The sequence below is a fragment of the Nonomuraea sp. NPDC049684 genome (assembly GCF_044465345.1).
GTDB lineage: Bacteria > Actinomycetota > Actinomycetes > Streptosporangiales > Streptosporangiaceae > Nonomuraea.
The window spans coordinates 1-57,424 of the sequence record NZ_JBITLO010000019.1 but is presented as its reverse complement, the minus strand read 5'-3'; the positions used below and the strand labels follow the sequence as shown (position 1 = coordinate 57,424).

44 protein-coding genes (1 of these 44 cut by a window edge) are annotated in these 57,424 nt (G+C 74.9%); 15 read left to right on the top strand and 29 right to left on the bottom strand.

Annotation, left to right across the window (positions count from 1 at the left end; translation table 11 throughout):
• Together ACIBST_RS41570 and ACIBST_RS41565 are read right to left on the bottom strand one after the other, a co-directional pair.
• Positions 1–595: the 5' portion of an ankyrin repeat domain-containing protein gene (locus tag ACIBST_RS41570; protein WP_397179018.1), read on the bottom strand. It extends 80 nt beyond the left edge of the window; only the first 595 of its 675 coding nucleotides appear in the window; the start codon lies at positions 593–595; its stop codon lies off the left edge, out of view.
• A gap of 58 nt (positions 596–653) precedes the next feature.
• The gene (locus ACIBST_RS41565; RefSeq protein WP_397179017.1) at positions 654–1,193 is read right to left on the bottom strand and encodes a heme-binding protein; all 540 of its coding nucleotides are present in this window, start codon (positions 1,191–1,193) and stop codon (positions 654–656) included.
• Positions 1,194–1,394: 201 nt separating this feature from the next.
• Between ACIBST_RS41565 and ACIBST_RS41560 the strand changes: the two genes are divergently transcribed.
• Positions 1,395–2,591 carry a sensor histidine kinase gene (locus ACIBST_RS41560; RefSeq protein WP_397179016.1) on the top strand — a complete coding sequence of 399 codons (1,197 nt, stop codon included), beginning with the start codon at positions 1,395–1,397 and terminating at the stop codon, positions 2,589–2,591.
• Positions 2,588–3,211: a response regulator gene (locus ACIBST_RS41555; RefSeq protein WP_397179015.1), complete on the top strand. Its 624-nt coding sequence runs from the start codon at positions 2,588–2,590 to the stop codon at positions 3,209–3,211. Before ACIBST_RS41560 ends, ACIBST_RS41555 begins: the two co-directional genes overlap by 4 nt.
• A gap of 29 nt (positions 3,212–3,240) precedes the next feature.
• On the opposite strand, the gene ACIBST_RS41550 is transcribed toward ACIBST_RS41555, so the two are convergent.
• From ACIBST_RS41550 to ACIBST_RS41515, 8 genes are all read right to left on the bottom strand, one after another.
• Positions 3,241–4,176 carry a TolB family protein gene (locus tag ACIBST_RS41550; RefSeq protein WP_397179014.1) on the bottom strand — a complete coding sequence of 312 codons (936 nt, stop codon included), beginning with the start codon at positions 4,174–4,176 and terminating at the stop codon, positions 3,241–3,243.
• The gene (locus tag ACIBST_RS41545) at positions 4,173–5,363 is read right to left on the bottom strand and encodes an MFS transporter (RefSeq protein WP_397179013.1); all 1,191 of its coding nucleotides are present in this window, start codon (positions 5,361–5,363) and stop codon (positions 4,173–4,175) included. The genes ACIBST_RS41550 and ACIBST_RS41545 overlap by 4 nt, the downstream gene beginning before the upstream one ends.
• A complete protein-coding gene (locus tag ACIBST_RS41540) occupies positions 5,364–6,683 on the bottom strand; it encodes a discoidin domain-containing protein (RefSeq protein ID WP_397179012.1) in 1,320 nt (439 codons plus the stop codon).
• Between the two features lie 254 nt (positions 6,684–6,937).
• Positions 6,938–8,023 (bottom strand): hypothetical protein, encoded by a 1,086-nt coding sequence (locus tag ACIBST_RS41535; RefSeq protein WP_397179011.1) that lies wholly within the window; start codon positions 8,021–8,023, stop codon positions 6,938–6,940.
• Between the two features lie 187 nt (positions 8,024–8,210).
• On the bottom strand, positions 8,211–10,175 hold the full coding sequence (locus ACIBST_RS41530) for a glycosyl hydrolase family 8 (protein ID WP_397179010.1): 1,965 nt from the start codon (positions 10,173–10,175) through the stop codon (positions 8,211–8,213).
• 435 nt (positions 10,176–10,610) lie between these two features.
• Complete coding sequence (locus ACIBST_RS41525; RefSeq protein ID WP_397179009.1) at positions 10,611–11,216, bottom strand: DUF305 domain-containing protein; 606 nt, start codon at positions 11,214–11,216, stop codon at positions 10,611–10,613.
• Positions 11,217–11,301: 85 nt separating this feature from the next.
• Positions 11,302–11,694, bottom strand: coding sequence for a hypothetical protein (locus tag ACIBST_RS41520; protein WP_397179008.1), 393 nt, complete (start codon positions 11,692–11,694; stop codon positions 11,302–11,304).
• Positions 11,695–11,829: 135 nt separating this feature from the next.
• Positions 11,830–12,288 (bottom strand): hypothetical protein, encoded by a 459-nt coding sequence (locus ACIBST_RS41515; RefSeq protein ID WP_397179007.1) that lies wholly within the window; start codon positions 12,286–12,288, stop codon positions 11,830–11,832.
• Positions 12,289–12,386: 98 nt separating this feature from the next.
• Between ACIBST_RS41515 and ACIBST_RS41510 the strand changes: the two genes are divergently transcribed.
• A complete protein-coding gene (locus tag ACIBST_RS41510; RefSeq protein WP_397179006.1) occupies positions 12,387–12,773 on the top strand; it encodes a hypothetical protein in 387 nt (128 codons plus the stop codon).
• A gap of 48 nt (positions 12,774–12,821) precedes the next feature.
• On the opposite strand, the gene ACIBST_RS41505 is transcribed toward ACIBST_RS41510, so the two are convergent.
• Entirely contained in the window at positions 12,822–18,317 is a 5,496-nt protein-coding gene (locus ACIBST_RS41505; RefSeq protein WP_397179005.1) for a carboxyl transferase domain-containing protein, read from the bottom strand.
• 349 nt (positions 18,318–18,666) lie between these two features.
• On the opposite strand from ACIBST_RS41505, the gene ACIBST_RS41500 reads away from it, so the two are divergent.
• Positions 18,667–19,488: a glycerophosphodiester phosphodiesterase family protein gene (locus ACIBST_RS41500; RefSeq protein WP_397179004.1), complete on the top strand. Its 822-nt coding sequence runs from the start codon at positions 18,667–18,669 to the stop codon at positions 19,486–19,488.
• 82 nt (positions 19,489–19,570) lie between these two features.
• Here the strand turns inward: ACIBST_RS41500 and ACIBST_RS41495 are convergent, their stop codons facing one another.
• Positions 19,571–20,986: a sensor histidine kinase gene (locus ACIBST_RS41495; protein WP_397179003.1), complete on the bottom strand. Its 1,416-nt coding sequence runs from the start codon at positions 20,984–20,986 to the stop codon at positions 19,571–19,573.
• A 277-nt stretch (positions 20,987–21,263) separates the two neighbouring features.
• On the opposite strand from ACIBST_RS41495, the gene ACIBST_RS41490 reads away from it, so the two are divergent.
• The 3 genes from ACIBST_RS41490 to ACIBST_RS41480 are packed head-to-tail and all read left to right on the top strand — an operon-like array spanning position 21,264 to position 23,817.
• Positions 21,264–22,241, top strand: a complete 978-nt coding sequence (locus tag ACIBST_RS41490) for an ABC transporter substrate-binding protein (protein WP_397179002.1) — start codon at positions 21,264–21,266, stop codon at positions 22,239–22,241.
• On the top strand, positions 22,238–23,014 hold the full coding sequence (locus tag ACIBST_RS41485; protein WP_358297708.1) for an ABC transporter permease: 777 nt from the start codon (positions 22,238–22,240) through the stop codon (positions 23,012–23,014). Before ACIBST_RS41490 ends, ACIBST_RS41485 begins: the two co-directional genes overlap by 4 nt.
• Positions 23,011–23,817: an ABC transporter permease gene (locus tag ACIBST_RS41480; RefSeq protein ID WP_397179001.1), complete on the top strand. Its 807-nt coding sequence runs from the start codon at positions 23,011–23,013 to the stop codon at positions 23,815–23,817. Before ACIBST_RS41485 ends, ACIBST_RS41480 begins: the two co-directional genes overlap by 4 nt.
• 3 nt (positions 23,818–23,820) lie before the next feature.
• Here the strand turns inward: ACIBST_RS41480 and ACIBST_RS41475 are convergent, their stop codons facing one another.
• Genes ACIBST_RS41475 through ACIBST_RS41465 form a run of 3 tightly spaced genes read right to left on the bottom strand, consistent with a single transcriptional unit; the run spans position 23,821 to position 26,671 of the window.
• Positions 23,821–24,813 carry a nitrilase-related carbon-nitrogen hydrolase gene (locus tag ACIBST_RS41475; RefSeq protein WP_397179000.1) on the bottom strand — a complete coding sequence of 331 codons (993 nt, stop codon included), beginning with the start codon at positions 24,811–24,813 and terminating at the stop codon, positions 23,821–23,823.
• A gap of 1 nt (position 24,814) precedes the next feature.
• On the bottom strand, positions 24,815–25,258 hold the full coding sequence (locus ACIBST_RS41470) for a hypothetical protein (RefSeq protein ID WP_397178999.1): 444 nt from the start codon (positions 25,256–25,258) through the stop codon (positions 24,815–24,817).
• A gap of 3 nt (positions 25,259–25,261) precedes the next feature.
• Positions 25,262–26,671 (bottom strand): aldehyde dehydrogenase family protein, encoded by a 1,410-nt coding sequence (locus tag ACIBST_RS41465; RefSeq protein WP_397178998.1) that lies wholly within the window; start codon positions 26,669–26,671, stop codon positions 25,262–25,264.
• A gap of 55 nt (positions 26,672–26,726) precedes the next feature.
• On the opposite strand from ACIBST_RS41465, the gene ACIBST_RS41460 reads away from it, so the two are divergent.
• A complete protein-coding gene (locus ACIBST_RS41460; protein ID WP_397178997.1) occupies positions 26,727–27,230 on the top strand; it encodes a nucleotidyltransferase domain-containing protein in 504 nt (167 codons plus the stop codon).
• Positions 27,231–27,273: 43 nt separating this feature from the next.
• On the opposite strand, the gene ACIBST_RS41455 is transcribed toward ACIBST_RS41460, so the two are convergent.
• Positions 27,274–28,728: a serine/threonine-protein kinase gene (locus ACIBST_RS41455; RefSeq protein ID WP_397178996.1), complete on the bottom strand. Its 1,455-nt coding sequence runs from the start codon at positions 28,726–28,728 to the stop codon at positions 27,274–27,276.
• Positions 28,729–28,877: 149 nt separating this feature from the next.
• Entirely contained in the window at positions 28,878–29,876 is a 999-nt protein-coding gene (locus ACIBST_RS41450) for a hypothetical protein (RefSeq protein WP_397178995.1), read from the bottom strand.
• A gap of 153 nt (positions 29,877–30,029) precedes the next feature.
• On the opposite strand from ACIBST_RS41450, the gene ACIBST_RS41445 reads away from it, so the two are divergent.
• Positions 30,030–32,999 carry a S8 family serine peptidase gene (locus tag ACIBST_RS41445; RefSeq protein ID WP_397178994.1) on the top strand — a complete coding sequence of 990 codons (2,970 nt, stop codon included), beginning with the start codon at positions 30,030–30,032 and terminating at the stop codon, positions 32,997–32,999.
• Here the strand turns inward: ACIBST_RS41445 and ACIBST_RS41440 are convergent.
• The gene (locus ACIBST_RS41440) at positions 32,992–33,861 is read right to left on the bottom strand and encodes an SDR family NAD(P)-dependent oxidoreductase (protein ID WP_397178993.1); all 870 of its coding nucleotides are present in this window, start codon (positions 33,859–33,861) and stop codon (positions 32,992–32,994) included. The two genes, ACIBST_RS41445 and ACIBST_RS41440, sit on opposite strands and share 8 nt — an antisense overlap.
• 120 nt (positions 33,862–33,981) lie before the next feature.
• Here ACIBST_RS41440 and ACIBST_RS41435 point away from each other — a divergent pair, with 120 nt between their 5' ends.
• Together ACIBST_RS41435 and ACIBST_RS41430 are read left to right on the top strand one after the other, a co-directional pair.
• Positions 33,982–34,899 (top strand): LysR family transcriptional regulator, encoded by a 918-nt coding sequence (locus tag ACIBST_RS41435; RefSeq protein WP_397178992.1) that lies wholly within the window; start codon positions 33,982–33,984, stop codon positions 34,897–34,899.
• 38 nt (positions 34,900–34,937) lie between these two features.
• Positions 34,938–35,618 carry an HAD family hydrolase gene (locus ACIBST_RS41430; RefSeq protein WP_397178991.1) on the top strand — a complete coding sequence of 227 codons (681 nt, stop codon included), beginning with the start codon at positions 34,938–34,940 and terminating at the stop codon, positions 35,616–35,618.
• Positions 35,619–35,730: 112 nt separating this feature from the next.
• On the opposite strand, the gene ACIBST_RS41425 is transcribed toward ACIBST_RS41430, so the two are convergent.
• Complete coding sequence (locus ACIBST_RS41425; protein ID WP_397178990.1) at positions 35,731–37,317, bottom strand: FAD-dependent oxidoreductase; 1,587 nt, start codon at positions 37,315–37,317, stop codon at positions 35,731–35,733.
• An 89-nt stretch (positions 37,318–37,406) separates the two neighbouring features.
• Between ACIBST_RS41425 and ACIBST_RS41420 the strand changes: the two genes are divergently transcribed.
• On the top strand, positions 37,407–38,000 hold the full coding sequence (locus tag ACIBST_RS41420; RefSeq protein WP_397178989.1) for a helix-turn-helix domain-containing protein: 594 nt from the start codon (positions 37,407–37,409) through the stop codon (positions 37,998–38,000).
• Positions 38,001–38,022: 22 nt separating this feature from the next.
• Here ACIBST_RS41420 and ACIBST_RS41415 read toward each other — a convergent pair whose 3' ends face one another.
• Entirely contained in the window at positions 38,023–38,478 is a 456-nt protein-coding gene (locus tag ACIBST_RS41415) for a VOC family protein (RefSeq protein WP_397178988.1), read from the bottom strand.
• 78 nt (positions 38,479–38,556) lie between these two features.
• Positions 38,557–39,510 carry an ABC transporter substrate-binding protein gene (locus ACIBST_RS41410; RefSeq protein ID WP_397178987.1) on the bottom strand — a complete coding sequence of 318 codons (954 nt, stop codon included), beginning with the start codon at positions 39,508–39,510 and terminating at the stop codon, positions 38,557–38,559.
• A 59-nt stretch (positions 39,511–39,569) separates the two neighbouring features.
• Between ACIBST_RS41410 and ACIBST_RS41405 the strand changes: the two genes are divergently transcribed.
• Genes ACIBST_RS41405 through ACIBST_RS41395 form a run of 3 tightly spaced genes read left to right on the top strand, consistent with a single transcriptional unit; the run spans position 39,570 to position 43,859 of the window.
• Positions 39,570–41,654, top strand: a complete 2,085-nt coding sequence (locus tag ACIBST_RS41405; RefSeq protein WP_397178986.1) for an iron chelate uptake ABC transporter family permease subunit — start codon at positions 39,570–39,572, stop codon at positions 41,652–41,654.
• 1 nt (position 41,655) lies between these two features.
• Entirely contained in the window at positions 41,656–42,747 is a 1,092-nt protein-coding gene (gene fes / locus ACIBST_RS41400; RefSeq protein ID WP_397178985.1) for an enterochelin esterase, read from the top strand.
• Complete coding sequence (locus ACIBST_RS41395) at positions 42,744–43,859, top strand: amidohydrolase (RefSeq protein ID WP_397178984.1); 1,116 nt, start codon at positions 42,744–42,746, stop codon at positions 43,857–43,859. Before fes ends, ACIBST_RS41395 begins: the two co-directional genes overlap by 4 nt.
• Before the next feature lie 19 nt (positions 43,860–43,878).
• Here ACIBST_RS41395 and ACIBST_RS41390 read toward each other — a convergent pair whose 3' ends face one another.
• The 8 genes from ACIBST_RS41390 to ACIBST_RS41355 all read right to left on the bottom strand — a co-directional run bounded on the left by ACIBST_RS41390 (position 43,879) and on the right by ACIBST_RS41355 (position 57,119).
• Entirely contained in the window at positions 43,879–45,237 is a 1,359-nt protein-coding gene (locus tag ACIBST_RS41390) for an MFS transporter (RefSeq protein ID WP_397178983.1), read from the bottom strand.
• Entirely contained in the window at positions 45,234–45,428 is a 195-nt protein-coding gene (locus tag ACIBST_RS41385; protein ID WP_397178982.1) for an MbtH family protein, read from the bottom strand. The genes ACIBST_RS41390 and ACIBST_RS41385 overlap by 4 nt, the downstream gene beginning before the upstream one ends.
• Entirely contained in the window at positions 45,425–52,687 is a 7,263-nt protein-coding gene (locus ACIBST_RS41380; protein ID WP_397178981.1) for an amino acid adenylation domain-containing protein, read from the bottom strand. Before ACIBST_RS41380 ends, ACIBST_RS41385 begins: the two co-directional genes overlap by 4 nt.
• The gene (locus ACIBST_RS41375) at positions 52,684–52,902 is read right to left on the bottom strand and encodes a phosphopantetheine-binding protein (RefSeq protein WP_397178980.1); all 219 of its coding nucleotides are present in this window, start codon (positions 52,900–52,902) and stop codon (positions 52,684–52,686) included. The genes ACIBST_RS41380 and ACIBST_RS41375 overlap by 4 nt, the downstream gene beginning before the upstream one ends.
• A complete protein-coding gene (locus ACIBST_RS41370) occupies positions 52,895–53,542 on the bottom strand; it encodes an isochorismatase family protein (protein ID WP_397178979.1) in 648 nt (215 codons plus the stop codon). Before ACIBST_RS41370 ends, ACIBST_RS41375 begins: the two co-directional genes overlap by 8 nt.
• 1 nt (position 53,543) lies before the next feature.
• Entirely contained in the window at positions 53,544–55,070 is a 1,527-nt protein-coding gene (locus tag ACIBST_RS41365; protein WP_397178978.1) for a (2,3-dihydroxybenzoyl)adenylate synthase, read from the bottom strand.
• Between the two features lie 92 nt (positions 55,071–55,162).
• Positions 55,163–56,257, bottom strand: a complete 1,095-nt coding sequence (locus ACIBST_RS41360; RefSeq protein ID WP_397178977.1) for an isochorismate synthase — start codon at positions 56,255–56,257, stop codon at positions 55,163–55,165.
• Between the two features lie 106 nt (positions 56,258–56,363).
• Positions 56,364–57,119: a 2,3-dihydro-2,3-dihydroxybenzoate dehydrogenase gene (locus tag ACIBST_RS41355; RefSeq protein WP_397178976.1), complete on the bottom strand. Its 756-nt coding sequence runs from the start codon at positions 57,117–57,119 to the stop codon at positions 56,364–56,366.
• Positions 57,120–57,424: the final 305 nt, after the last annotated feature.

The following is a 57,424-nucleotide window of genomic DNA, read 5'->3' as shown; positions in this document are numbered from 1 at the left end:
CGTCGCGGTCGGCCAGGTCGACGTCGGCGCCCGCCGCGATGAGCAGCCGCACGATCTCCTGGTGGCGCTCGCCGCCGTCGCCGAGGATGACCGCCTCCAGCAGGCCCGTCCAGCCCAGGTCGTTGACGTGGTCGACGTCGATGCCGGTCTTCAGCACCTCGCGCACGTACTCGACGTGCCCGCGCTCGCAGGCCGGGATGAGGGAGACGCCTCCGTACCGGTTGCGCCTGGTCAGGTCGGGCCCGGCGGGCAGCAGCGCCTTGAGCATCGCCACGCTCCCGGTGACGCCGGTGACCAGCCAGGGGGTGTCCTTCCTGGCGTCCTGGGCGTCGGGGTCGGCGCCCGCCGCGACGAGCACCTTGGCCACCTCGACGTGATCGGCCGCCGCCGCGAGCAGCAGGGCCGTACGGCGTTGCCCGTCGCGGGCCTCGACGTCGGCCCCGGCGCCGAGCGCGTCCCGGACGGCGGCGGCGTCCCCGCGCGCGGCTCCCGCCAGCAGTTCCTCGTCGGCCATTCCCGCTCCCTTCACCTCGCGCCCGCCGCAGGCCGCGAGCATCAGACCGAGTCCCCAGGTGAGGATGGCTCGGCGGTTCATCCCCTCATCCTTCCGTCCGCCCGCCCCCGGCGGCGCGCCGGGGGGCCGGTCCAGCCGGTCAGCGCAGCTGCCCGGCGACCGCCTTGAGGCCCGCCTGGGCGATGGACTCGTCGATGTCGCCGCCGGGGGCGCCGCCGACGCCGATGCCCGCGACCGGGGCGCCGCCCGAGGCGACCGGCACGCCGCCGCCGAGGAAGAGGGTGCCGGGGATGTCGGCGATGGACGGCCCGCCGCCGTCGATGCCCTTGCCCAGCTCGGACGTCGTCCGGCCGAAGGACACCGCGGTGAACGCCTTGCGCCGGGCCGACTCCTCGGTCTGCGGGCCCGCGCCGTCGCCCTTGAGCACCAGCCGGGTCGCGCCGGACCGGTCGACGATCACGACGGTGACGCGCTGCTTCTGCTTGACGGCCTCCTTCAGGGCGGCGTCGGCGATCTTCAGCGCGGTGTCGGCGGAGAGCGTGCCGGTCTGCACGACGGGCTCGGCGGCGGCGACCCTGGCGGCGTCGGCGGCCTGGGCGGGCGAGGTGGCGGCGACGGCGCCGGCCAGCACGGCCAGCCCCGACAGCGAGCCGGCGACCAGGCGAGTACGGATGTTCATGGTTTCTCCAGTTCGTCAGGGCGAAGTCGGACACCTCCAGGTTTCCGGGCGGACCGCCGCGGGCCATCGGGAGCACGGGCGATCCCCGCGCGCCGAGCGGACGAGTGCCGGGTCAACCGATCGGTTGATGCGCCGCCGCCCTGGCAGGGGCCACCCTCGACCAGGGGATAGTGTCGAAAGGGCGCGGCGACGGGGAGGGCCATGAGGGAGCGCACCTGGCTCAACTGGGCCATGCACGTCGGCTTCTACCTGCTGCTCGCCGCCTCGGCCCTGCGGCTGGTGTCCCGTCACGGCATGAGCGCCCAGACGGTGACGTCGCTGGCCGTCTGCGGCCTGCTCGCGCTGGCGTACGCGGCCGGGATCGTCTGGTGGGACCGGCTGGGCCGGCGGGGGCGGCTGGTCTGGCTGGGCGGCGTGGCGGCGGTGTGGCTGGCGCTGGTGGTGCTGGCGCCGTCGTTCAGCTGGTGCGCGGTCCCCCTGCTCTTCCTGTGCCTGCGGCTGCTCGACGCGCGCGCCTTCGCGGTGGCCGCCGCGGCGCTGACCCTGGTGGTGATCGTGGCCCAGCTGGAGATCGCCCGCGAGCTCGACGTCAGCCTGATCCTCGCGCCGGTCGGCATCGCGGCCATGACGGCGGTGATCTTCGGGGAGCTCCAGCGCGAGAGCGAAGCCCGGCGGCTGCTCATCGACGACCTGATCAGCACCCGGGGCACGCTGGCCGACTCCCGCCACCGCACCGGCGTCCTGGAGGAGCGCGAGCGGCTGGCCAGGGAGATCCACGACACCCTGGCCCAGGGCCTGACCAGCATGGGCATCCTGCTCCAGGCTGCCGACCGCATGTGGGCCGCCGACCCGGCCCAGGCCCGCGCCCACGTACGGCGGGCCGCCGCGGCCGCCGCCGACAACCTGGCCGAGGCGCGGCGGTTCGTCCGCGACCTCCAGCCGCCCGGCCTGGTGGACGTCACGCTGCCCGAGGCCCTGGCCCGGCTCTGCGCGGACGCCGGCGAGACCGGGCCGCGGGTGCGCTTCCGGCTGGCGGGCGAGGAGTACCCGCTGGCGCCGCAGGTGCAGGCGGCGCTGCTGCGGGTGGCGCAGGCGGCGCTGGCCAACGTCCGCGACCACGCCGCCCCGGCGGCGGACCCGGCGGCCGGGGTGACGGTCACGGTGACCCTGTCCTACCTCGACGGCGAGGTGACGCTCGACGTGTTCGACGACGGCGTCGGCTTCGCCGAACCGGCCCCCGCCCCCGGCCGCGGCTACGGGTTGCGGGCGATGCGCGACCGGCTGGCCGAGGTGCACGGCGTCCTGGTCGTGGAGAGCGCGCCCGGCGAGGGCACGGCGGTCGCGGCCCGGGTGCCCGCCGCCTGGCCGCCGCGGGCCCTGGACGGCGGTGAGGCATGAGGTTGTTCCTGGTCGACGACCATCCGGTGGTCCGGGCGGGGCTGGTGGCGCTGCTCGGCGGCGAGCCCGACATGGAGATCGTCGGCGAGGCGGCCGACGGCGCCGAGGCGTTGCGCGGCATCGCCGCCTGCTGCCCCGACGTCGTCCTCATGGACCTGCAGCTCGGCGAGGGCGTCGACGGCGTGGAGGTCACCCGGCGGGTCCGCGACCTGCCCGCGCCGCCGCAGGTGCTGGTGCTGACGACGTACGAGAGCGACGCCGACATCATGCGGGCCGTCGACGCGGGGGCCATCGGCTACCTGCTCAAGGCGTGCCCGCCGGAGGAGCTGTTCCAGGGCATCCGGGCCGCGGCCAGGGGCGAGAGCGTGTTGTCGGCCAAGGTGGCGACCCGGATGATGCGGCGCATGCGCGAGCCGGGCCCGGCGCTGAGCGCCCGCGAGATCGAGCTGCTGGAGCTGCTGGCCGGCGGGGCGAGCAACCGGGAGATCGCCCGACGGCTCTACATCACCGAGGCCACCGTCAAGACCCATCTGGTGCACATCTACGACAAGCTCGGCGTGGACACGCGCACGGCCGCGGTCACGGCCGCGGTCGAACGGCGTCTCATCCGGCTCCCTTGACGGCCCCTTGGGAGAGGGGGCCGTCAGGGTCAGCGGACGGCGGCGGGTGAGCTCGCGCCGGGGACCAGCCGCCGGGGCGGGCCGCCGCCGACGTCGGCCGCCCACACGTCGCCGTCCTTGGCGTACATGACGGTGCGGTCGTCCAGCCAGGCGGCCTGGTCGTCGATGCTGGCCCGCTCCGCCAGCGGGCTCTCCCGCATCGTGGCCAGGTCCAGCAGGTGCAGCCGCCACGGGCCCGGCGAGACGCGTTTCTTGAACACCAGCCGGGTCCCGTCCGGCGACAGGGACGGGCACTCGGCGTTCTCCCTGAGCGCGCGCGCCCGCCAGGCCCCGAAGTCGCCCTCCACCAGGTACGTCTTGCCCTTGGTCGAGACGGTCGCGTAGAAGCGGTTGTCGTCGGCGGCGAACGTGACCCCCCAGTAGTTGACGTCGGCCGAGTGGTAGCGGCGGCCGTCGAGGTAGAGCGGGATGTCCTCCATGTTGGTGATGAGGTAGCCGGTCCGGGTGTCGAGGATGCCGGTCCAGGTGGAGAAGCCGCCGGTGCTGTAGGAGTCGCCTGTGACGAACACCGTCCAGGAGGCCATCCGGCCGCTGGCCGACACGCGGGCCCGGCTCGGCACGCCGGCCAGGTTGATCCGGCGGGTCTCCTTGAGCGACCGGTCCAGGACGAGCGCCTCGGTCTTCGGCAGCGGGCCGGGCCGGGTGACCAGGCACAGGGTGGTGCCGTTCGCCGTGTAGAAGCGGTCGCAGGCCCGGGAGCTGACCCGCGGCGGCGCGCCCGGGTCGGCGAGCGGCACGGAGGCGACGCGTCCGCCGCTGCGCACCAGCACCCGGCCCGGCTCGCCGGTGTCGAAGCCCGCGACGGCCGGCCCGGCCTGGCGCGAGGACGCCGCCCAGGTGGCGTACGCGGTCGCGCCGCCCGCCAGCAGGACCACGGCGGCCAGGAGCACGAGCACCCGTCTCATGGACGACCTCCTTGTGATCGCAGCGCCCGCCACGCGATCGCGGACGCCGTCACCAGCCCCGCGGCCATCACCGCCAGCGCCGGCCCCTCCCCCGTCCCGGCCCACAGCAGGCCGAACAGGATGGACGACACCATCCGGGCCGTGGCCTGCCCGGTCTGCAGCAGCGCCAGCCCGCCGGTGCGCGCGCTCTCGGGCAGCATCGGCCCGGTCAGGGCCATCAGCACCCCGTCGGTGGCGGCGTAGAACAGGCCGTGCAGCAGCAGCGCGGGCAGCAGCCAGGCCGGGCCCATCAGCACCAGGTAGACCGCGAGCAGCGCCACGTGCCCGGCGACGAACACCGCCGCCCGCCCGAACCGGTCCGCCAGCCTGCCGAGCGGCACCGCGAGCAGCAGGTACGCCCCCGCCGTGCCCAGCGGCAGCAGCGGGAACAGCTCGGGCGCGATCGCCAGCCTCCGCTGCAGCACGAGGTAGACGAACGAGTCGCTGACCGTGACCAGGCCGAGCGCCACCGCCACCAGGCAGGCCCGGCGGAACCCGGGCTCCCGCGTCACCGCCGCCCGTAGCCGGACGCGGGCGGTCAGCGGGCCGCGCCGGTCCCGTACGTACAGGGCCAGCAGCAGCACGGCCAGCGCGGCCACGCAGAAGCTCGTCACGAACACCGCGTCGTAGGCGCCGGCCGTCGCGGTCAGCACCGCGAAGGCGGCCAGCGGCCCGAGGAAGGCGCCCACGGTGTCCATCGCCCGGTGCACCCCGAACGCGCCGCCCAGCCGGTCGGGCGGGGCGCTCAGCGTGATGAGGGCGTCCCGGGGCGCGGTGCGCAGCCCCTTGCCGGTGCGGTCGGCGGCCAGCACCAGGCCGAGGGCGGCGGCCGACCCGCCGGCCGCGAGCAGGCCCAGCTTGCAGACGGCCGAGAGCCCGTACCCGAGCCCGGCGACCAGCTTGCGGCGGCTCCACCGGTCGGCGGCGTGCCCGCCGGCCAGCCTGACCAGCGCGGTGGCGCCGAAGTACAGGCCGTCCAGCAGGCCGAACTGCACCAGGCTGAGCCCGAGCGCGCCCACCAGGTACAGCGGCAGGACCGCGGTGACCATCTCCGACGAGATGTCCGTGACCAGGCTGACCAGGCCGAGCGCCACCACGTTGGCGGGCACCGCCCTGGTCAGCCGGGTGCCGAGAAGCGAGATGTACATCTAGTGGCAGGAGTAGGTCGGGCTGCTGTCCTTGACCGAGCCGTCGGTCCCGATCAGCTGCCAGCCGAACGTGCTGCCGGCGAAGGTCAGCTTCAGCACCCCGAACGTGCCGCTCAGCCGCTTCTGGCTGTTGGGCTGCACGTTCTCGATCTGGTACGGCGACGCGCCGCCCATCCCGCCGAGCACCTCGACGATGCCCTTCGCGGTGTCGGCCTGGGCGCTGGGGTTCTGCGGCCCGAACCGCTCGTAGTGGTGGTCGTGGCCGTTGAGCACGAACTCGGCGCCGGCCGCGTACAGGGCCTGCCACACGGGCTTGGAGACGGGGTCGTTGCCGTGCTCGCCGGAGCTGAACAGCGGGTGGTGCCAGTACGCGGCCACGCACGGCTTGGTCGTGGCGGCGAGGTCGCTCTTGAGCCAGGTGAGCTGGGCCGACTGGTCGAAGTGGTTGGAGTCGAGCGCGACGAAGTGCCAGTTGCCCCGGTCGTAGCTGTAGTAGCTCTTGCCCTGCGGGAAGGCGATGGCGCCGAAGTAGGACTTGTAGCCGGCCTCGGACCCGGCCGGGTCGTAGGTCTCGTGGTTGCCGGGGACCGGGCGGGTCTTGGCCTTGAACCTGCCCCACGTCTTGTCGTAGTAGTTGCGGAAGTCCGACAGCAGGGCGTCGTCGTACTGGTTGTCGCCCATGGTGATGACGAACTCGGGGTTCATCGACTCGACCAGGGCGGCCGTCTTCGGGTGCACGCAGGAGGAGGAGCTGGCGGTGCACTGCTCGGCGATGTCACCGGCGGCGGCCACCACGAACGTGTCGCCCGGCGGGTCGGTGGGCTGGGTGCCGCCGCCGCCGTAGACCTGCATCTCCCACAGGGAGTAGCCGTAGTCGGTGCCGCGCGCGGTCCCGTACATGCGGACGTAGCGGCCGGTGCCGGTCACGGTGAGGTCGTCCACGTCGCCGTCGCCGGTGGTGGTGGAGTAGACGTCGGTCCAGGCGCTCCCGTCCGGGGAGGTCTGGATCTTGTACGACGTGGCGTAGGCGTCCTCCCAGGTCAGCTTGACCCGGCTGATCTGGGCGGACGCGCCGAGGTCGACGCGCAGCCATTCGGGGTCGTGGCCTTCGGCAGAGGCCCAGCGGGTGGCGGCGAGGTCGCCGTCGAAGGCCTTGGCGGCGGCGTAGGAGGAGGCTTCCTTGGAGGAGGAGGTGGCGGGTTTGCCCTGTGACAGCAGCGTCTCGGCGGTGCCGGCCGAGGCGGTGGCGGCCACGAGCAGGCCGGCCACCAGGCCGATCACGGCCATGACGGCCATGACGGCCAGGCGGACTCTGGACATGGCGATTCTCCTGGGGGTGAGAGATCGGAGCACGGTCCCGTGGGCGGCCGGGGCAGGAGTCTTTCGCTGAGCGCGTCACATCCTGGGGAAGGAAGCCGCGCCGAGCCGCTTACCGGGATCGTGGCGCAGGGCGCTGAGGGCTGTCAATGAAGTTAGGAAGGTTTCTTAACCCTGTTGGGCGGGGTTCACCCGGGCGGCGCGCGGCACGGCGAGGGCGCCGCCCGCGGGCCGGGCGGCTGCTCGCGAGCGGGCCGTCAGCCCGGGGTCACCGGGACGTTCGTCAGCCCGCGGGTGGCTCCCGTGACGGTGTTGGAGGAGCGCACGACGTTGGGATCGGCCGCGCACTTCGACGTCGAGGTGATCTTGATGGCGTACGCGCCGACGCCGCCGAGATCGGACCGGTTGCCGCGCCAGACGTTCCCGCAGCCGTTGAGGAAGGACGGCGTCGTGACCGGATTGTGCGTCTCGTAGCCGTTGGCGAAGGTGCCGGGCGGGGCGAACGTGCCGGTGTTGTTCTCGATCGTGTAGCCGGAGCCCTTGACGTCCACCCAGGAGTCGGCGGAGTTCTGGCCGCTGACGCCGGTGCCGTCGAAGGTGTTGCCGCTGATCAGGCCGCCGCTGGTGCCCTCCTTGACGTCGATGTGCTCGGCGGCGACGTACGGGCCGATCGTGTTCCCGACGACCTGGACGCGGTCCGAGCGGTCCGCGCCGCCGGTGTTGCCGTGGCAGCCCCAGTTGGAGCCGGCCGAGCCGAGGTAGACGCCCTCGCCGTAACCGGGCTGGACGAGGCCGGTGTGGGTGATGCGGGAGCCGCGCAGGACTCCGTCGGACGAGCTGCGCCGGAAGTGCACGCCCTCGTCCTCGACGTGGTGCACGTACACGCCGTCGATCACCACGTGGGGGGAGGCGTCCAGGACGACGCCCTTCTTGGAGTCCTTGACGGTGAACCCGGTGAGCCGCCAGTACGGCGCCTCGTACAGCCACAGCCCGTAGCCGGGGTCCCAGCCGCCGCCGGGCGCGGGACAGGACGGCGCGGCGCCGGAGGGACCGTCGTTGACCAGGACGGCCTCCGCCGGTCCGGTCAGCGTGATCGGGGCGGCGGACGTCCCGGGACGCCGGGCGACGAAGGCGCCGTGGTACTCGCCGGGCGCGAGCCTGATGGTCTGCCCGGGAAGCGCCGCGGCCAGCGCGCCGGCGAGCTGGGCCGCCGTGGCCACCTCGACCACCCCGACCACCCCGGCGCCGGTCGCTCCGGCGGGTGGTTTCGCGGCGGCCGGCAGCGCGGCGGACGGGGCGGAGAGCAGGAGTGGCAGCAGGCCGGTCAGCAGGGCCCGTCTCATGGGGTTACTCCCTTCGGGGGGGGGGGGGGGGGGGGGGGGGGGGGGGGGGGGGGCCGGCGGGGGGGGGGGGCGTTCCTGGTCGTGTGGCCGGCCGGGGCTCTCCCCCCCGCTCGTGGTTGGTTTCGCGCGGGGGGGGGGGGGCGCCCGGCCCCGCCGCCCCCCCCCACGGCTCGGGTTCCGCCGCCGGTCAGGGCACCCAGTGGTTGCCGGTCACCGTGATCATGACCTGGAGCTGGATGCTGGCCGAGTAGTAGCTGCTGGCGTCGATCGGGGTGCCGACCATCTTGTTCCAGAGCGCGTCGAGCCAGGCCTGGCTGCCGGAGTCCGTCATCGCCGCCACCGCGAACGGGGCGAAGAAAGCGGCCTCGCTGCCGCTGGAGATCTGCGTGCCGTTCAGCTTGTAGCCGATGGCGATCTTGCCGGGGTCGCCGCCGGTCTTGCTCTTGATCCAGGAGTTGAGCTTCCTGGCCGAGGCGAGCGACTTGGCGTCGCCGCTGGTCACGGCGTCGTCGGCGATGCGCCACGGGGTGCGGCAGGCGTTCCACCAGTACTGGCCGTCGTTCGGGTCCTCCAGCACCTGGCCGGGGGCCGGCTTGGCGGTGGTGTTGGTGTTGACCACGAAGTCCGGCAGCAGGCCGGTGGCGGAGGCGTAGTTGTTCTGCAGGGTGGTGATCAGGTTCTGGTGGGCGGTCCTGATCGTGTCCCAGGCGCTGTTGCCGGTCGCCTTCCTGAAGGCCCTGAAGTGGTCGACCATCCAGTCGGAGGTGCGGGTGATGTAGTAGTACTGGTCGCCCGAGCTGCTCCAGTCGCCCAGCTTGAGCAGGTTCGTGGACGGGTTGATCTCGTCCTTCTTGATGGCGTTGATGTGCTTGATCGCCAGGTCGAGGTAGTTGTACGTGCCCGCGCTGCCCCACTGCCGGTGGGCCAGGAGCAGGCCGTAGGCGACGTCCATGTCGCCGTCGGTGGCGCCGTCGCTGCCGTCGACGCTCTTGCAGGCGGTGTCCTGCTCGGCGGCCAGCAGGTCGGGGTTGATCGACGACGGGTGGGCGAGCATCCACTTGACCATGCCGTCGAAGATCTTCTTGGCGTCGGGGTCGGCCCCTGCCATGGTCGCCACGACCACCATGCCGTAGCCCTGGGCCTCGGCCACGTACGGGTGGTCGGCGTCCGGGGAGATGACCTCGTACCAGCCGTTCCCGCAGTTCTGCCGGACGAAGGCGGCCTTCCACTTCTTGTAGTAGTCGACCACCCGCGCGTCCAGCGTGGCCTGGTCGCCGGAGGGACGCAGCATGCCCGCCGCGTACGGGATGGTGTGGCTGCCGAAGGGCACCGCGGGGCCGCTCCCGCCACCGGGCTGGGTGGTCGCCGTGACGGCGCCCCCGGCCGCCGACTGGTTGCCCGCCGCGTCGCGCGCCTTGACCGTGTAGCTGTAGGCGGTGGCGGGGCTCAGGCCGGTGTCGGTGTACGTGGTGCCCGCCACGGTGGCCACCAGGGTCGAGCCCCGGTAGAGGAGGTAGCCGGTGACGCCCACGTCGTCGGTGGCGGCGTCCCAGGCCAGGGAGACGCTGGTGGAGGTGGTGCCGGTCGCGTGCAGGTTGCCCGGGACGGAGGGCGGGGTGGTGTCGGTTCCGCCGCCGCCGCCGCTGCCGTAGACCTCCAGCTCATAGAGCGAGTAGCCGTACGCCGTGCCGCGGGCGGTGCCGTACATGCGCACGTACCGGCCGCTGCCGCTGACCGTCAGGTCGTCGGTCGCGCCGTTGCCGGAGGTGGTGGAGTAGACGTCGGTCCAGGTGGCGCCGTCCGGAGAGGTCTGGATCTTGTACGACTTGCCGTAGGCCGCCTCCCAGGTCAGCTTCACCCGGGAGACGTTGTACGTGTCGCCGAGGTCGACCCTGATCCATTCGGGGTCGTGGCCCTCGACGCTGGCCCAGCGGGTGGAGGCGTTGCCGTCCACCGCCTTGGCCGCCTCGAAGCCGCTGCCCTCGACCGAGGACGAGGTGACCGGCTTGCCGCCCGACAGGAGCGTGTCGGCGCTGGAACCGGCCGCGGCGGTGGCCGGCGGCGCCAGGGGCGCGGCCGTCATCAGGGCCGCGACCAGGGCCGTGACGAGCAGCGACGACCGCCGGGGGCGTCGCTCAGGAAGTCTGATCATGCGTTGATCCTTCGGATAGGGGGTGCCATGGGGCCATCCGCAGGTGGACCGTGATCGGTGACGGGCGTTAGGAAACTTTCCTAACCCTCACAGCGGACGGTAAACAAGAACACCCCCATCCGCAACCCTTCCCCCCAAACCAACCCCGCCGTTCACCTCCCCGACACGCACACACCACCAAAAACCCAGACAAACCCCACCCCTGGACGGGCCCGTCTTTCATGAGCCGCGACCGCGCACACGGAACCCCCAGACGGGCCGCGACCCCGATGTGGCCGTTCGGCGGTGCTCCGCCTCCGGGTATCCCCCCGCCGCGTCCACGAACACCTCCGCCCCCGGCCGAACAAGGGGCGGGCACGGTTCGCGGTGACAGTGGCCGGGCGGGACGCGCCCGGCGCCGCCCGGACGGCGGATGCGTCCGGGCGGCGGGTGGGGTCAGAGGCGGTCGAGGAGCTTGCGGAGCTGGGCCACCTCGGCCCGCTGCGTGCTCTCGATGGCCTTGGCCAGCTCCTTGGCCTGGGGGTTCACCCCGCTCGCCTGCTCGGTACGTGCCATCTCGATCGCACCCTCGTGATGGGCGATCATCTGCTCGGCGAAGAGCCGGTCGAAGGCGGCCCCCTTGGCCCCGTCGAGCTTCTTCATGTCCTCGGCGGACATGATCCCGGGCATGTCATGCCCCATGCCCCCGGCCGGGACGGGCTTGCCCCACTCGGCCAGCCAGCCCTTCATGGTCTGGATCTCCGGGTCCTGGGCGGCCTTGATGTCGGCCGCGAGCTTCTTGATCTCGGGGTCCTTCGCCCGCTCCGGAGCCAGGCCGGCCATCTCGACCGCCTGCTGGTGGTGCGGGATCATCATCTGGGCGAACATGACGTCCGCGTCGTTGAACGACGGCTGCGACGGCGGCGCACTGGCGGTGACGGTGGCGCTGGCGGTCGTGGCCCCGGGCGCCGCCGTGGAGGCGGCGTCGTTCGCGCCGCACGCGGTGAGCAGGACGAGCGCGCCCGCGGCGGCGGCCAAGCCGATCTTACGGTTGGTGGACATGCTGATGTGCTCTCTCGTTCGCTGGAACTGCGGGTAGGCCGATGCGCGCGGATCGCCGTCGAGGGCGTCCGCACGGATGGCCGGCCTATATGCGCAGGATCGAGAGACGAGCCAGCCGCAGGGACGTCGGTCGCGGCGGCGGCCGGGCGACGGGCCGGAAGGCCGGGCCGGGACCGGCGCCGCCGACGGCCCGCCGCCGCACCCCGACCCACAGGGCCAGCAGCACCACGACGAGCAGCGAGGTCAGGACGGCCAGGCACACCCCGGCCGGATCGAGCCCCGGCATCTCGTGGCCGGGGGCGAGCCCCGCCAGGGCGGCGAGAGGGGCGGCGGGCAGCTCGTGGGCGACCGCCAGAACGGGCCGGGCGTTCGCCATGTCGTGCCGGGCGTTCACATGGCCGAGCGTGTGCATCCCGCACACGCCGAGGGCGAGGACGACGAGCAGGAACGCGCGCGCGCCCCGCCGCAGGATCCCCACCGGCCCTCCCCCGTCGCTCCGGCTCTTACGAACGTGCAGGATACGGGAGGCGCCCAACCCGGGCAACCTGGACCCGGTACGGGTATGCACCGACTCTCTGCTCGGACCAGGAACGATCCGGGCGGCGGCAGCGCGTCAGAAGAACTGGCCGAGGCGGAACGGGCGTACCACGAGCGGGACCTCGGACCGGCTGATGACCTTGACCTTCCTGAGGCCGGTCAGCCAGTCGGCCGTCACCTTGACGCATTTCAGGCGCACCACGTGCTCCCCCGGGGGCGCGTACCGGGAGATGACGACGCCCTTCTTGCCGAACCCCATCCCGCCCAGCCCGACCCCCACCTCGCGGAAGATCCGCCACGACCCCTTGATCGGGAACGCCGTGGACCCGACGACGGCGTGGTTGGCCTGGGAAGGGCAGTGGATGAGCAGCCGGAGGGCGTCGTTCTGGTGCGGCGCCGCCGGCGAGACCCGGAAGGAGGTGAGCTTCTGCCAGGTCGTGTCCCCGTCCGGCCCGGTGTCCGCCGCGGCGAGGGCGGCGGGTCCCGCGACCGCGACCGTGACGGCGACCGCTGCCGCCCATGTGATCGACCGCATCGTTCCCCTCACGCTGAGTGACCAGATGCTTCCCATTCTGGCCAGTTCGCCCCAGCGACGAAGGACGCCACGCCGCGCAGGCCGACGACGTGATCCCGATGGCGTACAAAGGAGACGTGAACCGGCCGGAGGCACGCCTGATCGCCACGTTCGTCGTGATGGGGCTCGCGTTGAGCGGGACGTTCACCGCGCTGCTGCTGGAGGGCGCCGGCGACCGCGCCGCACCGCCCCCTCGCACGCCGCTCCCGGCGACGGCCGCCCCCTCCCCCACCTACCTCGGCTCCATGCCCGCGCTGTCGGGCGTGGAGCTGGACGCGGCGAACGGGCGGCTCGCCGCGCTGGGGGTCACCGCGCGGGTGCGGCGGATCAACCCCGACGGCGGCCCGGAGACGGGCGCATGGGTGGTGACCGCCCAGGCGCCGGCCCCCGGCGCGCTGCTCACGATCACCATGCCGGTGTTCCTGTTCGTCGAGCCGCGCGACTGAGGCCCAGGCGCCCGCCCCCCGGACCGGCGGTCCGGGGGGCGGGCGGGGTCAGCCCTGGTGCAGGCGGGCGATGCCGCGTTCGATCGCCTCGATGATCCGCGGACGCAGCTCGGCGGCGCTGATGATCGCGTCGACCGAGCCCACCTCGACCGCGCGCTGGATGTTGTGCACCCGGTCGAACTCCGCGGCCACCTCGCCCAGCTTCTCCGCCCGTACGGCCGGCTGGACCTCGGCCAGGCGGGCGTTGAGCGCGGCCCGCTCGGCGCCGCTGGCCGCCGCGACCTGCCGCTGGAGCTCGCTCACGCGCGGGTCGGTCGCGGTGCGGTTGTTCACCTCGCCGGAGAACACCACCGCCGCGGCCGGGGCGCCGCCGAGCACCGAGGCGAACGAGCCCTCCAGCGCCAGCACCGTCATGTTCGGGTTGAGCGCCTTGGAGAACACCACGAACGCGCCGCCGTGGTAGCGGGAGATGACGCAGAACACGATCGGCCCGTCGAAGTTGACGATCGCCCGGCCGATCTCCGCGCCGTACTCGAGCTGGAGCTTGCGCATCGACTCGGGCGAGCCGTCGAAGCCGGACAGGTTCGCCAGCACCACCAGCGGCCGGTTGCCGGAGGCCGCGTTGATCGCCCGCGCGGTCTTCTTCGACGAGCGCGGGAACAGCGTGCCGGCCGTGTACGAGTCGGGCCCGTCGGCGGGCGGGAAGCCGCGCCGCGGCACCGGCCGTGACTCGATGCCGATCAGGCAGACCGGCCGGCCGCCGATGTGCACGTCCTGGACGGCCGAGGTGTCGGCGTCGGCCATGCCCGCCCAGCGTTCCAGCACCGGGTGGTCCTGGTCGGACAGGGCGCGCATCACGGTGCGGATGTCGAAGGGCTTCTTGCGGTCGGGGTTGTGCTCGGCGGAGAAGATCTGGCCGACGGTGGTGAAGTCGCTGCCCGCCACGGCGTGCGGGTAGTCGCGGACGTCCCGGTCGGCCGGGTCGGCGGTGGGCGCCCGCCGGGGGCCGCTCTCGCCGGGCACGACGTAGGTGTGGTCGTAGTGGGCCATCAGCACGTCGCGGGCGGCCGGCAGGTCGGGCGCCCAGTACTGGGCCTGGCCGTTGGGCCCCATGACGCGGTCGTAGCCGCCGATGCCGAAGTTGTCCTCGGCCGACACGCCGCCGGAGAAGTCGAGGGACTGCTTGCCGGTGAGCACCATCGCCGAGTCGGGGGTCATCACCAGGATGCCCTTGGTGTGCATGAGCATCGTCGCCTCGGCGTTCCAGTACGGCTGCGCCCCCACGGTGATCCCCGCGACCACGATGTTGATCTCGCCGCCGGCCTGGGTGAAGGTGACGATGCGCTTGAGCGCCGCCGCCACCCAGTCCATGTTCTCGGTGCCCGAGGTCATCGAGATCCGGGCGCCGGCCGACAGCGCGAACCATTCCAGGGGCACGCGCATGCGCTCGGCCAGGTCGAGCGCGGCGATCACCCGCGAGCACTCCGGCTCCGACAGCGCGCCCAGCGCCTTGGTCGGGTCGCCGAGCAGCACCACCCGGGTGACGCCTTCGGGGTGGCGGGCGGTCGGCGTGGTGACCACGCCGGCCACGATCGCCGCCGAGTTGTTGCCCTTGGGCCGCTCGACCGGGACGAGCACGCCGTCGGCGTCGAGGTCGTGCTCGACGAAGCGGCCCTGCGGGCCGGCGAGCAGGCCGGTCAGCTCGTAGGGGTAGGCGTTGCCGCGCCGGGCGGCGCGCAGCACCTTCTGGCGGTAGTCGTCGAGCGGCTGGACCGGCTCGTCGGACGGCTTGCCGACGTGCAGGCTGGCGCCGTGGCCGGGGCCGAGCGTGATGCGCACGGCGACCTCGCTCAGCTCGCCCGAGGGGGTGCGCTGGCGGGCCACGAACTGGACCTCCTCCAGCCCGGCGCCCGCCGTGGTCGGCAGGATGCGCTGGACCAGCATGTTGAGCTCGTCGGTGGTCAGCTCGGTGGAGGGCCAGACGTACATCATGATGCGGTTGGTGTCGAAGCGCTTGTTCTGGGGGCGCTGGGCCTGGATGTTGCGGATCGCGTCGAGGCCGGCGTTGAGTGCGTCCTCGACGGCGGGCAGCGCGACCAGGCGGCCGTCGGCCTCGCGCAGCGGCGTCAGGTCGCGGACCTGGCCCATGGCGATGAGCCGCTCGTCGGCCGGGTTGCTCTTGGCGACGGCCTTGAACAGGTAGAGCTCCTCGTCGACCGAGGGCAGCCGGGTGAGGTCGAACTCCTGGAGCCGGTGCAGTTGCAGGCGCTGGGCGATCTGCGGGTGCAGGCCGCGGATCAGGCGGTCCTCGGCGAAACCGGCGCCGTCGGGGCGGAAGGTGAAGTGGTGGTGCATGACCGCGCCGCTGGTGCCCAAGACGGTGGTGGTGATCCGCCGTACGCCCGCGATCTGCGGGCGCTCGGCCAGGACCTGCCCGAGCCGTACGGCCATCTCCTCGGCGTCGGGCTGGTCGTCCCAGGTGAGGTAGAGGTCGGCGACGAGCCCGCGCCCGCCCACCCCCTCGGCCAGCGCGCCGACGGCGTCGACGGCGGCGGGCAGGGCGGCGATGTCGACGGCGGTGGTGACCAGGCGGGTCACGCCGCGCGGGCCGCTGTGCTCGGCGGTGACGAACCGGCAGCCGGCGCTGTCGCGGGTGGCGACCTGCGACAGCCCGCGGTTGCCGTAGTAGCGGCGGGTCAGGACCTCCAGCAGCGGCGCGAGGTCGCGTTCCGGCCGGCCGATGCGCTGGCCGAGCAGCCGGACGAGCGGCTCGGAGCTGGCCACCATGGCCTGGATGCGCTCGGCGCGGTCGGGCGCGTCGGGGTCGCGGTCGAGGTGACGCAGCTCGTCGCGGACGGCGGCGTAGACCTTGGCGCGGTTGCGGCGCAGCAGCGGCTGGGCGAACCAGCGGAACACGACGCCGCGGGCCAGGTCGGCGACCACGGGGAAGCGCACCTGCGTGGCCTCGACCAGGTGCTCCAGGGCGAGCCCGGCCCGCTCGCCGAGCGACTCGCGCGGCGGCGCGCCGGCCAGCCAGGTGCGCAGCAGCTCCGACACGACGGCGACGCCGGCGGTCATCCGCTGCTGTGCCAGGAAGATCCGGAAGACCGCGGCCTCCAGCTCGGGGGTGCGGTCGAGCTCCTCGACGCCGTAGTGCCTGAGCATGCGGCGCAGCTTGGCCTGGAACGCCTCGGGCAGGCCGGCGCGCTCGACGTCGAGGCTCTGCAGGTAGCTGTGGAAGTACTCGCGCGGGCTGTGCACCGGGCTGCCCGGCTCGACGTCGAGCTCGCCGCCCGGCTTGTTGCGGCTCAGCTCGGACAGGTCGGCGAAGACGGTGAGCAGGTCGAGCTCGCCCTCGATCACGCGGTCGTCGAGCTCGGCCCGCGCGGCCAGGTAGCCCGACACCATGCGGGTGCGCTCGTGGCGGTCGGCGTCGAAGCCGAGCAGCAGCTCGCGCAGGTCCTGGACGCCGCGCTCGGCCCGTTCGGCGGCCGAGGCCCGCGGCGGGGCGGCGGGCAGGTCGATCGCGGGGGCGCCGGTCGCGGCGGCGGCCTGCTCGGCCTCGGCGCCGGCGAGGGGCTCCAGGCGCATCAGCGGCGCGCCGGCCTCGACCTGGCTGCCGACCGAGACGCCGCACTCGCGGACGCGGGCGCGGAACGGCGCGCGCAGCACCGTCTCCATCTTCATGCTCTCCAGCACCAGGATCGGCGCGCCCGCCTCGACCTCGTCGCCGGCCGACAGGGGCGTCGCCACCACCAGCGCGGGCGCGGGCGAGCGGACGACGCCGCCCTCGTCGCGGCTGATGCGGTGGGTGACGCCGTCGACCTCGACCAGGTGGATCGGGCCGTGGGTGGCCGACATCAGGCGGAAGCGGCGGCCGTTGACGGTGATGCGGCCGCTGTGCTCGTCGAAGCGGTCGATCTCGACGTCGAGCGGGTGGGAGAGGTCGCCGTCGGAGATGCCGACGCGGAAGCGCCGCTGCCCGGCCCTGGCCACCGTGAGCCGGTAGCCGGCGCCGCGGAGCTTGAGTGTCAGCGGGCGGCCGGTCTCGTGCTGCACCTGCGGGCGTCCGCCGTGGGCCGTGGCCAGCAGCCGGTTGCGGCTGACCTCCTCCTCGTCCTGGTACGCCTCGATCGCGGCGGCGGCCAGGGCGACCGCGGAGTGGCGGTGGCTGACCAGGCGGCCCTCGGCGCGCACCCGGTCGATCCAGCCGGTGTCGGCGACGGCGTCGACGACCTCGGGCTGGTCGAGCAGGTCGAGCACGAAGCTCTTGTTGGTGGCGCCGCCCTCGATGATCACGGTGGTGGCGGCCATCGCGCGGCGCAGGCGGGCCAGGGCCTGCTCGCGGTCGCGGCCGTAAGCGATGATCTTGGCGATCATCGAGTCGAAGTCGGCGGGGATGGTGTCGCCCTCGCTGACGCCGGTGTCGACGCGGATGCCGGGCCCGGCGGGCAGCACCAGGCGGGCGATGCGGCCCGGCGCGGGGGCGAAGTCGCGGTCGGGGTCCTCGGCGTTGAGCCGGGCCTCCACGGCGTGGCCGCTCTCGGCCGGGCGGGGGCCGTCGAGGCGGCCGCCGGCGGCGACGTGCAGCTGCAGCCGGACCAGGTCTGTGCCGGTGGTCAGCTCGGTGATCGGGTGCTCGACCTGGAGCCGGGTGTTGACCTCCAGGAAGGCGAACATCTTGTCGCCCGGGTGGTAGAGGAACTCGACGGTGCAGGCGCCGCGGTAGCCGACGGCCACGGCGAGCCGCGCGGCCGACGCCTTCAGCTCGTCGGCCTGGTCGCCGGTCAGGACCGGGGAGGCGGACTCCTCGATGATCTTCTGGTTGCGCCGCTGCACCGAGCAGTCGCGCACGCCCAGCGCCCACGCGGTGCCCTGGCCGTCGGCGATGACCTGCACCTCGACGTGGCGGGCACCGGTGACCAGGCGCTCCAGGAAGACCACGCCCGAGCCGAACGCGCGCTCGGCCTCCTGGCTGGTGCGCTCGTAGGCGTCGGCCAGCTCGTCGGCCGAGGCGACCATGCGGATGCCGCGCCCGCCGCCGCCGGCGGTCGCCTTGAGCATCAGCGGGTAGCCGATCTCGTCGCCGGCGCGCAGGGCGTCGGCGAGCGTGGCCACCTCGCCGCGGCTCCACGGCGCGACCGGGACGCCGACCTCCTCGGCGATGAGCTTGGCGCCGATCTTGTCACCGAGCCGGCGCATCGCCTCCGCGCTCGGCCCGACGAAGGTGACGCCGATCTTCTCGCACAGCTCGGCGAAGGCCGGGTCTTCGGCGACGAACCCCCAGCCGACCCACGCGGCGTCGGCCCCCGTCTCGATCAGCGCCCGCTCCAGCACGGCGTGGTCGAGGTACGGGCGCGCCGAGGCGGGCCCCAGCGGGTAGGCGACGTCCGCCTCGCGGACGAAGGTCGCGTCGCGGTCGGCGTCGGTGTAGAGCGCGATCGTCTCGATCCGCTTGCCGGTCTCCGCCGAAAGATCCCGGACGGCGTGGATGAGCCGCATCGCGGCCTCTCCGCGGTTGACGATGGCGACACGATTGAACACCGGTTGAGCCTCCCACGTACCCCGTACAAGTAGGCGAAGTCCGGGGGGTGTCCCGGAGCCTCGCCTGTCACTGTCTCTACCGTGCTCGATCACCGCCGCGTGTACCAATGTCCGCATAGTGCACGCCTGGGCTCCTGCTTTGTGCGGATCCTACAAAAACAGACCCCGCCACAGGGTTCGAGCGCCGGTTCCCGTGGCAGCCTGCCACAAGCCGTCACGGTACCGACGACTGTACCGGCGACCCGGGTCGCGCCTGCGCAGCCCTCGCCCGCCGAGCCGCTGCCCCCAGGACGGAACGTCCGTGAATGTGGCAGAGTGCGGGCAACTACAAGATCGAAAGGTGCGTGCCTTGGCCGTCCCCCTCGCCGCCTCCCTCGCCGCCCTGACGCTGGCCTCCTCGCTCACCTCACCCGCCGCAGCCCTGCCCGCCGCAGCCCTGACCGCAGCGCTGCCCGCCTGCCCCCTGATCTTCGGGCACGGCGGCTACCCGACCGGCGCCAACGCCTGGGAGCGGGACCAGGTGCGCCAGCCCAACAACCCCACCGCGGTGAAGCGCTACAAGGGCTGGGGCGCCTCCGGCGTCGAGGCCGACCTCCAGCTCACCAAGGACGGCACCAAGGCCGTCATGTGGCACAACACCTCGACCTGGGGCCTGTCGGGCACGAAGAAGAACATCACCGAGATCTGGTGGGCGGCGGGCGACACCGCGCTCAAGGGCCGGACCATCGTGCGCGGCCTGTTCAAGGGCGAGACCGTCTACACCTTCCGCGAGTGGCTGGCCGCGATGAGGTCGGCCGGCATGATCGGGCTGGTCGAGATCAAGCCCGAGGCGCGCCAGTCGCTGCTCAGCTCGAACGCCACCGTCAAGGCGCAGGCGTGGAACGAGGTGCTCGGGCCGGTCAAGGAGAACTACCGGTCGCAGGAGATCATCCTGTACTCCCACGACAGCGCGATCGCCGCCGAGCTCAGGAGCCGCGTGACCGCCGCGGGCCTGAGCCAGGTGCTGACCGGCGGCCCGATCTGGCCGGAGGTGACCAAGTGGGAGGAGCCGCCGCCCTCCTGGACCCTGAACGAGAACGCCTGGAAGTCGGCGCTGGCCGGCGGGGCCAAGCGGGTGGCCACCGACTACACGCCGGAGTTCAGCGCGTGGCTGAAGGGCAGGTGCCAGTGACCGCGTCCTGAGGACGCGGGCGTCGTCGCCGATGGTGACGACCTCGCCCTGGGCCGGCCCGCCCGGCGGCCGGAGCCCGTCGCTAGCGCGGCTGGGCGTCCGGGGCGGGGGCGGGCAGCGGGAGGCGCAGGGCGAAGCAGGGGCCGTCCGGGGTGTCCTCGATCTCCAGGTCGCCCTGGTGGGCGCGGGCGATGGCGCGGGAGATGGCCAGGCCGAGCCCGCTGCCCTGGGGGTCGCGACGGCGTCCCTCCGACAGGCGGACGAAGGGGTCGAACACCCGCTCGCGGTCGTCGGGCGCGACGCCCGCGCCGTCGTCGCGGACCGAGACCACCGCCTGGCCGTCGCGGCGCTCCACCCGGACCTCGACCACCGTACGGGTGTGCCGCTGGGCGTTGACCAGCAGGTTCGTCAGCACCTCGCCGAGCTGGACGCGGTTGCCGAGCACCTGGAGGTCCTCCTCGACGTGCACGCGGATCAGCAGCCCCGCCCGCCGGCTCGCGACCTCCTCCCGGACCAGCTCGCCGAGCCGCACCGGCTCCCGGTCGTGCGGGGAGGCCGTGCGGACGCGGGCCAGCAGCAACATCTCCTCGATGATCGCCTGGAACCGGTCGGCGGTGGACAGGGCGTCGCGCAGGGCGGCGCGGGCGTCCACGTCGGGGTAGGTCAGGGCCTCCTCCAGCCGGGCGCGCAGGCCGGTCAGCGGCGTGCGCAGCTCGTGGGAGACCATGGAGGAGAAGTTGCGCTGCTGCTCGACCGCCTCCTCCAGGCGGGCCAGCGTCCTGTTGGCGGTGCGCGCGAGCTCGGCGACCGCGTCGCCGCCGGGCGGCTCGGGCACCCGCTTGCTCAGGTCGGTGACGGTGATCTCGGCCATCCTGGCCCGCATCGCCTCGACCGGCCGCAGCGTACGCCCGATCAGGAACGCGGCGATCCAGGTCAGCGACGCGCTGACGGCCAGGCCGCCGGCGACGATGATCAGCTCCAGGCGGTGGGTGGACAGCAGCGGCGGCTCCACCCGGGCGGCGTAGACGACGTGGGAGGCGCCGTGCCACAGGAGCCGCTCCTCCTGCGGCGAGGGCCGGGTGGCGGTGAACATCAGGCACTCGCCCCCGTGGCAGGCCACGCCGTGCCGGATGCGGTCGTCGGAGGGCGGCCAGAGCGTGCTGACGGGCGGCCTGCCCAGTGCGGCGCGGTTGGCGGCGACCACCTGGCCGCGGGCGTCCACGAGCTGGAGGAGGTCGACGTACGACGTGGTGACCGGGGGCGGGAAGGTGGTGCCCATCGAGCCGATCCACTCGGTGGTGGCCCGCTGGGTGTCGGCGAAGACGTCCTGCCGCATCCTGTCGCGGATCAGCAGGTCGAGGGCGACGCCGATCGCCGCGCAGACGATGAGCGACAACACGGCGGTCGCCAGGATGAGACGCGCCTGGACCGAGAGCCGAAGCGGCCGCAGGGCCCCCACCCCCTCCCCGGTCTCGCCCGGGACTCCTGCCGCCCACATGCTCTCAACCCGGCTCTCATGGCACGCCCAAGGAGCGGCAATGGCCGCGTCGGCGGCGATACGCGGTTCAGCAATTGATCCCACAATGGCCACGCATATACACGATGAGCTGATTTACCGCGACATATACCGACCGTCAGGGCTGCCAATACAAATGCCGGGTTTGTTTCATGGCGACGGCCCGACTCCTGCTGTACGATCGCCATTCGTGGCAGCGGGGCTTTCCGGTGGCGTCGAACGGGTCGGGGGTTCTCGCGCGGGCAGTCAGGAGAGCATCGTGAAGATCGCACACGCCGCCGCCGCGCTGGCTCTCGTCGCGGGCCTGGCGGCCTGCGGCGGCGGCACGGCACCCACCCCCACCAGCGGCTCGGCGAGTTCCGGCGGGCTGGAGAAGACACAGCTCCTCGTCGGCGTGGTGCCGGTGCCGTCGGCGGCGCCGCTGTTCATCGCCGAGAGACGCGGTTTCTTCAAGGCCGAGGGCCTGACGGTCAAGACCGAGATCATCCAGGCCCCTCAGGCGGTCATGCCGAAAATACTCAACGGCAGCATGGACGCGTTCCTGACCTCCTACGTCTCGCTGCTGTCCATCAACGATTCCGGCGCGGCCAGGCTCAAACTGTTCCAGCACAGCCAGGATTCGGCCCCCGGAACCGCGGGCGTCGTCGTGCCCAAGGGGTCGCCGGTCAGATCCGCCGCCGACCTCAAGGGCAGGACGGTCGCGGTCAACGTGCTCAAGGCGCTGGGCCAGACGGTCACCAACGCCCACCTCCAGCAGGCCGGGCTCGCCCCCGACGCCGTCAAGTACGTGGCGATGCCGTTCAACGAGCAGCTCGGCGCGCTGGCCTCGGGCAAGGTCGACGCCGCCTGGCTGGTCGAGCCGTTCCTGACCGCCGCCAAGAAGGCGGGCGGCACCGAGGTGATCGACACCATGTCGGGCCCGACCGCGGGCATCCCGATCGACGGCTGGGGCGTGTCGGAGTCCTGGCTGGCCGCCAACCCCCGCACCGCCGCCGCCTTCCACCGCGCCCTGGCCAAGGCCCAGGGCGTCGCCGCCGCCGACCGCAGGGCGATCGACGAGGTCATCCCGACGTACACGCAGATCGACGCGGCGAGCGCGGCGGCCATGAAGCTCGGCGTCTTCTCGATGGAGCCGCCCCGGGAGGGCTTCCAGAAGCTGGCCGACCTGCTCGTCGGCTACGGCTACCTGAAGAGCAGGCCCGACGTCGGCACGCAGATCGCGACCGGCCTGGAATGATCACGCGCGGCGGGCGGCTGGTCCTCGGGACGGCGGGGGTCGCCGGGGCGCTGGTCCTGACCGAGGCCGCGGGCCGGGCGGGGCTCATCGACCCCGGGGTGCTGCCGTACGCCTCCGACGTCCTGGCCGCCGCGGCCGGGCTGGCCGCCGACGGCGCCTTCCACGCGCAGGTGCTGGCCACGCTCGGCGCGTGCGCGGCGGGCCTGCTGATCGCCATCGCGGTGGCGGTGCCGGCCGGGCTGCTGCTCGGCACGGTGCCGGTGGTGGAGCGCTCGGCGCGGCCGCTGGTGGAGTTCCTGCGGCCGATCCCGTCGGTGTCGCTGATCCCGCTGGCCATGTTCCTGTTCCCCGACAGCGCCGACGCCAAGACCTCGCTGATCGTCTACACCTGCTGCTGGCCGCTGCTCGTCAACACCATGTACGGCCTGTCCGACGTCGACCCGCAGGCCAAGGAGACGCTGCGCAGCTTCGGCTTCGGCCCGTTGGCGGTCGTGCTGCGGGTCTCGCTGCCCAGCGCCGCGCCGTTCGTCGCCACCGGCGTGCGCATCTCCGTCGGGGTCACCCTCATCGTCGCCGTGAGCGTGGAGCTCATCGCGGGCGGCGACGGCATCGGCACGTTCCTGCTCCAGGCCGGCAGCGCCAACCACGTCGACCGGGTGCTGGCCGGCACGCTGTGGGCGGGCCTGCTCGGGCTGGCGGCCAACCTGCTGGTCACCACGGCCGAGCGGCGGCTGTTCCGCTGGCACCACGCCCGCGCGCAGGTCGCGGCGTGACCCGGCCGGGGCCGGGCGGGGCCGTGGCGGCCGTCCGGCGGTGGGCGCGCCGCCACTGGCTGCTGCCCGTGGTGGCGGTGTCGTGGGAGCTGGCCGCCCGGCAGGCGGCGGCCGTCTACTTCCCGCCGCCCAGCACGATCCTGGCGCGGCTGCGCGAGATGTGGTTCTCCGGCTCGCCTGGCCAGCTGTTCCTCACCGACGAGGCGGTCGCCGACCTGCTGCCCAGCCTCGGGCGGCTGGTGGCGGGGTGGGCGCTGGCCGCGCTGGCGGGGGTGGCGCTGGGCCTGGCCCTGGGCCGCCTGGAGTGGCTGGCGGCGCTGGCCGAGCCGCTGCTGCACCTCGGCCGCTCGGTGCCGCCCGCGGCGCTGCTGCCGGTGTTCCTGCTGCTGTTCAAGATCGGCACCCCGATGCAGCTCGCCTCGATCGTGTACGGGGTCGTGTGGCCCGTACTGATCAACTCGATGGACGGCGGCCGCCACGTCGACCGCGGCTACCTCGACACCGGCCAGGTCTTCCGCCTGTCGGCGGCCACCCGCCTGTTCCACGTCGTCCTGCCCGCGGCCGCGCCGAAGATCCTGGCCGGGCTGCGGCTCAGCGTGTCGCTGGCGCTGATCATGATGGTGATCTCCGAGCTGTACGGCAGCAGCGAGGGCATCGGCCACCGGCTGCTGGAGGCGCAGAGCCAGTTCGACATCCCGGCCATGTGGGCCGGCATCGTGCTGCTCGGCGTGCTCGGCGTGGCACTCAACTCGATCTTCCTGGCGGCCGAGCGGGGGCTGCTGCGCCGCTACGCCCGCGCCTGACGCTCAGCCCCGGCCGTGCAGGCGGTCGATGACCTCGCGCTGCCGGGCGACGTGGAAGCCGCGGTCCGGGGCGGCGTCCAGGTCGGCGGGCCGTTCGACGTCGTGGGCGGCGTACTCCAGGGCCCACAGCCCGGTCTTGACCCGGCTGGGCAGGTTCGCCATGCCGGGCCTGCGGCGGGCGCGGCGCAGCGCGGCCAGGTCCAGCTCGGCGGCGGCGACCAGCGTCTCCCCCGGCCCGGCCTGGGCCAGCGCGCGGCCCTCGAAATCGATCACCTCCGAGCCGCCGTTGACCGAGTCGCCCGGGATCGCGATGCCGGACAGCCCGGCGGTGTTGGCCGAGACGACGAAGGCCAGGTTCTCCACCGCGCGGGCGCGGCGGGCGACGGCCTTGGGGGTCAGGGCGGGCGAGTACGCCTCGGAGGTCGGGTTGCAGAACACCTCCGCGCCGCGCAGCGCCAGCGCCCTGGCCAGCTCGGGCACCAGGATCTCCTCGGAGGCGAGCGCGGCCAGGTTGCCGATCTCGGTGCGCGCGACCGGCAGCACGCCGTCGAGGCCGTACCGGTCGAGGTAACGCTCCCACACGTCGTACGGCGTGGGCGTGAACAGCGAGTGCAGCCGCCGGTAGCGCAGCACCGCCTCCCCCACCGGGGAGAGGATCACGCACGCCTGGAAGTACAGGCCGGGGAAGTGCTCGTCGCGCTCGTAGGCGTTGACGCACAGGAACACGTCGTTGTCGGCGGCGATCGCGGCCAGCGCCCGGTACTCGGGCCCGTCCACGTCGAGGGCGGCCTTCTCGCGCCACTCGGCCGGGCCCTGCCCGGCGGGGAAGCCGGTCAGGACGTACTCCGGCAGCACCACCAGCCGCAGGGCGGGGCCGAGCCACGCCTTGCTGCCGCCGACGCGCTCGGCCACGCGCCCGACGGCGGCGGCCAGGTCGGCGCGGTCGGTGACGGCCCTGGCCGCGATCTGGAGCGCCAGGGCGGTGCAGGCGGTCATGTCAGGCGGTCCTGCGCTCGTCGATCAGCGTGCGCCGGACGCACTCGCCGTTCCTGATCCACTGCCAGGTGCGGCTGCGGGAGTCGCCGTCCGGGCTCAGCACGATCAGCTCGAACAGCCGCAGGTCGTCGCCCTCGGCCTTGAAGCGCCAGGTCAGGTAGATGGTGCTGTCGTCGAGCTCCCAGAACCGGCCGGTCAGCCGGTCGGTGTCGAACGCGCACCGGCCGCCGCCCAGGTACGTGCCGGGGAACTCGTGCACCTCGGTGCGGCCGTCGTCCCAGCGGTAGCGGTTGGTCTGGTGGTAGGCCGTGTCGTCGACGATCGCGCAGGTCATCTCGACGTGGTGGCGGTCGATCACGGCGCCGTCCTTGTCGACGTGCACGTACTGGCCGGCCCACTCGCCCTCGTGGCGGGCCAGCAGCGGCATCTCGGCACGCAGTCCCATGCTCTATCCCTCCCTGGGGTGCCACCACGGGTCGGCGGCCCCGGACCGGTTGATCAGGTACGCCCTGCGGCGCAGGAACCGGGCGATCGAGGCGGCGCCCATGCGCGAGCCGCCGAGCCCCGACAGGCCGAAGGAGTTCTTCTCGCCCTCGTGGACGAGCGCCGTCAGCGCGGCGTCGTTGACGCTGACCGCGCCGGCGTTCAGCCGGGCCGCGACGGCCAGCGCCTCCTTCTCGGTGGCGGCGAACACGGCGGCCGACAGCCCGTACGCGCTGTCGTTGGCCAGCTCCACCGCCTCCTCCGCCCCGGACACCGCCATGACCGGCAGCACCGGCCCGAACGTCTCCTCCGTCATGACCAGCATGTCGTGCCGCACCCGCGACAGCACGGTGGGACGGCACCACAGCCCGCCGCCGTGCCGCTCGATCGCGCCGCCCGTGTGGGTCAGCGCGCCCTTGGCGGCGGCGTCGGCCAGGTGGGCCGCGATCACGCCGGCCTGCGCGGGGTCGATGATCGGCCCGATGGGGCCGCCCTCGCAGGTCAGCCGGGTCCGCGCGGCCCGGCCGGCGAGCAGGCCGAGGAAGGCGTCGTACGCGCCGCGCTCGACGTAGACGCGTTCGACGGACTGGCAGGACTGCCCGGCGTTGGCCGTGCCGCCCCACAGGACGGCCTCGGCCGCCCGTTCCAGGTCGGCGCCCGCCAGCACGATCGCCGGATCCTTGCCGCCCAGCTCCAGGTGGGCGGGGACGAACGCGCGCGCCGCGGCCTCGGCCACCCGGCGGCCGGTCGGCACGCTGCCGGTGAACACGACGGTGTCCACCAGGCCGACGAGCTGTTCGCCGGTCTCGGCGGCCCCCTCGACCAGCCGCAGCGGCAGCTCGGCGGGCACCAGCCGCATCAGCGGCTCGATGAAGCGCGGCGTCACCTCGCTCGGCTTGACCAGCACCGCGCAGCCGGCCGCCAGCGCGGGCACCGCGTCGATCAGGGCGAGCAGCAGCGGGAAGTTCCAGGGGCTGATCACCCCGGCCAGCTCGTACGGCACCGCGTCGCCGCCCACCGCGATCCCCGGCAGCGCGGCCGGCCGTTCGGGCGGGGGCGCGAGCAGGGCGGGGGCCTGGCGCGCCCAGCGTTCGGCGAGCCCGGCCGTGAGCTGCCGTTCCAGCCTGGACTCGGCCTCCCGGCCCGTGTCGGCCACCAGCGCGGCCAGCAGCTCGTCGCCGGCCGCCACCGCCCGGCCGAACGCGGCCAGCACCTCGCCGCGGTCGGCGGCCCGGTCGGCGGGCCGCCAGGCGGGGGCCATCGCGCGCAGCCCGGCCGCGATCTCCGCCAGCCGGCCGGGGCCGACGGGCGCGAGCGGCCGCTCGGCCCGCCCGGTGAGCGGGTCCCTGACGACGTGCGCGGTCGAAGGCGTCACGACGCCCATTCTGAACACGTTGACCATCGTGGTGTCCAGCCGTACGCTACCCCGAATGATCTTCGATGCCGGGGAGCTGCTGCGGGTGCGCGCGGCGCTGCGCGCGGCCGGCTGCCAGATGTGGATCGCCGGCGGCTGGGGCGTCGACGCCCTCGTCGGCCGGGTCACCCGCGACCACCACGACCTCGATCTGCTGCACCGGGCCGAACAGGAGCCGCGGGTGATCGGGGCGCTGGAGGCGCTCGGCTACACCGAGCGGGACGGCGCGGCGCCCGGCCGTCCGGCCCGTTTCGTCATGGCCGACGACCTCGGCCGCGAGCTCGACCTGCATCCGCTCCGCTTCGCCGCGGACGGCTCGGCCGTGCAGGACCTCGACGACCGGGGCGGCGCGCTTCGCTACCCGGCGGCCGCCTTCACCTCGGGCACGGTCGCCGGGCGGCGCGTGCCGTGCCTGTCGGCGGCCCAGCAGCTCGCCTTCCACCAGGGCTACGAGCCGAGGGAGCGCGATCTGCACGACCTGGCCCTCCTGCGGGACCTGCCCGGGGCCACCGGCGGCTGAACCGACCAACCGGGTCGTCAGCCGGGCCGGTCAGCCGGGCCGGTCAGCCCTGGAGGAGTGCCGCGATCGTGGCCAGCAGCGCGATCGGCCCCATGACGGCCACCGTCACCACGGTCGCGCTGCGGCCGGGCAGGAGGCGGGCCAGCACGCGCGCGGCCCTGCGCCGCGCGGGCCCCGCGCCGGGCAGCACGAACAGCCCCAGCGTGAACGCGCCGGCGGCCAGCGCCTCGGCGTGACTGGTGCTCGATCCGGCCGCCTCCAGCAGCCCGGCCACGCCCAGGCCGCAGGCCAGCGACAGCAGCAGGTTGCCCATGGCCACCAGCGCGGCGCGGGTCGGCGTCGGCCGTTCCTCGGACAGGAAGTGGTCGGCGGCGCGCAGCGCCAGCGAGAGCGCCACCGCCAGCAGGCCGCCGACGACCGGCGTGACGACGGTCGTGGCCGACAGCGTCACCAGCGCCAGCACGCCGACGAACGCGCTGCTGGTCACGAACCGCCGCAGGTCGAACGGCTCGGCGGGGGCAGCGGGCGCCGGGGCGGGCCGCGGGCGCTCCCACTGCCGGTCCGCGTGGACGGTCGGCGCGGGCGGCGCCGGCTGCTCGTGGTGGCCGCGCGGCGCGTACTCGACCGGCGGCAGCAGGGCGGAGACGGCGTCCATGGTGAGCGTGCTGGCGCCGGGCGGTTCGGGCGCGAGCGGGCGGCCGCCGGGGTCGAGCGCCCCGGCCTGCCGCAGCAGCTCCCGGGCGACGGGCCGGGCCGCCGGGTCGACGCGCAGCGCGCCGGCCAGCCAGCCGCGCAGCCACGCGGGCGCCTCGTCGAGCCGCGCCCGTCCCTCCATGGTGTTGAAGCAGACGGCCTCGAACGACCCGGTGCCGAACGGCGGCAGCCCCGTGGCGGCGAAGAACACCGTCGAGGCCAGCGCGTGCACGTCGGCCGCCGGGGTGACCTGCGAGGCCCGGATGATCTCCGGCGCGAGGTAGCCGGGCGTGCCGACGAACATGCCCGACTGCGTCAGCCGGGCCGCGTCGACCAGGTGGGCGATGCCGAAGTCGATGACCAGCGGCTCGCCGCCGACCAGCATGACGTTGGCCGGTTTGAGGTCGCGGTGGATCACGCCGGCCGCGTGGATGTCGACCAGCGCCTGGCACAGTCCCCGCGCGAGCCTGACGACCGCGTGGGGCTCCAGCGGGCCGTCGGTCAGGACGGCCTGCTCCAGCGTGCGCCCGTCGGCGAAGCGCGTCACGACGTAGGGCCGGTGGGCGTCGAACTCGGCGTCGACGACCTCGGCGACGTGGCGGCTGCGCACCCGGCGCATGGTCTCCACCTCGCGCACCAGGCGGTCGCGCGCCTTGAGGTCGGCGGCGACGTGCGGATGCAGCACCTTGATCGCGACCTGGCGGCCCGCGCCGTCGAGACCGAGGTGGGCGACCCCCATGCCGCCCTCGCCGATCTTCCTGATCACCCGGTAAGGGCCGAGATGCTCCTGCGTCTGAGCACTCATCCTCGACGTCATCCTCCGTGTTCCCCCGTTGTTCCCCCGCTGGCCAAACACCGGCGCGCGGCGAGGAACATTCTCCCGCAGCGCACCCCCCGAGATGCACAGTAAGCGAAGATCGACCGAAGTGCGGCGATATGGACGGCGGTATGGAATCAGAGCCAGCCGCGGGCGGCCGCCTCCGCGCCCGCCTGGAAGCGGCTGGTCACGCCGAGGCTCTCCACCACGGCGGCGATCTTGCGGGTGGCCGTCCTGGGGCTGACGCCGAGGTGGCGGCCGATGGCCTCGTCCTTGAGCCCGGCATTGAGCAGGCGCAGCACGAGCAGGTCCGCCTCCGCCGGGCGTTCCTGCGCCGCCTGCGGCAGCCCGGTCAGCGGCCGGCCGCGCTCCCAGTAGACGTCGAACAGCTCGACCAGGGCGTCCAGCAGCCGCGACGGGTGCAGCAGGGCGATGTTGTCGTAGACGCCGTCCACCAGGGGGAACAGGCCGATCCTGCGGTCGGCGATGCGCAGCTTGAACGGCAGGTGCGCGACGAACCTGGACCGCTCGCCCTCCTCGGCCAGCCGGATCAGCGTCTCCAGGCGGCCGGGCCGGTCCAGGGACTCGGCGCAGTAGACCACCCGGATGTCCACGCCGCGCGCCAGCAGTTGCCGGGTGCCCTCCAGCTCCGACTCGTTGGTGTCGTGCGAGTCGTCGGGGCGGCCCACGTACGGGGGGCGGTCGAAGCCGAGCAGTTCCACGCCGACCGTCCGCTGCAACTCGGTGATCACCCGCTTGACGGCCTCCTCGCCGGCCAGCACCTCCACCACCCCGGCGGGCCCGGAGCCCATCCGGCCGGAGTGGTAGAGCTGGGCGAAGTCCGACACGACCGTCCGGACCGCCGCGAGCCGCGCCTCGGTCTCCAGGCGCCGGCGGTCCACCAGCCACTCGATCGCCGCCTCCGGCGGCACGGCCTCGTAGCGGCCGGGGCCGGTGCGGCGCAGCAGCCCGGCGTCGGCCAGGCGGGCCAGCCCGGCGCGCACGCGGGCGGGGCCGGTCTCCAGCGCGGCCGCGGCCTGGGCCGTGCGCAGGCCGGGCCCGCGCAGCAGCAGCCGGTAGAGCCGCTCGTCGAAGTCCGACAGGCCCACCGCGGCGAGCACAGAGCCGTCCGCCACAAAGCACCTTCCGAAAATGTCGTTTTTGGTCACATGGCCGAAAATGTCAGCACTATATCTCGACACCGATCTCCACTGGACGCTTGACTCCAGGACGGCCCTCCGGTGATCCTCCCCGGACGGGTGACCAGGCTCGTCCCCCCTTGAGGAGCAATGTCCCGCAACACCCGCGTTCATCGCGTACTGGCATCGGCCGCCGCGCTGGCGGTCACCGCCGCCGTCCCGGCCGTGGCCGGGCCCGCAGCGGCCTCCACAGCGGCTTCCACAGTGGCCTCCACAGCAGCCGCCGCCCCCTCCCCCTACATCGTCACGCTGGCCGAGTCGCCCCTGGCCACCTACGACGGCGGCGTCACCGGCATCGCGCCCACCAAGGGCGGCAAGGGCAGGAAGGTGGACACCACCAGCCCCCACGCCAGGCGCTACCGCGACCGCCTGACCACCCGGCAGGACGAGGTGGCCCGCAGCGTCGGCGCGTCGGCCACCGGCCACCACGTGGTGGCCTCCAACAGCTTCACCGCCGACCTCACCCCCGCCCAGGCCCTGCGGCTGCACGCCACCCGCGGCGTGCTCTCGGTCACCCCGGACGTCGTGCACAAGGCCCTGGACGATCGGAACTCCGCCGACTTCCTGCGCCTGTCCGGCGACCGCGGCCTGTGGGCCGCCCTCGGCGGCACGGGCAAGGCGGGCAAGGGCGTCGTCGTCGGCGTCGTCGACACCGGCATCTGGCCGGAGAACCCGTCCTTCGCCGGCCCCGCCCTCGGCACGGAGCCGCCCGCCGGCGCCGACCCGTACCGCCCCTACCTCAAGGACGGGGCCACCGTCATGCGGAAGGCCGACGGCTCCACGTTCACCGGCCTCTGCCAGACCGGCGAGCGCTACACCGCCGACCTGTGCAACGGCAAGCTGATCAGCGCCCGCTACTTCGGCGAGCAGTGGCTGCGGCAGACCCCGCCGGAGCAGCGCGGCGACTTCGTCTCGCCGCGCGACGCCCAGGGCCACGGCTCGCACACCGCCGGGACCGCGGCGGGCAACCACGGCGTCCCGGCCGCCGCGAACGGCATCGACTTCGGCGCGATCTCCGGGGTCGCGCCGGGCGCGGCGATCGCCGTCTACAAGGCGCTGTGGCAGGGCAAGGACGGCGGCACGACGGGCGGCTTCAGCTCCGACCTCATCGCGGCCATCGACCAGGCGGTGGCCGACGGCGTGGACGTGATCAACTACTCGATCGGCAGCACGATGTCGGAGTCGTCCGCCGACGACCCGATCCAGCTCGCGTTCCTGGCCGCCGCCCAGGCCGGCGTCTTCGTCGCGACCGCCGGCGGCAACTCCGGTCCCGGCGCCTCCACGCTGGACAACACCGCGCCCTGGACGACGACCGTCGCCGCCGGCACGATCGCGCCCCGCCGGGGCGAGGTCCGGCTCGGCGACGGCGCCGCCTACCGGGGCATCAGCACCTCGGTCGTCGCGCCGCTCGGCCCCCGGCCGCTGGTCACCGCCGTGTCGGTGAAGGCCGGCCAGGCGGCCGACGCCGACGCCGAGGTGTGCGCGGCCGGCTCGCTCGACCCGGCCAAGGCGGCCGGGAAGATCGTCTACTGCGCGCGCGGGACGACACCCCGCGTGGAGAAGTCGGCCGAGGTCCGGCGGGCCGGCGGCGTGGGCATGGTGCTGGGCAACCCGACCCCGCAGTCCACCGACGCCGACCTGCACGCCGTGCCGACCGTGCACGTGGACGCGCCCGACGCCGGGCGGATCGCGGCGTACGCGGCCACGCCGGGCGCGACGGCCACCCTGCTCCCGGCCCCCGCAGACGGCGTGGCCTACCCTGAGGTGACCAGCTTCTCCTCGCGCGGCCCCGCCCTGTCCGCCAAGGGCGACCTGCTCAAGCCGGACATCACCGCCCCCGGCGCGGCGATCCTGGCCGCCGTGGCGCCGCCCGGCAACGACGGCAAGGACTTCGACTTCTACTCCGGCACCTCGATGGCCACCCCGCACATCGCCGGCCTGGCCGCCCTCTACCTCGGCCGCCACCCCCAGATGTCGCCGATGGCGATCAAGTCGGCCATGATGACCACCGCCTACGACACCAGGACCCCGGACGTCTTCGCGCAGGGCGCCGGGCACGTGGACCCGTCCCGCATGTTCACCCCCGGCCTGGTCTACGACGCCGGGCCCGAGGACTGGTACGGGTTCCTGGAGGGTCTCGGCGTGGCCACCGGCACCGGCGTCGCGCCGCTGGCCGCCTCCGACCTGAACTACCCGACGATCGCGGTGAGCGAGCTGTTCGGCTCGCGCTCGATCACCCGCCGGGTGACGGCGCTCACGCCGGGCGTCTACCACGCCGCGATCGAGGTGCCCGGGTTCAGGGCGAAGGTCAAGCCGTCCACGCTGGTGTTCAAGGAGGCCGGTCAGGCCAAGGAGTTCACCGTCACGCTGGAGACGCTGCCCGAGGCCACCGGCGAGACCGCCACCGGCCGGCTCACCTGGACCGGGGCGGGCATCGGCGTGCGCAGCGCGATCGTGGTCACGCCGCTGAGCGCCAGGGCGCCCGCCGAGGTGCGCGGCGCGGGCGCGACAGGGTCGCTCTCCTTCGAGGTGACGCCGGCGCTGAAGAAGTTCCAGGTCACCCCGTACGGGCCGGTCTCGGGGGCCGAGACGCCCGGCACGGTCGGCCAGGACGAGGTGTGGGGCCGTGAGATCCCGGTCACGGTGCCCGAGGGCGCCAGGGTCGCCGCGTTCCGCATCAAGGCGGTGAACCCGCAGGCCCAGGTGGGCGGCCTGCTCGTCCGCGAGGACGCCGGCGGGCGCGAGTTCGAGGCGTGGCTGTCCAGCCCGGACGGCGACCACCGCGCCGTGCTGTCCCGCCCGCGGCCCGGCAGGTACACCCTGATCGTGCTGAGCCTGGGTGACCTGCCGGGGACGACGTCCACGGCGTTCACCACCCAGACCGACATCGTCGAGGCGGGCCACGCGCGTGGCGCGCTCACCGTGACGCCGGCCCGGCCGAAGGTGACCGCCGGCACGCCGTTCCCGCTGACCGTGTCCTGGACGGGCGCGACGCAGCGGGTCAACACGGGCTACGTCGAGTACCCCAACGGCGCCGGGACGATCGTCACGATCAACTAGCCGCCCGCTGCTCCGCCCGCTGCTCCGGCCGCCATGGGAGGACCCGTCCGAACCGGACGAGTTGCCCGTAGTGGCCGGGGTCCACCGGGCCGAGCGCCAGGTCGAGCAGGGGGACGGCGGCCTGCTCCGGCGAGGGCGCGCCGCTGACGTCCCACCACAGGCCCGACGTCGGCGTGTTGATCATCCCTGGGCAGACGGCGGCCAGCAGGATGCCGCGGCGGGCGTCCTCATCCCGCCGCCGTCCGGCCAGCGCCCGCACCGCGGCGACCTGCCAGACCTTGGACGGGATGTTGATGAACCCCGGCCAGGACTGGGCGCGGGCGCTGCCGTCCTTGACCGCGTCGCGCCAGGCCGCCACCTGAGCGTCCACCTCCTCCAGGCTGGTCAGCCCGTCGAACCGGTCGTGCAGGACGGGGGCCAGGTGGTGCAGCGTGCCCAGCGAGCTGCCGACCACCAGGAACCGGCCGCCGTCCCGGAGCAGCGGGGCGAAGGCGCGCAGGAGCCGGGTGGTGCCGAAGTTGTTGACCTCGGTGTAGGCGTCGATGAGGGCGCGCATGTCGTCGTCCGGGCCGACGCGCATGACGGCGTTGCCGGCGACGACGTCCACGCCGCCGTGCCGCTCGCGCAGCAGGGCGGCGAGCTCGGCGGCGGCCCGCGGGTCGGCCACGTCGAGCAGCTCGCCGCGGACGCGGGCGCCGGTCGCCGGCATCGCCGCCGCGGCCGCGGCCACGCGGGCGGCGTCGCGCCCGGTGAGGTAGACGGTGTCCTCCGGCGTCATCCGGCGGGCCAGCCCTTCGACGAGGGCCAGCCCGAGCCCCTGCGTCGCGCCGGTCACCAGGGCGACCTTCGGGGTGGTGCTCATTGTCGCTCCTTAGGGAAGTGCTTGTGCGGGCCGGTGCGCGCTCCCGGCACCGGTCACGTTAGGAGCGGACGTAGGCATTCGGGTAGCGAAAGTTCCTCAAGTCCGGTATGCGTGATCGTCATGGCCTTCACCGACGCGTCGCTCACCGCCCTGCGGGTCTTCCGGGAGGTCGCCGAGCGCGGCACGCTCACCGCGGCGGCCACCGCCCTCGGCTACACGCAGTCCGCCGTGTCCCGGCAGGTCGCCGCGCTCGAACGCGCGGCCGGGGCCCGCCTGCTGGAGCGGCGGCACGACGGCGTGCGGCTGACCGCCGCCGGACGGCTCGTGCTGCGCCGCGCCGCGGCCGTCGTGGACGAGGTCGACGCCGCGGCCAGGGAGCTGGCCGGGCTGCCCGGCGAGCCGGCGACCGTCCGGTTCGGCTGGTTCGCCAGCGCGGGGGCGGCGCTGGTGCCCCGCGCGCTGGCCGAGCTGCGCCGCACGCGTCCGTCCATCGCGGTCACCGGGCGGGAGGACGGCAGCTCGGCCCTGGTCCGCGCGTTGCGGGCCGGCACGCTGGACGTGGCCCTGCTCAGCTCGGCCCCGCCGTTCCGCGCCTCGGACGCCGAGACGCCGCCGCTGGAGATCGAGATCCTGACCGAGCGCGGCCTGCGCGTGGCCGTCCCCGCCGGGCACCCGCTGGCCAGGGGCGAGTACGTGGACGTCGCCGACCTGCACGGCCGCGCCTGGATCGCCGGCCCGGCCGCCCCGGCGGGCGAGACCCCCACCCTGGGCGTGTGGCCGGGCCTGGACGAGCGGCCGCAGACGGTGCTCGTCGTCCGCGACTGGCTGGCCAAGCTCGCCCTCGTGGCGGCCGGTTGCGGGCTGACCACGGTGCCGGCGTCGATGGGCCCGGCCGTGCCGGAGGGCGTACGGGTGCTGCCGGTGCGGGGCGGCCCGCGCGAGCAGCGGCGGCTGCTGCTGGCCCGCCTGCCCGGCCCCGTCCCCGGGCCGGTCGCGGACCTGGCGGGCGCGCTGCGCGCCGCCGCCGTCGGCTCCTGAGACGGCCACCGGTTATGGTGTGGCCTGTGATCCGTGCCGTGGTGGTTGATGTCGACGACACCCTGTGCCTCACCGAGGCCGCGTGCTTCGAGCTGGAGAACGAGGTCCTGGGGCGGCTCGGCCACGGGCCCATGTCCAGGGCGGCGCACGTGGCGACCTGGGGCCGGCCGCTGCACGAGGCCATGCCGCTGCGCTCGCCCGGCCTCGACCTGGCCGCCTACCTGCCCCTGCACCACGCCGTGCTGCGCGAGTACGTGGCGGCCGGGCTGGTCGACGTCGTCCCGGGGGAGAACCTGCGCGCGATCGACGAGCTCAACGCGGCCGGGCGCGAGGTCATGCTGCTGACCTCGCGCGACGAGGCCGAGATGGAGCACCTGATGGCGCCGGGCCACGCGCTCGACGGCCGGATCGCGGCCGTCTACCACGCCGGCAACACGCGCTTCGGCAAGCCCGACCCGCGCGCCTTCGACGAGCTGCTGGCCGCCACCGGACTGGCCCCCGACGAGTGCCTCTACGTGGGCGACTCCCCCACCGACGCCGCCGCGGCCACCGGCGCGGGCCTGCGGTTCGTCGCCTGCATGCAGAGCGGGCTGCGCAGGCCCGCCGACTTCGACCCGCACCCGGTCGACGCCTTCATCGACGCCTTCCCCGCCCTGACCGGCGCCGTCGCCCTGCTGGAGGAGGCCGCCCGCGGCCCGCTGACGACTGCCCTCGACTGACGCGTCCCGTCGTCTGGACACGGGGGCCGGGGTGGCGTGGAGCCGAGGGCATGAGCGCCTCGGAACTGCCGGACGACGAGCTGCGCGCCGCCGTCGCCGCTGAGGGGCCGGGTCAGCCGCGCCGCCGGATCCTCAGCACGTTGTCGACGCGGACGGCCGGCGTGCCGTCGGGGGCGGTCTGGGCGCGTTCGAACTCCTCGGCGCGCAGCACCTCCCACTCCCCCTCGGCCAGTTCCAGCGCGTCGAGCACCTGCCGCGGGGTGGGCAGCTCGACGCCGGCGTCGGGCTGCCACGGCGGGGGGCCGGCGTGCCCGAGCACCAGGAGCTGGCCGCCGGGCGCGACGGCCGCGGCCGCGGCGCGCAGCACCTTCTCGCGCGACAGCTCGGCGGGCGAGTGCAGGTAGCTGGCGGTGACCAGGTCGTACTCGCCCTCGGGGAAGGACTCGGCCAGGTCGTGGCGCTGCCAGTCGACGCGCTCGGCCACGCCCGCGTCCGCGGCGTGGGCGGCGGCGCGGGCCAGGGCCACGCCGGAGATGTCGGCGGCGGTGACCCGCCAGCCGCGGCGGGCCAGCCACACGGCGTCGGCGCCCTCGCCGCAGCCCAGTTCCAGCGCGGTGCCGGGCGCCAGGTCCGCGACCTCCTCGACCAGGCGCGCGTTGGGGTTGCCGCTCCAGATCCGTTCGGACTGCCCGTAGCGGTCGTCCCAGAACTGCTCGCCGGAGACCGGCGCGGCGGCGTCCACCGCGCGGCGGGTCTCCTCCTCGATCAGGTCGGCGTTGATGGCCGCCGCCGCCCTGACGCCCGCGGCGGCGGCGCCGATGACGTTCTCGCCCAGGTTGGCCACGTTCCCGGCCACCCACACGCCGGGGACGCCGGTCGCGCCGGCCGGGTCGGCGGGCACGTGGACGCCCATGACGTGCCCGTTCATGAGCTGCTCGGCCGTCTCGACGCCGAGCCCGGCCAGCAGGGCGGAGCGGGCGGTGAAGCGCGGGGCGACCACGAAGGCCCGGCACGGGACGACGTCGCCGTTCTCCAGGGTGACGCCGGTGAGCGGGCCGGAGTCCGGCGACAGGCCGGCGACCCGCCCTTCGACGACGGTGACGCCGCGCGCGGCCAGCCTGGCCCGGTCCTGCGGGCCGAGCGGCGGGGCGGTGTGCGTGAAGAGCGTCACGTCGTCGCTCCACTGCCGCCACAGCAGCGCCTGGTGGGCGGCGATCGACCCGGCGGCCAGCACGCCGATCGGCTGGTCGCGCACCTCCCACCCGTGGCAGTACGGGCAGTGCAGCACCTCCCGGCCCCACCGCTCGGCCACGCCGGGCAGGTCGGGCAGCTCGTCCACCAGGCCCGTGGTGACCAGCAGCCGGTCCGCCACGACCGCGGACCCGTCGGCCAGCCGCACGCGGAAACCGCCGGCGTCCAGGCGTTCGGCCGCCACGGCGGAGCCGGTGACGAGCTCGCCGCCGTACCCGGTCACCTCCTCGCGGCCGGCGGCCAGCAGGTCGAGCGGCGGGGTGCCCTCCCGGCCCAGGTAGGTGTGCACGCCGTCGGCCGGGGCGTTGCGCGGCCGGCCCTCGTCGATGACCAGCACCCTGCGGCGGGCCCGGCTCAGGGTCAGGGCGCCGCTGAGCCCGGCGGCCCCGCCGCCGACGACCACCACGTCGTACTTGCCGTCCCTCTTGTCGTCCATCTTGTCGTCCACGCGTTCCTCCAGAGATGTGCCGATGGCACACTGTGCGTCCCGGGCGACGAAGTTGACAAATGTCGTTGCCGAAATGGCAAGCTGGGCGCATGGACGGGACACCGGATCTCGACGAGGTCCTGCGGGCGGTGGGGCCGCGGCTGCGGGCGTTGCGGCAGCGGCGGGGCGTGACGCTGGCCCAGCTCGCCGAGGCCACGGGCATCTCGGTCAGCACGCTGTCGCGGCTGGAGTCAGGCGGCCGCCGGCCCACGCTGGAGCTGCTGCTGTCGCTGGCGCGCGCCCACCAGGTGCCGCTGGACGAGCTGATCGACGTGCCGCCGACCGGCGATCCGCGGGTGCACCTGCGGCCGGTGTCGCGCTACGGCATGACCTACATCCCGCTGAGCCGGCGTCCGGGCGGGATCCAGGCGTACAAGCAGATCTACCCGCCGGGCTGGCCCCACGGCGAGTACGAGCAGCGGGCCCACGAGGGCTACGAGTGGCTCTACGTGCTGTCCGGGCGGCTGCGCCTGCTGCTCGGCGAGCACGACGTGGTGCTGACCGCGGGCGAGGTGGCCGAGTTCGACACCCGCGTGCCGCACGCGTTCGCCAATCCCGGCCCCGACCCCGCGGAGGTGCTCGCCCTGTTCGGGCGGCAGGGCGAGCGCATGCACGTGCGCGCCCGCCCCACCGCCGCCGGATGAGCGACCGGCCGGGACGCGGCGGTCAGGAGGTGCCGAAGCCGTCCAGCTTCTCGCGCTCCTCGGAGGTGGCGAGCTCCTGGAAGACGGTGATGTGCAGGCCGCCGGGCGCGTCGAGGCGGGCGTTGAGCGACTGCCAGGGGGTGAGCGTGGGCGGGGCCACCTCGTCCGCGCCGGCCGACACCAGGCGGGCGGTGGTCTCGCGGGAGTCGTCCACCTCGAAGGCGACCCGGAGCTTGGGCGCCACCTGCCGGCCCACCTCGACGTCGTCGATCATCTTCTTCTGGGCCGGGTTCGCGATCTCCAGGGTGGCCCGTCCCGCGTCGAGGATGGCCACGCGGGCGCCGTCGCCGGAGGAGTAGGCGGCCTCCTCGGGCAGGCCGAGCACGTCGCGGTAGAAGGTCAGCGCCGCCTCGTAGTCCTCCGCCTCGACGACCAGCCGGAGCTGTCGGACGGCCGGGGCGTCGGGGTGGTCGTTCATGGGTTCTCCTCATCGGATGCGGACGATCACCCCCGCCAACCCGCGCCGCGGCCGGTAAATTCCCTTTCCGGGCCCCGTTCAGGCCGCGGTCAGGGCCTTGACCAGGTCGTCGAGGACGACGCCGGCGGCCAGCGGGGCGCCGCGGGTGCTCCAGACCGAGCCGTTCACCGGCACGACGTGCCCGGCCTTGACCGCTTTCAGCTCCTTGAACGCGGGCGTCCGCCGCACCTCGTCGAGCGTCTTCTGGCCGTCGGCGGTCAGCGTGGAGACGAACAGCCATTCGCCGTCGATGTCCGACAGCGCCTCCAGGCTGAGCGGCATGGAGTGGGCGGTGCCGTCCTTGTCCTGGGCGGCGGGACGGGTCAGGCCGAGGTCGGTGGCGACGAAGCCGGCGAACTGCCGCTTCTCCATCCAGCTCGGGCCCTGCGGGTTCCAGCGCACGATGCTCACCTCGGCCGGCTTGATCCGGGCCTTGGCCGCGGCGACGCGGGCGTCGTAGTCGGCCATCACCTTCCTGGCCGCGTCCAGCTTGTTGAGCGCGTTGCCGACGCCCATGAACGACAGTTTCCAGTCGTCGGAGGGCGCCATCGTGACCACGGTGGCCGGGGTGACCTTGCGGAGCTGGTCCAGCAGCTGCTGGTCCTGGAGGTCGCCGGCGAGGATGAGGTCGGGCCTGGCCTCGACGACCTTGTCGATGACCGGCTGCAGCAGGTTGCCCACGACCGGGACGCCCTTCACCCGGTCGGCCAGGTAGGCCGGCGGCGTGCCGATGCCCTGGCCGTTGGTGATGCCCACCGGGGTCACGCCGAGGGCCAGGACGGCGTCCAGGTCCTCCTGGGTGAGGGTGACCACGCGCCTGGGCTCGGCCGGGACCTTGATCAGGGTGCCGGTGGCGTCCTTGACCTCCCGGACGGCCGGCGCGGCGGCGGACGCGCCCGGCGCGGCGGGTGCGGAGGACGCGCCGCACGCCACGGCGGTCAGGACGGCGGCGGCGGCGACGAGCAGTCCGCCGACCCTGCGGAGAGGGGCCATACGAGCTCCCGAGCTAAGAAATTAGGAAAGCCTTACCTTTTTTAGGTTAGCCTTACCTTATGTTTACGCAAGTCCGCGCCTTCGGACTCGGCGCCGCCGCGCTGCTGGCCCTGTGCGCGGCGTCCATGCTCACCGGCGCGGGCCGGGTCGCCCCCGGGCAGGTCCTCGGCTACCTGCTCGGCGGCGGCGGGGACGGCCACCTGCGCATGGTGGTGGACACCCTGCGGCTGCCCCGGACGCTGGCCGCCCTCGTCGTCGGCGCCGCGCTCGGGGTCTCGGGCATGCTGCTGCAGTCGGTCACCCGCAACCCGCTGGCCGAGACCGGGCTGCTCGGCGTGAACGCGGGCGCCGCCCTCGGCGTCGTGACCGGGATCGTCACCGCCGGGGCGCAGACCGGCGGCGCGTACCTGGGATGGGCGCTCGGCGGCGCGCTGCTGGCCACCGGGGCCGTGCTCGCGGTCGGGGCCCGGCTCTCGCCGCTGAAGCTGGTGCTGGCCGGCGCCGCCCTGTCGGCCACGCTCACCGGGATCACCACGGCCGTGCTGGTGGCCGACCCGGTGACGTTCGACCAGTACCGGTACTGGATCCTCGGCTCGCTGGCCGGGATCCCCATGGATCGGGTGCTGGCGATCGCGCCGGCGGTCGCGGCGGGGCTGGTCATGGCGGCGGTCGCGGCCCGGCCGCTGGCGGCGCTGGCGCTCGGCGACGACCTGGCCGTCGCGCTCGGCCACCGGCCCGGGCGCACGCGGCTGTGGGTGACGGCGGCGGTGACGCTGCTCAGCGCCGCGGCGGTCGCGGTCGCCGGTCCGATCGGCTTCCTCGGCCTGCTGGCCGGATACCTGTCCAGGTCCCTGGGCGGGGGGCGGGTGGGGGCGCGGATCGTGCTGTCCGGGCTGGCCGGGGCGGTGGTGCTGCTGGGGGCCGACGTGCTGGCCCGGGTGGTCGCGCGGCCGTACGAGGCGCCCGTGGCGCTGCTGGTCGCCGTGCTGGGGGCGCCGGTGCTGGTCGTGGTGGCCCGGTCGCGGGCGGTGGCCGCCGGGCCCGGTGACCTGCTCCCGTCCGGGGCGCCGCGGCGGCGGCCCGTCCGCGGGGGCGCGCGGGCGGGCGGGCCGTCGCCTTCCGGCGCGCGGGTCGTGCGGGGGCGGGGCTGGTCGGTGCTGGTGCCCGTACGGTCGTCCGTGGCGGCGGCGGCGCTGCTGGCGGTCACCGCGGCGGCCGTGGTGGCGGCGGTGGCGGCCGGGCAGTCGGGCATGACGGCCGGGCAGGCGCTGAGTGCGCTGGCGGGCTCGGGCGAGGGCGGGCACGTGCTGCTCGTCCAGGAGATCAGGCTGCCGCGGGTGGTGGCGGGGCTGGTGGCGGGGGCGGCGCTCGGGCTGTCCGGCTGCCTGACGCAGGCGCTGGCGCGCAACCGGCTGGCCACCCCCGACCTGCTCGGCATCAACCAGGGCGCGGTCATCGCCATCATGGTCGCCGGGACGGCGTCCGCCTCGGGCACGCTGTTCGCCCACTGGTGGATCGGCCCCGCGGGCGCGCTGGCCGCCGCCGTGGCGGTGTTCGCCGTCTCGGGCGGCGTCGGCCGGCAGGGCTACCGGTTCATCGTGACGGGCCTGGCGCTGACCACGCTGGCCGGCGCGCTCACCCAGTCGCTGCTGGCCTGGCAGGGGCTCGGCTCGGCCACGGCCGTGCACTCCTGGAGCGTGGGCAGCCTGGCCGGGCGCGGCTACTCCGTCGCCCTGCCGGTGGCCGCCGGGCTGGCGGTGCTGGTCCCGGCCGCGCTCGCGCTGGCCCGCCGGATGGCCGTGCTGCGCTTCGACGAGGACGTCAGCGCCGGGCTCGGCGTCGATCCGGGCCGCACCAGGATCGCCCTGCTGGCGCTCGCCGTCGTCCTGGCCGGGCTGGCGGCCGGTGTGGCCGGGCCGGTCGCGTTCGTGGCCCTGGCCGCGCCCGTCGTCGCCGCCCGGCTGGCAGGACCGGCCCGGCTGCCGCTGGTCGGCGCGCCGCTCACCGGCGCGGCGCTGGTCGTGATCGCCGACACGGCCGGGCGCGTGGCCGCCGACGGCGCCGAGATCCCCGTGGGCGTCGTGACCAGCATCCTGGGCGGCCCCTTCCTGCTGTGGACCCTGCTGTCGGACCGGAGGCCGTGACATGACACCCGCAACCACCCCGATCGTCGAGCCCGCCGGCACGCCCGGCCGGTGCAAGGTGACGTTCCTCTGGCGGCCCAGGTCGCGCGGCGAGCAGGCGGTCGTGCTGATCAACACAATGACCGACCGCGACCGGCACGCGGGCGACATCAGCCGGCATGTCATGACCCGCCGTCCGGGCAGCGACCTGCTCCACCTCACCTACGAACTGGACGCCGACCTGCGCGCCGGCTACCAGATCCTGCCCTGCGACCGGCTGCCGGGCACCGACCGGGACTCCTGGCTCCAGGTCCTGCGCGCGGCCGTGCCGGATCCGGGCAACCCGCTCACCGTGCCAGGACCGCCGGACCGGCGTCCGTCCTCGCTGCTGGAGCTGCCGCAGGCGCCGCCGCAGCCGTACCGGGAGCGCCGGCCGGGCGTGCCGCGCGGCCGGGTCGGTCAGGCGCGGTCGGGCGGGCGGCGGGTGTGGGTCTACACGCCGCCCGGCCCGGCCGCCGGTCCCCTTCCCGTCGTGGTGCTGCTGGACGGCGAGGTGTGGGCCGGACGCGTCGCGCCCACCCTGGACAACCTGGTGAACGAGGGCCGCCTGCCGCCGCTCGTCGTGCTGATGCCCGACTCGGTGGACCGGCCGTCCCGGCTGCGGGAGCTGGCCTGCCACGAGCCGTTCGTCCGCTACCTGGCCGACGACCTGCTGCCGTGGGCGGAGCGCACGTGGCGGGCGACGAGCGATCCGGGGCTGACCGTGATCGCGGGGCAGAGCCTCGGCGGGCTGACCGCCTCCTACGCCGCGCTGCTCGCGCCCGGACGGTTCGGCAACGTCCTGTCGCAGTCGGGGTCGTACTGGTGGCCGGACGAGGATCCGGAACGGCTGACCCGCCGGTACGCCGCCGTCCCGAGGCTGCCGGTGCGCTTCCACGTCGAGGCCGGCCGGCTGGAGTGGATGCTGCTGGAGGAGAACCGCCGCTTCGCCGGCGCCCTCGCCGCCCAGGGGTACGAGGTGAGCTACACCGAGTACAACGGCGGCCACGACCCGGCCTGCTGGCTCGGCGGCCTGGCCGACGGCCTCACCGACCTCGCGGCGGGCTGGCTGTGAACGTCAGGGACGCCGTCCGCCGCCGCGCCGAGGCCCGCGCCCCCGAGCTGGTCGCGCTCAGCCACCGGATCCACGCCCACCCCGAGACCGCGTTCGAGGAGCACCGGGCGGCCGCCTGGACCGCGGGCCTGCTCGAAGCGGGCGGCTTCGCGGTGACGGCGGGCGCGGGCGGCCTGCCGACGGCCTTCTCCGCCGCCCGCGGCAGCGGCCCGCTGACCGTGGCCTTCTGCGCCGAGTACGACGCGCTGCCCGGCCTCGGCCACGCCTGCGGCCACAACGTCATCGCCGCCGCCTCGACCGGCGCGGGCCTGGCGCTGGCCCCGTTCGCCGACGAGCTGGGGCTGACCGTGAAGGTCGTCGGCACCCCGGCCGAGGAACGCGGCGGCGGCAAGGCGCTGCTGCTGGAGGCCGGGGTGTTCGACGGCGTGGACGCCGCGATGATGGTGCATCCCGGGCCGTTCGAGACCGTCCGGTTCCGCTCGTTCGCGCTCGGCACCCTGGACGCCGAGTACACCGGACGGGCCGCGCACGCGACCCTCGCCCCGCACGAGGGCCGCAACGCGGCAGACGCGATGACGCTGGCCCAGGTGGCGATCGGCCTGATGCGCCAGCAGCTCCCGCGCGACCTGCGCGTGCACGGCGTGGTCACCTCGGCGGGCGAGGCGCCCAACGTCATCCCGGCCAGGTCCACGGCCTCCTACGAGATCAGGGCCGCCGCCGCGGCCGGCCTGGCGGGGCTGCGGGCGCGGGTGGAGTCCTGCTTCCGCGGCGCGGCGACGGCGACCGGCTGCGAGCTGCGGCTGACCCGGCCGGAGCCCGACTACCTGGACTTCCGCGACGACGCCGCGCTGGCCGGTCTGTACGCGGCCAACGCCGCCGCGCTGGGCCGTCCGGCGGCGGTGGAGCGTGAGCCGTTCGCGGTGACGGACATGGGGAACGTGTCGCACGTCGTGCCGGCCGTCCATCCGATGCTGGACATCGGGGCGGGCGGGGCCGCGCCGCACGAGCCGGGGTTCGCGGCCGCCGCGGCGGCCCCGGCGGCCGACCGCGCGCTGGTCGAGGCGGCCGTCCTGCTCGCGCTGACGGCCGCCGACCTGGCCCTCAGCCGGTAGTCCCGGGCCCACCAGGCTCTCAGCCGGTGGTCCCGGCCTCTCGGGCCACGGTGGCGGTGGGCCGCAGCAGGGCGGCGGCGCCGTAGGCCGCCAGCAGGAACGCCGCGGCGGCCAGCAGCGCGGCGGGGTACCCGGCCAGGGCCGCCGCGGCGGCGCACACGCCGACGCCGAGCCCGCCGCCGAGCATGCGCAGCGACTGGAACAGGGTCATGGCCCGGCCCATCACCCGCGGCCCGACCGTCGTGAACGCCGACACCTGCACCGCCGTCACGGCCTGCCCGAGCACCAGGCCGACGGCGAACATGACGGCCCGCAGCGTCCACGGCCCCGGCTCGGCCAGCGCGAGGAACGCGAACAGCGCCGCGCCGCCGAGCAGCCCGGCCGCCACCACGCGCCGCTCGCCCCAGCGGGCGCAGGCGCGGTCCACCAGGAATCCGGCGGCCATGAGCCCCAGCGCCTCGGGGAAGACCACGAGACCGGCGTCGGTGGCCGTGGCCGCCAGCGCGTCCTGGTACATCACGGGGAAGGCGAACAGCATGCCGAGCAGGCCGGCGGCCGACAGCGCGGCGGTGGCCGCGCCGCACAGGAAACCGCGGTCGGCCAGCAGCCCGAGGTCCAGCAGCGGCGGCTCGGCGCGGCGCGCCTGCCTGACCAGCGCCCACACCAGGGCGGCCCCGGCGGGCAGCGCCGCCCAGGCGAGCGGCGACATGCCGGCCGCGGCCTGGTTCAGCCCGTACATCAGCAGGCCGGACCCTCCGCCGGCGAGCAACAGGCCGCGCACGTCCAGCCGCCCGCCGCCCGCGCCCCCGCCCATGCCGGGGCCGGAGGCGGGGGCGGGCCGCGGCGCGGCGGCCCCGGCGAGCAGGGCCGCCGCGCCGAGCGGCAGGTTGACCAGGAACGCCCAGCGCCACGAGAGCGTGTCGGCCAGCAGGCCGCCGAGCACCGGGCCGAGCGCGGGCGCGAGCGCGGTCGGCACCACGATGTGCCGGGACAGCCGCATGCGCTCCTCGGGGGCGTAGGCGGCGAACAGCATGGCCATCCCGGCGGGCGTCAGCACGCCGCCCGCCGCGCCCTGGAGCACCCGGAAGCACACCAGCGACCCCAGGTCCCACGACAGCGCGCACAGCCCGGAGGCCGCCGTGAACGCGGCGAGCGCGGCCAGGAAGACGCGCGACGCGCCGTACCGGTCGCACAGCCGGCCGGCGACCGGCATGGCGATCGCGAGGCTGGCCAGGAACGCCGACTCCACGGCGTTCGCCGCGGCGGGCGGCACGCCGAGGTCGGCCGCGAGGGCGAACAGCGCCGGGTTGACGATCGTCGCGTCCAGGCCGCTCACGCACATCGCCGTGACGTAGGCGGCCAGTACGCGGCCCCTCACCGGCGCAGACTGCGGGGGCGCAGGTCGGTCCAGGACGCCTGGACGTAGGCCAGGCAGGCGGCCCGGCCGTCCGGCCCGAAGCGCACCGACCAGCCGTCGGGGACGGCGGCGAAGGAGGGCCACAGGGAGTGCTGGTCCTCGTCGTTGGCCAGGACGAGGAACCGGCCGTCCGGGTCGTCGAAGGGGTTCACGGGGTGTGCTCCTGGGTCTTGGGGGCGGCGGCGTCGCGGGGGCCGGGGCCGCCGGGTCGGTCGAGGTGGTCGAGTCGGTCGAGGCGGTCAAGGTGGTCGAGGCGGGCGGCGACGATCGCGGCGATCTCGGCGATCGGGCCCGGCTGGGTCATGTCCTTGTGGCTGCAGGCCACGTCGTGCGTCTCGATCGTGCCGCCGACGTGCGGGCGCCAGGCGTCCGCGGTCAGGGTGTCGTCCACCGTGTCGACGGTGGCGCGGAAGAACAGCACGTCGCCGTCGAAGCGGCGGGTGTCGAGGGCGCGTACGAGGCGGTTGGTGTTGAGGTAGAGGTCCTTCAGCTCGGCCAGCGTCCCGGCCGGCAGCCCGGCCAGGGGGCTGGACTCGCGGCGCAGGATCTCCGCCACCCGCTCCAGCGTGAGGGCGGCGTCGGGGGCGAAACCGCCCATCGTGAGCAGCGCCTCCAGCGCCTCGGCCTCGTCGGAGGGCGGCAGGTCGCGCATGCCCTCGGCGGGGTAGGCGTCCAGGACGGCCAGCAGCGCGACCTGCTGCCCGGCCAGCCGGAGCTGCACGGCCATCTCCTGGGCGATGATCCCGCCGGTGGACCAGCCCAGCAGGTGGTAGGGCCCGCGCGGGCGCACCAGCCTGAGCTGGGCCACGTAGTCGGCGGCCAGGCGGCGCAGCGAGGTGGGCAGGTGGTCGCGGCGGGCCTGCAGCCCGTAGATCGGGCGGTCCCGGACATGCCGGATGAGGCCGCCGTAGCACCAGCTCAGCCCGCCCGCCGGGTGCACGCAGAACAGCGGCGGCCGCGAGCCGGACTCGCGCAGCGGCAGCAGCACCCGCAGCGGGTCGGTGCGCGCGCCGCCCTGCGCCAGGGCGGTGAGCGCGGCGGCGGTCGGCGCCTCGAACAGCGCGCCGACGGACACCTCGGCGCCGAACACCTCCTTGACCCTGGCCACCAGCCGGACCGCGAGCAGCGAGTGGCCGCCGAGGTCGAAGAAGCCGTCGTCCACGCCGACCCGGGGCAGGCCGAGCACCTCGGCGAACAGGGCGCACATCGCCTCCTCGCGCGGCCCGTCCGGCAGCCGGCCGCCGCCGGTGGGGGCCTCGGGGGCGGGCAGGGCGGCGCGGTCGAGCTTGCCGTTCACGGTGAGCGGCAGCGCGGGCACCCGGACGACGGCGGCCGGCACCATGTAGCCGGGCAGCACCCGCGCCACGAACGCCCGCACCTCCCCCACGTCGGCGATCCCGGCGTCGGCGTCCCCGGCGGAGGCGGCCCCCCCGGAGGCGGCCCCCCCGGAGGCGCTTCCGGCGGAAGCACCTCCGGAGGTGCTTCCGGAGGTGCTTCCGACCTCGGCGGTTCCGGCGGGCGGGACGACGTAGGCGGTGAGGCGCTGGTCGCCGGGCCGGTCCTCGCGGACGATCACGGCCGCCTGGGCGACCGACGGGTGCCGCAGCAGGGCCGCCTCGACCTCGCCCGGCTCGATGCGGAAGCCGCGCACCTTGACCTGCTGGTCGGCGCGGCCCGCGTAGTCGAGCGTGCCGTCGGCGCGCCATCGGGCCAGGTCGCCGGAGCGGTACATGCGGGTGCCGGGACGCCCGAAGGGGTCGGCGACGAACCGTTCGGCGGTCAGGCCGGGCCGGCCGAGGTAGCCGCGGGCGAGGCCGTCCCCGGCGACGTACAGCTCGCCGACCACGCCGGGCGGCACCGGCCGCAGGCGGTCGTCCAGGACGTAGACCCGCAGGTCGGGGATGCCGCGCCCGATGGGGCTGCCGTGCTGGTCGCCGGGCGGCAGCACGTGGTGGGTGACGTGCACGGTCGTCTCGGTGATGCCGTACATGTTGACCAGGCGCGGCAGGTCCGGGCGGCGGGCCCGCCAGGGGGCAAGGCGGGCCGGCTCCAGCGCCTCGCCGCCGAAGATCACGTACCGCAGGGCCAGGTCGCGGCCGTCGTCGGCGGCGATGAGCTGGTAGAACGCCGACGGCGTCTGGTTGAGCACGGTGACGCGCTCGCGTTCCAGCAGGTCGAGCAGGTCGCCCGGGGACCGGCTGGTCTCGTACGGCACCACGACCAGGCGGCCGCCGTACAGCAGGGCGCCCCACAGCTCCCACACCGAGAAGTCGAAGGCGTAGGAGTGGAACAGCGTCCACACGTCGCCGGGGCCGAAGCCGAACCGGGCGTCGGTGGCCGACAGCAGGCGGACGACGTTGTGGTGGGTGACGACCACGCCCTTGGGCCGCCCGGTGGAGCCGGAGGTGTAGATGACGTACGCGGCGTCGCCAGGACGCAGGTCGCGCTCCGGGTCGTGGTCCAGCCAGTCGCCGAGGTCGTCCAGCCAGGACGCGTCCACGACGCACACCGGCCCGGCGTCGGCGATCATGTGGTCCGTCCTGGCGGCCGGATGGGACGGGTCGAGCGGCAGGTAGGCCGCGCCCGTCTTGACCACCGCGAGCAGCGCCGCCACCAGGTCGGGCGAGCGGGGCAGCGACAGCGCGACGACGGCGCCGGGACGGGCGCCGTGGGCGATGAGCTTGTGCGCCAGCCGGTTGGCGCGCGCGTTCAGCTCGGCGTACGTCCAGGTGTGCACGGCGACGGCGTCCGGGGTGCGGCGGGCCTGGGCCTCGAACAGGCCGGGCAGGGTGCCGCCGGGCTCGCTGACCAGGTCGCCGTTCCACTCCTCGACCAGGGTGCGGCGTTCGGCGGCGTCGAGCAGGTCGTACGCGCCGAGCGGCCGCTCCGGGTCGGCCACGGCCTGTTCCAGCAGGCGGGTCAGCCGGCCGGCGAGGGCGCGGACGGTGGCCCGGTCGAACAGGTCGCTGTTGTACTCCAGGAACCCGGCGCCGGACGGGCCGACGTTCAGGGTGAGGTCGAACTTCGCCGTCCCGGTGTGGACGACCTCGACGCCCGGCGGTTCGGCGGCGTCCTGGTGGACGAGCATGACCTGGAACAGCGGGTGCCGGTCGCGCGACCTGGGCGGGTTGAGCGCCTCGACGAGCCGGTCGAAGGGCAGCTCGGCGTGGTCGAACGCGGCCAGGTCGGCGGCCTTGACCCGCTCCAGCAGCTCGGCGAACGACGGGTCGCCCGAGGTGTCGGCGCGCAGCACGAGGGTGTTGACGTAGAAGCCGACGCCGCCGTCCAGGGCGCTGTCGCCGCGGCCCGCGACGGGCGTGCCGATCGGGAGGTCGGTGCCCGCGCCGAGCCGGGTGAGCAGGGCGGCCAGGGCGGCGTGCAGCACCATGAAGACGCTGGCGCGGGCGCGGCGGGCGAGCGCCCCGACCGCGGCCATGAGGGCGGGCGGGAACGCCACGGGGACCGTGCCGCCCGCGCTGCCCAGCACGGCGGGCCGTGGCCGGTCGAAAGGCAGGTCGAGCCGGTCCGGCAGGCCGGCCAGCGTGGCCCGCCAGTGTTCCAGCCCGGTCAGCGGCAGGTCGCGCTGCCACAGCGTGTAGTCGGCGTACTGGACGGGCGGCGGCCCGAACGCCGGCGCCCGTCCGCTCCGGCGGGCCTCGTAGGCCGTCCTCAGGTCCCCGACCAGCGGCCCCGCCGACCAGCCGTCGCCCGCGATGTGGTGCAGGACGAGCATCAGCACGTGCTCGTCGCGGCCGAGCCGCAGCAGGTGGGCGCGGAGGGGCGGCTCGGCGGCCAGGTCGAAGCCGCGGCGGGCGATCCGCCGCATGGCCTCGGCGGGCTCGTCCGGCTGCCAGACGGGCATCGGGACCCTGTACCGGTCCAGGATCCGCTGGCAGGGGACGCCGTCGCGTTCGGGGAAGACCGTGCGCAGGATCTCGTGCCGGGCCACGACGTCGTCGAGCGCGGCCCGCAGGGCGGCGCGGTCCACGTCGCCGCCGAACCGCAGCGCCAGCGGGATGTTGTACGTCGGGTCCGGCCCCTGCATCCGGTACAGGAACCACAGCCTGGCCTGCGCGGACGACAGCGGCACGGGGTCGGGCCGCGGCCCGGTCCTCAGGGCCTGGGCCAGGGGCGGCCGGGGGGCGGCGGTGACGCCGAGCCGGGCCGCGAGCCCGGCCGGGGTGGGGGCGTCGAACACGGCTCTGATCGGCACGGCGGCGCCGAAGGTCTCCCTGATCCGCACGGTGAGGCGGGCGGCCAGCAGCGAGTGGCCGCCCAGGTCGAAGAAGCCGTCCTCGGGGCCCGCCGCCGGGAGGTTCAGCACCTCGGCGAACAGGGCGCACATGGTCTCCTCGGCGGCGTTCGCGGGACCGCGGCCGGTGGCGATCCTGGTCTGGGGGGCGGGGAGCGCGGCGCGGTCGAGCTTGCCGTTGGGCGTGCGAGGCAGCGCCTCCAGCGTGACGACCTGGGCGGGCGCCATCCCGGCGGGCAACCGCGCAGCCGCGAACCGCACCAACTCCACACCCGTCGGAAGGTCCTGTCCGAGCGGGAGGTCCGCGCCCGTCGAGAGATTCTGACCGGACGGGACGCCCACGCCCGGCGAGAGGTGCTGGCCGGGTGGGTTGGTGACGACGTAGGCGATCAGGCGGTCGGCGTGGGGGGCGACCGCGGCGGCGGCCACCGACGGGTGCTCCTCCAGCACCGCCTCGACCTCGGCCGGCTCGATCCGCACGCCGCGCACCTTGACCTGGTCGTCGGCCCGGCCCAGCAGCTCCAGCCGTCCGGGGGCGGCCCAGCGGGCGCGGTCGCCCGTCCGGTACAGCCGCGATCCGCCGGGACCGGCGACGAACCGTTCGGCCGTCAGGTCGGGACGCCCCAGGTAGCCGCGGGCCAGCCCCTCCCCCGCCAGGTACAGCTCGCCGACGGCGCCCGGCGGCGCCGGTTGCAGCGCGTCGTCGAGCACGTGCGCCGACGAGCCCGCGGTGGGACCTTCCGAGCCGTCGCCGAGCCAGGTGTAGGCGTCCACGGTGGCCTCGGTGGGGCCGTAGTGGTTGACGGCGAACGTGCGCTCGCGCAGGGCCCGCCACAGCGGACCGGGCACGGCCTCGCCGCCGACCACGACGACGCGCGGCGGCTCGGCCAGCAGGCCGGGCAGCTCCTTCAGGTGGGACGGGGTCAGGTCCAGGTAGTCGACGCCCTGCTCGCGGACGTAGGCGGTCAGGGCCTCGGGGTCGCGGTAGCGGTCGTCGCCGAGCAGGTGCAGCTCGTGGCCGCCGATCATCCACAGCAGCGGGTCCAGCGAGGCGTCGAACGAGAACGACGCGGTGTGCGCGACGCGCAGCCTCCCGCCGTCCGGGAACAGGCGTTCGCGGTGGGAGTCCAGGAGGGCGGCGAGGCCGCCGTGGGTGCCCACGACGCCCTTGGGCCGGCCGGTGGAGCCGGAGGTGTAGATCACGTACGCGGCGTCGCCCGGCCCGGGGAGGGGCGGCGGGTCTGGGGTGCCGGGCGCGTCCCCGGCCCAGCCTGGGGTGAGCACGACGGACGGGGCGGCGTCGGCCAGCATGAGGGCGCGCCGCTCCGCCGGGTAGGAGGGGTCCACCGGCAGGAAGGCCGCGCCGCTGCGCAGCACCGCCAGCAGCGCCACCACCAGCTCGGCCGAGCGCGGCAGAATGACGGCCACGATCCGCTCCGGGCCCGCACCGCACGCGGCCAGCCGCCGGGCCAGCCGGTCCACCCGCGCGCCCAGCTCCTCGTAGGTGAGCCTGTCGCCGTCGCACACCAGGGCCGTCTCGGCGGGCGTCCGCCGGACCTGCTCCAGAAAGGCGGCCACCACCGTCCGCCCATCGGTCCGGCTGGTGGCGCGACCGTCGGTCCGGGCGTCGGGCCGGGCGTCGGGCCACCCGGTGGTCCGCTCGGTGGTCCGCTCGGTGGGCCGCCCGGTGGGCCGCCCAGCAGTCCGTCCAGGGGTCCGCGCGGCGGCGCGGCCGGTGCGGCCGGCGCGCGGCGCGGTTTCGGTGGGGAGGGCGGCGCGGTCGTCGTCGGTGAGGAGGGGGAGGCGGCCGAGCGGGGTGTCCGGGGCGGCGTCGGTCAGGGTGGTGAGGAAGGCGGCCAGGCGCCGGGTGTGGGCGGCCAGGGCGGCCGGGTCGTAGTGGGCGGCGTTGCCGTCGAGTTCCAGGGTGAGGCGGTCGCCGTCGGGCAGGAGGGCCACGGCCAGGTCGTCCACCGGGCCGGCGGCGAGGTTGGTGACGGCGCCGGTCGCGCGGCCGAACTTCGTCTCGGCCGGGAACGGCTTGATGTTGAGCAGCGGGCCGAACAGGGCCCGCGACGTCCCGCCGAGGCGCAGGTCGCGGCGCAGGTCCTCGATGCGGTAGCGGCCGTGGCGGCGGGCCTCGGCGATCCGGCGGGCGGCCTGGCCGACCAGGTCGCCGACCGTCCGGCCGGGCCGTACGTCGAGCCGGAGCGGCAGGACGTTGACCGTCAGGCACGGCACGCGGACGGCGGCCCCGGTGCGGTTCATCAGCGGCAGCCCGATCAGCACGTCGGTGCTGCCGGTGAGCCGTCCCACGTAGCAGGCCAGGCCCGCGGCGGCGACGTCGGCCCAGGTGGCGCGGGCGGCGCGGGCCAGGCCGTCCCACCGGGGCAGCGGCGGCAGGCAGGCGCGGCGCCGCACGACCTCGCGGGCCGACAGCCCGGCCGTCCCGGCAAGCCCGGCGACCTCGGGAGCCGACAGCGCCGCCGTCCCGGCGAGCACCGCGGGGTCGGGGGCCGACAGCGCGGGCGTCCCGGCGAGCACGGCGGGGTCGGGGGCGGCGGCCAGCCGTTCCAGCCAGTACGCCCGGTCACCGGCCCGCCGTTCCGAGGCCAGGTACGCCTCCTCCTCGGCCAGCACCGCCGCCATCGACCCGAACGGCCCCGCCCCCGGCGCCAGCCCGTCGGCCAGCGCCGTGTAGATGTCGGCGGTCCGGCCGACCAGCATCGACAGGGCGTAGGCGTCGATGAGGATGTGGTGGGCCCGCAGGTACCAGACGTGGTGGTCGCCGTCCAGGCGCAGCAGCGCGTGCCGCGACAGGGGGCCGGTGACGACGTCCACGGGCGTGGCCAGGTCGGCCCGCATCCAGGCGTCGGCCGCCGCCTCCGGGTCGGGCTCGCCGCGCAGGTCCAGCACGGTCAGGCAGCCGCGCAGCGAGTCGTAGTCGGGCAGGTACTGGGCGGGTTCGGCGGTGAAGCGCAGGCGCAGCGGCTCGGCCTCGGCCAGGCAGCGTTCCAGCGCCCGCGCGAAGAGGGCGGGGTCGAGCGGGCCGCGCAGGTCGATGCGGTCCGCGGCGTTGTAGACGGGGTTGGCGGGGTCCAGGCGCTGGGCGAGCCAGATCCCGGCCTGGGCGCCCGTGAGCGGCATGGCCTGCACGGTCACGTGAGCAGCTCCGCCCAGGCCGCGATGGTGGGCCGGTCCACGAGGTCGGGGAAGCCGAGGTCGCGGCCCTCCCGCTTCCACCCCTCGATGAGCGTCATCACCCTGATGGAGTCCAGGCCGACGTCCAGCAGGTCGTCGTGCAGGCCGAGCTCGGACGGCTCGACGTACAGCAGGCCGGCGATCTGGGCGCGCAGGCGCTCCTCGGCCTCAGACACCGGCCACCGCCCCCGACAGGGCCCGGCTGACGCGCGTGGTCGTGGTGGTGACGGCGCACCGCTCGGCGGCGTAGGTCAGGGCCATCTCGTGGTGCTGCCGGGAGAAGTCGGCGACGGCGTCGGCGACCACGAACGCCTGCACGTCCCGCATGAACGCCTCGCAGGCGGTCATCAGCACGCCGATGTGGGCGTACACGCCGCAGATGACGAGCTGGTCGCGGCCCTGCCCGGCCATCAGCTCGGCGAGCCCGGTGCGCTGGTAGGCGCTGTAGCGCCACTTGGTGAGCAGCACGTCGCCGTCGCCGGGCGTCAGCTCGTCGGCGATCGCGGCCTCGCGCGGGTCGGCGCCGATGCCGGAGCCCCAGAAGTCCAGCAGCAAGCCGCGCTGCTCGGCGCTCTGGGCGCCGGGCTGGGCGGAGTAGACGACGGGCACGCCCAGCTCGGCGCACCGCTCGCGCAGCGCCAGCACGTTGGCCATCAGCTCGACCATCGGCGAGCGGCCGGGGGTGAAGGCGCGCAGGAAGTAGTTCTGCATGTCGTGCACGAGCAGCACGGCCCGGCGCGGGTCGGGCCGCCAGTCCACCCGGTTGGCCGGGAGCTCGGACGGCATGGCGTACGGTTCGATCCTGGGGATCGGCATGTCATGTCCTTTCGCGGAGGTGGCGCTTGCTGACCTTGCCGACCGCGGTCTGCGGGAAGGCGTCGACGAACTCGAACCGGTCAGGGATCTTGTAGGCGGCGATGCCGCGCCCGCGCAGGAACGCGCGCAGCTCGGCCGCGGTGGGCGGGTCGCCGCGGCAGATGACGTAGGCGCAGGCCCGCTCGCCCATGTAGGGGTCGGGCACGGCGACCACGCTGGCGTCGTGGACCGCCGGGTGGGCCAGCAGGTGGTTCTCGACCTCCTCCCCCGCGATCTTCTCGCCGCCCCGGTTGATCTGGTCCTTGGCGCGCCCCTCGACGACCAGGTGGCCGGTGGGGGTGCGCCGGACGATGTCGCCGGTGCGGTAGAAGCCGTCGCCGGTGAAGGCGGTCCTGTTGTGCTCCTCGGCCCGCCAGTAGCCGCGGATGGTGTACGGGCCGCGGGTCAGCAGGTGGCCGTGGTCGCTGTCGCGGCCGTCGTCGTCCAGGACGCGGATCTCGTCGTCGGGCGAGATGGGACGTCCCTGGGTGGCGACGATGGTCTCCTCGTCGTCGTCCAGGCGGGTGTAGTTGACCAGGCCCTCGGCCATGCCGAACACCTGCTGGAGCGTGCAGCCCAGCTCGGGCCGCACGCGTTTGGCCGCCTCCCGGCTGAACTTGGCGCCGCCGACCTGGAGCACCTCCAGGCTGGACAGGTCGTGGCCGGTGGTGGCGGCGGCGTCCAGCCAGACCAGGGCGAGCGGCGGGACGAGGGCCGCGATCGTGACCCGCTCGCGCTCGACGAGCGGGAAGCAGGTGCCGGGGCTGGGGTCGGGGGCCAGCACGGACGCGGCCCCGGCGCTCAGCGCCCCGAACACGCCGGGCGAGCTCATCGGGAAGTTGTGCGCGGCGGGCAGGGCGCACAGGTAGACGCTGTCCGGCCGCAGCGCGCAGATCTCGGCGCTGGCGCGGAAGCTGTAGATGTAGTCGTCGTGGGTGCGCGGGATGAGCTTGGGCAGGCCGGTGCTGCCGCCGGACAACTGAAGGAACGCGACGTCGCCGGGCGCGGGGCGGTCCGGGCCGCTCTCGCTCGGATCGTCTTCGTCCGGGTCGGTCTCGGGGAGTTCGCCGAGGACGTGGGCGGGGGTGCCGGGGGCGTAGGCGCGGTGCTCGTCGTCGGGGCAGATGTAGGCGGCGGCCTCGGTGAAGGAGCAGAAGTAGGAGATCTCGGCCGAGCGGTGGGCGGGCAGCGCGAACACCGGCCAGGCGCCGATCCGGAACAGCGCGAAGCACACCTGGTGGAACTCGGGCACGTTGGGGAGCTGGACCACGACGCGGTCGCCGCGGCCGATGCCGCTCGCGCGCAGCCCGGCGGCCAGGCGGTCGGCGCGCTCGTCCAGGTCGCGGAAGGTCCAGCGGGCGGTGGGCGAGATCAGGGCGGGGCGGGGGCCGTACGCGGCGGCCAGGTCGCGCAGCAGGCCGCCGAACGTCTCGCCGCGCCAGTAACCGGCCGCCCGGTACCGCGCCGCCTCCTCCTCAGACCAGTGCACCCCGCACCTCCCCGGCCCGTGACGGGTGAAGGGGCGCAGGCGACCGGTCCCCGGCCTGTGGGGGCGATTGCTTTTCGGGGTGTCGGGTGGGGTCAGGCGAGGGCATCGGAGACTCCCAGGGCGCGCAGCATGGTGCGGAACTTGGCGGCGGTCTCGGCCAGCTCGGCCTCGGGGTCGGAGCCGGTGACGATGCCCGCGCCGGCGTACAGGCGCAGGGTGTGCTCGGCCACCTCGGCGCAGCGGATCGCCACGGCCCACTCACCGTCCCCCGCGGCGTCGGTCCAGCCGGCCAGACCGGCGTAGAAGCCGCGGTCGAACGGCTCCAGCTCCTCGATCATCCGCCGCGCCCCCTGCTCGGGCGTGCCGCAGACGGCGGGCGTCGGATGCAGGGCGGCGGCCAGCGCGAGCACGCGGGTGTCGGGGTCGCGCAGCGTGCCGGTGACGCGGGTGGACAGGTGCCACATGGTCTCGGTGGAGGTCAGCTCAGGTGTGACGGGCACCCGCAGGCCCGCGCAGTACGGCGCGAGCGCGTCGGCGACCGCCTCCACGACCAGCCGGTGCTCGCGCAGGTCCTTGGCGGAGGCGGCCAGCGCGGCGGCCCTGCGCCGGTCCTCGGCGGGGTCGGCGCAGCGGGCCGCGGAACCGGCCAGCGGGTTGCTGACCACCGCGCGCCCGTGGCGGGAGACCAGCAGCTCGGGGCTGGCGCCGGTGAGCGTGCGGCCGCCGGGCAGCGGCGCGGCGAAGGAGTAGCCGTGCCCGAGCAGCGGGCGCAGCAGTCCCGGCAGGTCGATCGGCTCGTCCGAACGCAGTTCCACGGTCCTGGCGAGCACCACCTTGGCCAGGCCGCCGCGCTCCAGCTCGGCCAGGGCCCTGCGCACCGCGGCGGCGTACGCGGCCGGCTCGGGCACCCGCCTGCTCCACCAGCCGCCGCCGGCCAGGGGGGCGGCGCCCGGCGGCAGCGGCGGCGACCAGGTCTCGGACTCGGGCTGGATCAGGTGGGCCGTGCCGTCGAAGCCGATGGCCCCGGCTGCCGGGCCGTCCACCCTGCCGGCCAGCGTGGCCAGGTCGCCTCCGGCGACGCCGCGCACCCCGCGGGTGAGCAGCGTGCCGCGGGCGGAGGCGAACAGCACCGACTCCGCGCGGTCGTAGCCCGCGAGCGGATCCGCCGCGGTTGTCAGCAGATGCAATGGAGGTCCAATCTCGATCGGTCCAATCTCGGTCGGTCCATCCGGTCCGGCCCGGGGGCGGGATCACGGGATGCGGGTTCGGACGGCCCCGGCGGGCCGGGGCGGGTCAGGTGTGGAGGGTGGCGCCGCCGTCCACGAGGAGGTCGTGCATGGTGATGTGCCTGGCCCGTTCCGAGCAGAGGAACAGCACCGCGTCGGCCACGTCGGCCGGGTCGGCCACCCGGCCGAGCGGGATGCCGACGCGGAAGGCGGCCGGGTCGCCGTGCAGGGTGGCCGACAGCGCCTCGTCGGGGTCGGCGCCGTCCCACAGGGCGCGCAGCATTGCGGTGTCGGTCGAGCCGGGTGAGACGACGTTGCACCTGATGCCGTGCCGGGCGACCTCCAGGCCGAGGCAGCGGGTGAACATCCGGGCCGCCGCCTTGGAGGCGGCGTAGGCGGCCATGCCGACGCGCGGCACGCCGGCCGCGTTGGAGCCGACGGTGACGATCACGCCCCGCCGCCGCGGCGTCATGCGCCGGGCGACGGCGCGGGAGACGTGGAAGACGCCGTCGGCGTTGACGGCGAAGCTCTGCCTCCAGTGGTCGTCGCCGGTGCCGTCCACCTCGCCGGGCAGCAGCACGCCCGCGGTGTTGACGCAGATCGCGATCGGGCCGAGGTCCCGCTCGACCGCCGCGACGACGCGCTCGACGTCGTGCGGGTCGCGCACGTCCAGGCGGTACGGCCGCCCGTCGCCGCCGGTCACCGGTCGCAGGTCGGCCGCGGCGACCACGGCCCCGGCCCCGGCCAGGGCGGCGCAGACGGCCGCCCCGATGCCGCGGGCCGCGCCGGTCACCAAGGCGGTCCCGCCGTCGATCCCGTCCATTGCGGCACGTCCTCCCCGAATGCTTTAGTTAGGTAAGCCTTGCCTAATTTGAAGGCAAAGAGACCGTCTGTCAAGACCGCCGTCCGGACCCGGCGACGGGCGTCAGGAAAGCCGCGTGAGGAGCGAGATCGGGGATGTCACCGCAGGTCAGGGATGCGAAAAGGCGGCGGGGGGGGGGGGGGGGGGGGGGGGGGGGGGGGCCCGGGCGGGGGGGGGGGGGGGGCGGGGGGGGGGGGGGGGGGGGGGGGGCGGCCCGGCCGGCGGGGGGGGGGGGGGTGGGGGGCGACCCCGACGGCCGCGCGGGC

Excerpts from the sequence above, each read along its gene's own strand:
- fes (WP_397178985.1), top strand. The coding sequence starts at position 41,656 with ATGACACCCGCAACCACCCCGATCGTCGAGCCCGCCGGCACGCCCGGC.
- ACIBST_RS41565 (WP_397179017.1), bottom strand. The coding sequence starts at position 1,193 with ATGAACATCCGTACTCGCCTGGTCGCCGGCTCGCTGTCGGGGCTGGCC.
- ACIBST_RS41455 (WP_397178996.1), bottom strand. The coding sequence starts at position 28,728 with ATGAGTGCTCAGACGCAGGAGCATCTCGGCCCTTACCGGGTGATCAGG.
- ACIBST_RS41405 (WP_397178986.1), top strand. The coding sequence starts at position 39,570 with ATGTTTACGCAAGTCCGCGCCTTCGGACTCGGCGCCGCCGCGCTGCTG.
- ACIBST_RS41530 (WP_397179010.1), bottom strand. The coding sequence starts at position 10,175 with ATGATCAGACTTCCTGAGCGACGCCCCCGGCGGTCGTCGCTGCTCGTC.
- ACIBST_RS41495 (WP_397179003.1), bottom strand. The coding sequence starts at position 20,986 with ATGTGGGCGGCAGGAGTCCCGGGCGAGACCGGGGAGGGGGTGGGGGCC.
- ACIBST_RS41470 (WP_397178999.1), bottom strand. The coding sequence starts at position 25,258 with ATGGGACTGCGTGCCGAGATGCCGCTGCTGGCCCGCCACGAGGGCGAG.
- ACIBST_RS41420 (WP_397178989.1), top strand. The coding sequence starts at position 37,407 with ATGGACGGGACACCGGATCTCGACGAGGTCCTGCGGGCGGTGGGGCCG.
- ACIBST_RS41415 (WP_397178988.1), bottom strand. The coding sequence starts at position 38,478 with ATGAACGACCACCCCGACGCCCCGGCCGTCCGACAGCTCCGGCTGGTC.
- ACIBST_RS41435 (WP_397178992.1), top strand. The coding sequence starts at position 33,982 with ATGGCCTTCACCGACGCGTCGCTCACCGCCCTGCGGGTCTTCCGGGAG.
- ACIBST_RS41510 (WP_397179006.1), top strand. The coding sequence starts at position 12,387 with ATGGCGTACAAAGGAGACGTGAACCGGCCGGAGGCACGCCTGATCGCC.
- ACIBST_RS41485 (WP_358297708.1), top strand. The coding sequence starts at position 22,238 with ATGATCACGCGCGGCGGGCGGCTGGTCCTCGGGACGGCGGGGGTCGCC.
- ACIBST_RS41550 (WP_397179014.1), bottom strand. The coding sequence starts at position 4,176 with ATGAGACGGGTGCTCGTGCTCCTGGCCGCCGTGGTCCTGCTGGCGGGC.
- ACIBST_RS41445 (WP_397178994.1), top strand. The coding sequence starts at position 30,030 with ATGTCCCGCAACACCCGCGTTCATCGCGTACTGGCATCGGCCGCCGCG.
- ACIBST_RS41410 (WP_397178987.1), bottom strand. The coding sequence starts at position 39,510 with ATGGCCCCTCTCCGCAGGGTCGGCGGACTGCTCGTCGCCGCCGCCGCC.
- ACIBST_RS41555 (WP_397179015.1), top strand. The coding sequence starts at position 2,588 with ATGAGGTTGTTCCTGGTCGACGACCATCCGGTGGTCCGGGCGGGGCTG.
- ACIBST_RS41515 (WP_397179007.1), bottom strand. The coding sequence starts at position 12,288 with ATGCGGTCGATCACATGGGCGGCAGCGGTCGCCGTCACGGTCGCGGTC.
- ACIBST_RS41525 (WP_397179009.1), bottom strand. The coding sequence starts at position 11,216 with ATGTCCACCAACCGTAAGATCGGCTTGGCCGCCGCCGCGGGCGCGCTC.
- ACIBST_RS41540 (WP_397179012.1), bottom strand. The coding sequence starts at position 6,683 with ATGTCCAGAGTCCGCCTGGCCGTCATGGCCGTCATGGCCGTGATCGGC.
- ACIBST_RS41370 (WP_397178979.1), bottom strand. The coding sequence starts at position 53,542 with ATGCCGATCCCCAGGATCGAACCGTACGCCATGCCGTCCGAGCTCCCG.
- ACIBST_RS41535 (WP_397179011.1), bottom strand. The coding sequence starts at position 8,023 with ATGAGACGGGCCCTGCTGACCGGCCTGCTGCCACTCCTGCTCTCCGCC.
- ACIBST_RS41560 (WP_397179016.1), top strand. The coding sequence starts at position 1,395 with ATGAGGGAGCGCACCTGGCTCAACTGGGCCATGCACGTCGGCTTCTAC.
- ACIBST_RS41460 (WP_397178997.1), top strand. The coding sequence starts at position 26,727 with ATGATCTTCGATGCCGGGGAGCTGCTGCGGGTGCGCGCGGCGCTGCGC.
- ACIBST_RS41355 (WP_397178976.1), bottom strand. The coding sequence starts at position 57,119 with ATGGACGGGATCGACGGCGGGACCGCCTTGGTGACCGGCGCGGCCCGC.
- ACIBST_RS41545 (WP_397179013.1), bottom strand. The coding sequence starts at position 5,363 with ATGTACATCTCGCTTCTCGGCACCCGGCTGACCAGGGCGGTGCCCGCC.
- ACIBST_RS41475 (WP_397179000.1), bottom strand. The coding sequence starts at position 24,813 with ATGACCGCCTGCACCGCCCTGGCGCTCCAGATCGCGGCCAGGGCCGTC.
- ACIBST_RS41440 (WP_397178993.1), bottom strand. The coding sequence starts at position 33,861 with ATGAGCACCACCCCGAAGGTCGCCCTGGTGACCGGCGCGACGCAGGGG.